A 57671-nucleotide genomic window follows, 5' to 3' on the forward strand; every position below is an offset into this window, starting at 1 on the left:
AGGCATCGACGATGGCGATCGACTCAGCCTCTGTGTGCTGCCTGGCGCCCACCGACACGATCTGGGCGTTGTTGTGCTCGCGCGCGAGTTTGGCGGTGTCGGTGTTCCAGGCCAGGGCGGTCCGGGCTCCCTTGACCTTGTTCGCAGCGATCTGCTCTCCGTTGCCGGACCCGCCGATGACGACGCCGAGGGCCTCAACTCCCGCTGCCTGATCATCGACGACAGCCTGTGCCGCGGCGATGCAGAACGCGGGATAGTCATCGAGTGCGTCGTATTCGAGCGCGCCGTGGTCGATGACCTCGTACCCCGAATCGCCGAGGTGGGCCTTGAGAACCTCTTTGAATTCGAATCCTGCGTGGTCGGTGCCGAGATGAACCTTCATATGATCACTCCTTCGAAGTGTCCGGGGCCAGATGCCCGGGAAAGACTGTGCGTGTGGTGATGTGTGCTTCGGGACGTGTGTGAGTCGAGGTCACAGCCTCAGTCGAAGATCGGACCCTGATTGCGCGTGCGCTTGAGCTCGAAGAAGCCAGGAGTCGAGGCAACAGCGAGAACTCCGTCGAAGAGTCGACCTGCATCCTCGCCCTTCGGCGCCGGGGTGACGACCGGTCCGAAGAAGGCCGTTCCTGCCACACGGCAAATGGGCGTGCCCACATCGTCACCGACGAGCGCCAGTGCCTCATCATGAGATTCCTGGAGAGCAGCGTCATAATCGTCGCGTTCGCCGTACTTCATCAGGTCAGCGGGCAGACCGACCTCATCCAGCGCCTCGGCGACCGCCTTGTCGAAGTCCTTCTCGCCGCCTGGGTGAATGCGGGTTCCGATCGCCGTGTAGAGAGGCTCGGTGATCTCCTCGCCGTGTTCGGCAATTGCAGCGGTGACGGTGCGCATGGGTGCCAGAGCACGATCCATCAGCTCCCGGTAGTCGGCAGGGATGTCCTTGTCGCGGTTGAGGATGTTCAGGCTCATGACATGGAACTTCACGTCGATGTCGCGGACCTTGGCGACCTCCAGGCCCCAGCGCGACGTCATCCATGCCCACGGGCAGGCCGTGTCGAACCACAGGTCAAGTGTCTCTCTGCTCAATTTCACTCCTCATTAGGGTGGGCGCGGGATCCGGCGAAACTCCCGCGATGTCCGAGGCCAATTTATCAAGCCTTGGCACCGATGAGGAATGCGTCCATGAAAGAATGGCGAAGTACACCCGGACCCGAAGCGGAGGTCACCTCAAAGTGCCCCAATACAACCTCACCCGCGAGGAAGCTCGCAGACGTTCATCCCTAGTCGACGTCTCGAGCTACGAGAACACCCTGATTCTCACAGGAGAGGGCGACAGCTTCCGAGTTCGCTCCCGCATCCGCTTCACCGCAACGCCGGAGTCCACGACATTCATCGATGCCATCACCGCCAGCGTCGAACGCATCCGGCTCAACGGACTCGATCTCGAGACCTCCGAGGTCGTCTCGGCCTCCCGGATCACTCTGCCGGGCCTCGCCGATGAGAATGAGCTCGTCATCGATGCCCACTTCTACTACATGAACACCGGTGAGGGCCTGCACCGCTTCGTCGATCCCATCGACGATGAGGTCTACCTCTACTCACAGTTCGAGGTTCCCGACGCCAGACGCGTCTTCCCTGTGTTCGAACAGCCCGATCTCAAGGCTTCGTTCTCCTTCACTGTTGTGGCGCCTGCGCGCTGGACGGTCGTGTCGAACTCCCCCACTCCGACTCCCGGTGATCCCAGCGAAGTCTTCACCGAACTCGACGAAGCGCCGGTTGAGGACACCGCAGTGTGGCAGTTCGCCCCGACGACTCCGATCTCCTCCTACATCACTGCGATCGTGGCCGGCCCATACCGCAGCGTGCATTCCGAGCTCATCTCCTCCGATGGCTCTCCTGTCCCCCTTGGCCTGTACTGCCGCGAGTCTCTCTTCGACCATCTCGATGCCGAGAACCTGTTCAACATCACACGAGCCGGATTCGAGTTCTACGAACGTGAGTTCGGGGTGTCTTACCCGTTCGAGAAGTACGATCAGCTATTCGTCCCCGAGTTCAACGCCGGTGCGATGGAGAACGCCGGCGCCGTGACCATTCTGGAGAACTACGTCTTCCGCTCCCGGCCCACCGAGGCTCTTGTCGAGCGCCGCACCGTGACCGTGCTCCATGAACTGGCGCACATGTGGTTCGGCGATCTGGTCACCATGAAATGGTGGAACGACCTGTGGCTCAACGAGTCCTTCGCGGAGTTCATGTCGACTCTGGCCACCGCCGAGGCCACCGAATATACGGAGGCATGGACCACGTTCGCCACGATTGAGAAGTCGTGGGCCTACCGCCAGGATCAGCTCCCGAGCACACACCCGATCGTCGCCAGCATCGAAGACCTTGCAGATGTCGAGGTCAACTTCGACGGCATCACCTACGCCAAGGGCGCCTCGGTGCTCAAACAGTTGGTCGCGTGGGTCGGTCGGGAAGAGTTCTTCTCCGGCCTCAAGCGCTATTTCGACAAGCACGCGTGGTCGAACACGGAACTGCCCGACCTCCTCGACGAGCTCGAGGCGACCAGCGGACGGGACCTCGCCACCTGGTCGAAGCTGTGGCTCGAGGAATCCGGTGTCAACCTCATCGAAGCCGAGGTCGACACCGAGTCCGACAACGGCGCCGAGGTGGTGACGAAGCTGCGTGTGACCCAGAAGCCTTGGATCATCGAAGGACAGCCGGCTCCGTCGTTGCGTCCGCATCGCCTGGCCATCGGGTTCCACTCCGACGATGGGAATGGCCGACTGGTCCGCACCCACAGCTTCCCGATCGACATCGATGCGGACTCGACCACCGTCGACGAGGCTCGCGGCCTGACCAAGCCCGACGTCATCATCGTCAATGACGAGGACCTGACCTATGCGAAGGTCCGCTTCGATCGCGAGAGTATGGACGTCGCGGCCGAGCGACTCGGGGACTTCGACGACTCGCTGACGCAGCTGCTGATCCTCGGGACCCTCTGGGACACGGTTCGCGACGGACAGCGTCCGGCCCAGGACTACATCACCACGGTCCTGGACAACTGTGCGGCCGTGACACATTCCTCGGGACTGCTCTCACAGTTGCGTCAACTCGAAACCGCTGTCGGGGCCTACCTGTCCCCGGAGGCGCGGGCAGAGGCTCACACGTCCATCGCCGACCGGTTCGCGCAACTCCTCGACATGGTGCCCGCAGGCACAGACCAGTCGTTCCAATTCGTCCGCGGCTTCATCAAACATGCCTCATCTCAGGCCCAGATCTCCCAGCTGCAGTCCTGGTTGGACGCGACCGGGGACACAGTCCGCGGGATCACCATTGACACCGATCTCACTTGGGAGATCATCATCGCACTCGCGGCACACGATGCGATCGATGACTCCGCAATCACGGCCATGACCAATACGGACCCTTCGGCCACCGGGGCGCGTCAGGCTGCGACCGCTCGCAGCGCACGCCCCACCTCGGCGGCGAAGTCGAAGGCATTCATCCGCATCCTCGACGAGGCTGACCTCCCGAACTCGGAACTCGCGGCTCTGGCGCTGGGATTCGCCTCCGGTCTGCAGACGGAGACCGGTGAGATCCTCGTCTCAGAGGAACCACTGCGAGACTTCTCCACCGAGTACTTCCAGCGGGTCTCCGGATGGTGGGAGACGAGGACCCTGGAGATGGCGCAGACCATGACGCTGCGGCTGTTCCCCCCGGTCAGCGAGCACACCGTCAAAGCTACCCGGGAGTGGCTGGATGATCACCCCGCGGCTCCTAAAGGTCTGGTTCGCCTGATGCGTGAGAATCTTGCCGATGCCCAGCGAGCTCTGAGCGCTCAGGAAGTGTCCAGCAGTTCCAAGGGCGCATTGACCTTCGGCCGTTAGGCTCGTGGCATCATGACTTTCGATGCACTGAAGACTGACCTCGTGACCGCACCCAAGATCGATTGGGATTTTCTCCTCGACGCTCCGCTGCGGATCATCATCATCATCATCGGCGCCTTTGTGCTGAACATGGTGATGCGGCTGTTCATCCGGCGTTTCTCCACTGCAGTAGCCAGGGGCACCGTCGGCAGTGAGAAAACGGAAGGCAAGTTCTCGTCGTCGGTCGCCGAATCCCAGCGGACCGGCATCGAGCCGACCGTGATCCGTGAACGCCGCGCGCAGCGGGCGAAGACCGTGGGTCGGATGCTCTCATCCGTGGCGACGATCATCATCAGCGTCATCGCGATCCTCATGGTCCTTGACCAGCTGAACTTCAACATTGCGCCGATTCTGGCCTCGGCCGGCATTGTCGGTGTGGCATTGGCCTTCGGCGCTCAGGAGCTCGTCAAGGACTATCTGTCCGGGTTCTTCATGGTCATCGAGGACCAATACGGCATCGGCGATACCGTGGACCTGGGCGAAGCCGTCGGCGAGGTCGAGGACTTCGGTCTCCGCAAGACAGCTGTACGTGATCTCACGGGAACCCTGTGGCATGTGCGCAACGGTGAGATCATGCGAGTCGGCAACCTGTCGCAGGGGTGGGCGCGTGCAGTGCTCGAGATCCCCGTCAACTACTCCACGTCCATGGACACCTACCGTGAGATCACTGAAACAGTCACCGCTGAAATGGCCAAGGACACGCAGGTTGCCTCCGCAATGCTCGAACTCCCCGAGATCGCCGGCGTACAGTCTCTCTCTGCCGAATACAGAGTGATCAGAACGATGATCAAAACGAAGCCCAATCTGCAGTGGATGGTCGAACGTGCCTTCCGGGCGGAACTCACGAATGAGTTCGACAGGCGCGGAATCACCGTCCCGATCATTCAGGAGACCGTCCTCAGGACGCTTCCGCGGTCGACGGAATCGTCTGAGAGCACCACCGAGGGTCAAGCCGATGCCGATGACCAGGCTCGGGCCAACCATATGACACAGCGAACCAAGAATTACGGGCCCTCGCCGCTGCCCAGTGATGACGAGATTCGGTCGACGACGGATGAAGCCGGAACCGACACCTCAGACGGAGAGAGCTGAACATGACCCGGACATCGAACGAGACCATCTTTGACGCTGTCGGCGGCCATCCCACCTTCACCCGCCTCGTCGATGTCTTCTACGATCATGTGGACCGAGACGAGGTGCTCATCGCGATGTACCCGGAGGGACACGACCTCACCGGCGCCAAACACCGGCTGCAGATGTTCTTGGAGCAGTACTTCGGCGGTCCCACGACCTACCAGGAAGAACGGGGACACCCGCGGCTGCGGATGCGCCATTTCCCCTTCGCCGTCGACTTCGACGCTCGTGACCGCTGGCTGGCGTCCATGCGGGCAGCGCTCGATGATGTGGCGCTGCCGCCGCTCTACGACGAGATCTTCTGGGACTATTTCCAACGGGCGGCTACGGCCATGGTCAACACGAACAGCAATCCGGTCTGAGAGCTCGGCCCTGCCTGCAGGAGCAGCGCCGAGCTGTCACCGCTGAGGCGTCATCTGGCCCGGGTGAGCAGATGCCCGCCCGGAGTCGAGATACGCAGCCACCCGGAGGTCGCAAAGACTTCGTATTCCTCGGTTGTCTCCCCCGCCGAGGCGGTATCGGCCTCCGGTATGAACCGCAGCGCACTCGCGGCGAATGCAAGCCCCCCGGGCAGCTCTGTGCCTCCTACCCCTGTCATCGGCTTCGACCACACACGCGAACGCAGTGCCTTCACCGCGTGTGAGCCGGCACCCTCGGGAGCACCGTCGCTGATCTCCGCGACTCCCGCCTCGGCGGTCGAACGGAGGACATCGCCGGCGATTCTGTCACGGGCCGCCCACTGCCCCTTCGGGGGCGCTATGCCGGTCCAGGACACCAGCACCGAGTTCGGCGGGACTGGCAGACGGGTGGCGTTCTCCTCTCTGGCGAAGCGATCCCTGAGGTTGGCCAAGGGCACGACCTCATCGAGACCGTCCATTTCCGGTCCGTTCAGGCGCAGCATGCGCATAGCCAGCACCAGGGGTGTGGAGTCGCCGATCCCATGCGGGTACAGGGGTGCGATGGTCACGACGAGCACGGTCGACGATACGTGCAGACGCATGGCTCCCTCGGGGTCCAGCCGATGCGCCAGCGAAGTGAATGCGGCCAGGTCCTTCATCGCCAGCGGATCGGCGATCTCCAGTTCCGTCACCGGCGACTCCGCATCGGAACGGCCGGTCGAATGACATCTGACATAGCTGCTGTCTCCTCCTGGCTCAGGCGCCGTGGTCGAGAGTTCGTTCTGTCCACAAAGACGATGACCGTCTCCGCCAGCGTATAGGCGACCGATCCATCGGGTTCGGCGATGACGTAACCGATGGTCACAGACGCCGGCTTGACCTCGCTGATGACCAGATCAATGGCAATGGGTCCCGCGCGATAGGGAATCGGTCGGCGATATTCGATCGCGTGGGAGGCGACGAGCAGCTCGGTGGTGTTCGAAGCCTCGGCGAAGATCGCCGGAATTGTGATCCCCGATACCGTGCCTGAGATTCCCAGCTGACCTGGAGTTGTGGGCGCATCGGTGCTGTGCGTCGGTGACCCCAACGCTCGGACACGTGCCTCTTCGAGCAGGCGCAGCTGAGTGACGTTGTTGACGTGGCCGTAGGCATCCATGTCACCCCATCTCAGCTCCAGCAGTACTCGTGTGAATTCGTTCAGATGGGGGTTTGTGGTGCCAGTGTGCATAAGACCCATCATGCCACTTTCACTGCGGCGGTGAGGGCCGCGATAGGATCGTGAGCACAAGGACGAGAATCATTGCCGCAGGCTGGAGGCCCATATGAGCGATATAGAACCCACGACTGCGAAGGCGAACGTCGACACACTGCGCAAAGTGCTCGAACTCGACAGCCTGAGTTCCGCCTCGGCGACTCGAGAGAGCGACTACTTCGTCGGACAGAACCAGTACAAGCCGGATGGGCGTGTCTTCGGCGGTCAGGTGGTGGCACAATCCGTAGTCGCAGCTGCCTCGACCCTGCCGGATGATCGCCTCATCCATTCACTTCACGGCTATTTCCTTCGTGCCGGGGATGTCAGCGAACCGATCGAGTTCGGTGTCGAACGACTCCGTGACGGGCGATCGTTCTCCGCTCGGCGTGTCCACGCCTATCAGAAGGATGTGCCTATCCTGTCCTTGATCGCCTCTTTCCAAGTCGAGCAGGAGGGCCTTGAACACGCTGAGACCATGCCATCGGGTCTGCCCGGTCCACTGGAGTGCCCGGAGCTGCGAGACATTCTCGCAGGACAGGACACACCACAGGTCACTGAATGGCTGAATAAGCGACCCTTCGAGATCCGTCCGGTCGAAGCGTCCCTGTATCTCACCTCCACCGATGACCGCCAGCGCGAACGGCAGCACGTTTGGTTCCGCGCCAGCTCGCCCTTCGGCGATGATCCGGTGCTCAATGCTGCTGCACTGGCCTATGCCAGCGACTTCAACCTGCTCGAACCGGTTCTGCGCCGTCAGGGACTGAGTTGGACGAGTCCGGGGCTCCGGGTGGCCAGCCTCGACCACGCGATGTGGTGGCATCGTCGGGTCCGGGTCGATGAGTGGATGCTCTATGTTCAGGAGTCTCCTGCCGCCCAGGGAGGCCGCGGTCTCGGCTACGGGCGGATCTTCGCCCAGACGGGCGAGCTGCTGGCAACAGTGGCGCAGGAGGGCATGGTCCGCATCAAGGCACCTCAGTGAACCACGACACCGCGATGATCGAGATCCTCGGGCGGATCCTCTCACGTCTGGTCAATGTCGCGCTCTTCATCGTCATCACGATTCTGGCGCTGGTGTTCCTCCGCGAGGCGATGGACATGAACCTGGCGCTGATTGCGCTCTTATCAGTCGTCATCGGAATCGTCGGCACCATCGCCGTGAGATATCTGTTCAAGCTTCTGCTGCGCCTCGGCAAGCTGTTCTCCCGATAGTAAGCTGCCAGAGCGCTGACTGATCTCAACACGCAGAACTCCTGGCAACAGAAGATGCCCCGGTCGTCGACCGGGGCATCATCTGCAGGCAATCAGCTCTGTGCGCCGCGCTGATAGCGTGCAGCGCTCAGAACTCAATCAGTCAGTCGCGGGTGAGGCGACGGTGCGTCACGCGATGAGGGCGAGCCGCGTCCTCACCGAGTCGTTCGACCTTGTTCTTCTCGTAGGACTCGAAGTTCCCTTCGAACCAGTACCAGTCCGCAGGGTTGTCTTCTGTACCCTCCCAGGCAAGGATGTGCGTGGCCACACGGTCGAGGAACCAACGATCGTGAGAGACCACCACGGCGCAACCGGGGAACTCCAGGAGTGCATTCTCCAAAGAACCCAGCGTTTCCACGTCGAGGTCGTTAGTCGGCTCATCGAGCAGCAGCAGGTTTCCGCCCTGTTTGAGGGTCAGCGCCAAGTTGAGGCGGTTGCGCTCACCACCGGAGAGCACGCCAGCCTTCTTCTGCTGGTCCGGTCCCTTGAACCCGAATGCGGAGACGTATGCCCGCGAAGGCATCTCCACGTTGCCCACCTGAATGAAATCGAGTCCGTCGGAAACGACTTCCCACAGGTTCTTGTCGGGGTCGATTCCACCACGGGACTGGTCAACGTAGGAGGTCTTGACGCTGTCGCCGATCTTGAGGTCTCCCCCGTCGAGCTCTTCGAGTCCGACGATGGTCTTGAACAGAGTCGTCTTGCCGACGCCGTTGGGGCCGATGACACCGACGATTCCGTTACGCGGCAGTGAGAAGCTCAGCCCGTCGATGAGAAGACGATCGTCGTAGCCCTTCTGCAGGCTGTCGGCCTCGATGACGATATCGCCGAGGCGAGGACCGGCAGGGATCTGAATCTCTTCGAAATCCAGCTTCTTGGTCTTCTCAGCCTCTGCTGCCATCTCCTCGTAGCGTGCCAGACGGGCCTTGGACTTCGTCTGCTTGGCCTTCGGGTTGGACCGGACCCAGTCCAGTTCGTCCTTGAGGCGCCTCGACAGCTTCGCGTCCTTCTTGCCCTGGACCTGCAGACGTTCCTGCTTCTTCTCCAGGTAGGTCGAGTAGTTGCCCTCGTAGGGGTAGAGGTGTCCGCGGTCGATCTCAGCGATCCATTCGGCCACGTGGTCGAGGAAGTACCTATCGTGAGTAATTGCGATGACAGCGCCGGGGTAGGTCCGCAGGTGCTGTTCCAACCACAGCACAGATTCCGCGTCCAGGTGGTTTGTGGGCTCATCGAGCAGGAGCAGATCAGGCTTTTCCAGCAGCAGTTTGCACAACGCCACACGGCGGCGTTCACCACCTGAGAGCACACTGACGTCAGCGTCCGGCGGTGGGCAGCGCAGGGCATCCATCGCCTGCTCGAGCTGAGAGTCGAGGTCCCAGGCATCCGCAGCGTCGATTGCTTCCTGCAGCTTGCCCATCTCTTCCATCAGGGCATCGAAGTCAGCATCGGGACTGGCCATCTCCTCAGAGATCGCGTTGAAGCGGTCAAGCTTTGCCTTGATCTCGCCGACGCCTTCCTCGACGTTGCCGAGAACAGTCTTGTCCTCGTTCAGTGGTGGCTCCTGCAGCAGGATACCCACTGTGAAGCCGGGGCTGAGCCGAGCCTCACCATTGGACGGCTGTTCGAGTCCGGCCATGATCTTGAGAATCGTTGACTTACCGGCACCGTTCGGACCGACCATGCCGATCTTCGCACCGGGGTAGAAGGACATCGACACGTCATCCAGAATGACTTTGTCGCCGTGCGCTTTACGCGCCTTATGAAGGGTGTAAATGAATTCGGCCATAATAACCTCAGGTTATCGGTTCAGCACGCACAAGTGCCAATTGAGTCACTCCTCGAAACCCTTGGATCAACCGCCGCCCAGTGACGGTGCTTCACCCGAAGATGAGCCCTCGGAGGAGCCGCCTTCCGACGATGCCCCTTCGGACGAGGAGCCATCGGACGAGGTTCCTTCGGAGGATGTGCCCTCAGAAGAACCTTCGGATGAAGAGCCGTCTGATGATGTGCCCTGCGACGACGTGCCCTCCGACCCTTCGTCTGGCGCTGGACTCTCTGAGGCGCCGTCCTTGCCGTTGATGTCCTCACCAGGCATATGCCCGGCACCATTGGAGTCGCCGTCCTTTTCGCGCTTGTCGCCTTCAGGTGCCTTCACACCCTTCGGACGTTCGACCTCGCCGAACAGACACGACCCAGTCGATTCTGTGGGAGGCATCAGCTCTGCAGTCGCCTTTCCCATCCGAATCTCTCCGATGACGCAGCCTTTGTCGGTTTTGACGCCGAACATCTTCGAGGGAACGTCATTGCCCAACGGCGAATCGTCGATTGTGGCTTCGAGCTGCTCTGCATCGTAGCCTGCATCGATCATGGTCGTGAAGAATTTCTTCGTCGACGGAACCTTATCCTCACTGCCGGTCAGAGGCTTGAGAGCCTTGACGACCTTGTCGACCTCCGCAACCGGTTTCGCCGGAGTGCGGGCGGGCGTCGGATCAGAATTGTCACCACCGATGCCCAGCAGCGAACAGCCCGACAGAGCTAAGGTCAGAGCTCCGAGACTCAGGAGGGGAACGAGACGCATCAACAACCTCAGCAGGAGGGAACGATTAACAGTCTCACTTTAACCGATTGCTCGCACTATCGCGGTCAGATCCGACGTGTTCCAGCACCGACCAGTTCACGTGACCCCTGCGAAGACGGTGATGCGGTTCTGTTCCGCCTCGCTCAGAACGGCGCTGCTGCGCTCACCGTGTCACGAGCGATGGCATCATCAAGGTCTCCGGAATCTCCTCCGGCAGCATCGGCGGTCACATCATCTCCTGCACCTTCCGAGTCGCCTTCTCCCTCGTTCCCAACACCGAGACTCGACGCTTCGGAGGCATCGGGCCCCACGTCGCCTGCACCCGCCCCGCCGAGGCTGCCCCAAACTGAGTCGCTGCCTGACGATTCCTGCGCCTGGCCATCGTGTTGCCGGTTCACACTGCCGACCTTCTGATAATTGGCGGTTCCATAGCGAAGATCGGGGCCGATGTGCTCGGCCACTACAGTCGGAGAGATTCCACGCTTCTCCGCTGTCGACCATTCGCGGATCTTCAGGGTCCCCTGCACCACCACGGACATTCCCTGATGCAGGCTCATCGAAGCGTTGCTGGCCAAGGGCCCATAGCAGTCGACGCTGAACCACGAAGTTGTATCGGAGACATATTCCCCGGTCCCCTTGTCGAGACGCCAATGATTGACCGCCAGACGGAAGGAAGCGCAGGCTCTGCCCGAGGGAAGTGTCCGGCTCTGCGGATCAGCAGCCACTGTACCGCTGAGGTTGATCGGAATGATGGACATCGTGTTGCCTCATTTCTTGGGTAGCTTCGTGATCTGCCCTGCCGAAACGCCCATCGGGGACGAAACAGTCTGAACCGGCCGAACACGTCAACCACCATTGAGCGTGCCAGGCAGCCCCGATGTCCAGACATGAAAAATGCCCTGTGGACGGTTGTTGGCCGTCCACAGGGCATTGGCACATGAGTCGTTGCTCATGTGCACAGAAGTGTCAGTGCAGCGTCTCGTAGGCGCGCCGGTGTTCGCCGATCACAGCATTGACGGGCTCCAGATAAGAACTCTGTGCCACGCTCCCAACAGCCTCGCGAAGTTTGCGATCGACGTCGCTGGCCGCCTCGTTCGCGCCCTTGTTCCGCGCGGACTTGGCGATCACAGAAGTCACAACGGATCCGATGATCCCCACGACCAGCAGGCCGATGCTCACAATCCAGCTCCATCCCGGAAGCGCTCCGGGCACTGCGATGGCGAGGATCCCTGTGGCGATGACACCCAGCAGACCGAGAATCGTGGCGATGAAGAAGATGATCTGCAGAAACCTGGCCAAGGACCACCAACCGGGAGTCTGAGGTTTGATATCCACAGCGGTGACGGCGGAGTCCAAGGTATCCGACAGCTCGGCGGTGCTCGCCTTCTCAGCCTCCGCGACTGCGCTCTGCCATGGTCGCGGCATAGTCGACACTGATTCTGCAATGAGCTCATGGGCCATCAGGCGCACCTGAGAGCTTTGAGCTCTGCTGGTCGCGGGCACCGACGCGCGGATGAGTTCATCTCTGCCTTGACCGTGCTTGGCTCCCAATGGATCGGGGGCATTTCTCTGCATCCATGCCAGCACCGGATACCCCGTCTTGCGGTAGGCCCGGCGAATATAGTCATCGTGGACGGTCTGCGCGACTGCCTCGACGCCGGCGGCATCAGACATCGTCTCCACCAGACGCGAAGCTCCCGGGCGTTCATCGGGTGGAAGCACTGGCTCACCGAGTTCGTTCTGCATCCGCTTCGCCATGGCCTGCATATCAGCCAACAGGCGTTCAGAGGCGGCCTGTTTGGAATCGACGGTGTCAGCCAAAATCGACCGGACCTCAGGAACGCCATCTCGTGTCACGGCAGACGTCAAGTGCACCTTGGTGTCGGTGAGCCCGTCCTCGACGAGCAGCTTCTGCAGATGGTCAGCAGCAGCTTTCTGCTCTTCGTCACTGAGTTTGTCGACCTGGTTGAGAACGACGACCATGTTCGCGCTGTTCTCTGCCAGTTTCGTTAGGTATTCGGAGTGCAGCGAGAAGTCAGCATATTTCTGTGGGTCAACGACCCAGAAGACAACGTCAACGAGGCCCACGAGTCGATCAGATTCGACACGATGCTTGACCGCGGTCGAATCGTGGTCAGGCAGATCAAGCAGAATCAGACCATGGAGTTTACGCTGATCGTCACCGTCGAGCGCCGATTCGCGCCAGGTCCGGCTGCGTTCTGGAACATGCAGCCAGTTGAGGATGTCGTTACCGCCTTCGCCCCACACACATGCGGTGGGACGGGAAGTGGTCGGACGGCGAACACCGACCCGGGCGATGTCCAGCCCGGCGACAGCGTTGAATAGTGACGATTTTCCCGAACCAGTGGAACCAGCGAAGGCCACAACGGTGAATTCCTCTCCCAGACCGAGGCGATCCTCGGCGCGGTCGAGCAGGTTCTGCGCGTCTTCGCGAATTTCAGGACTCAGTTTGTCGGTCCCCAGAGACAGAGTGTCTCGGATGCCTTTGGCCCGACGCCTGATCTCGGACTGTGCAGGATCGTTCACAATGCCACCTCAAGTCGATCACCGGAGGCGCGCAGAACGCCCGCTTGCCGCGCCGGTACCGCGGATAGTTGTAATACGTTGTCAAAAGGCACGCGGCAGTCGCCGATGATTCCTGCCGCTGTGGTCAGGAAGCGATCCCTGATCGATCCGATGAGATTCACGGCTTCCTGTTCACCGAAGATCGTGCCGGCGAGACTGAGCGCGACATTCGCGTCATTGCGCGAAGCATGATTGTCCGCATATGTGTACTTAGGGTCCCAGAATGCCGCGTATTCGACGACGGCACAGACTCCGCCGACGCCGAACGACAGAATCCTGGCCTTAGACTTCTTGCCCTGGCCGATGTCTCGCACGAGCGCGTTCACATCGTTGGACCATCCGCTCACGGCAGATTTGACCGATTCCTCAAGGTCGTTCGCACTCTGCCGGAGTTCGGGGTGTGCGTCCAGCAAGGCCGATCCGGCCGGATTGCGCAGCCACTGAGCACTGATCTCGTCAACGACACCGATTGCCTGTTCCCGCAGTGAGATCGCTGCGCTGCGCAGTATCGCAATGTGCAGCGGCGAGGCAGCATCGTGCTTGCCTGTGACCGCAGCGGAGATTCTGTCGCGCATGCGGGCCATCGTGGGTTCCAGTCCGCGAAAGAGCTGTCCCGTCCCTACGAAGTCCTGCCATCTGGCATTGACCTCTCCATGCAGGACGCGACCGTCGGAGAAGATCTCGGCAAGTCCTTCGCTCGCAGCATTGAAGGTCTGGTCAAGGCTGAGCTGCAGGTCGTCGAAAGTCGACTCCTGCGATTCTGCATAGTCGGCCAGAGACTTCACCTGGGCCGGCATTGCGCCGATCGATCCGGTGAGGGTCCGCTGTCGTATGCGCTCCTGAGACTGGGACTCGGAACTCACCTGATTGATCCAGGATCGGATCGGATAGATCGCTGAGTGTGGCAACAGGCCGTCTGCCAGTTCGAGTTCAGCCACCGCGAAGATCGGAGAATTCGCCAGACCTGATTCGGACAGCAGGCTGGAGAGATGGTGCCTGACCTCACGGTTCGCCTCAGGCGGCACCCGGTCGAGCACGATGGCCACAGAGGTGTTGCGAACCGCGGCGTCCCTCAGCAGTGCCCAGGGTGCAGCATCGGCATAGCGGTTGGCTGTGGTCACGAACATCCACAGGTCGGCGCTCATCAGGATTCGTCGGGCCAACTCACGGTTCGACTCGGCAATTGAGTCGATGTCCGGGCAGTCAAGCACAGCGGTTCCGGGTTCGACGTCGTCATTGGGAATGAGTACGACAGATGGGGTCGAGGTCGTGGGGTCCGTGCTGCGGGGCAGGTCGGAGAGGAAAGACTGCGACTCGAAGAATTTGGTGTCCGCGGGGTTGTGGACCACGATCGGGTTGCCCGTAGTTGGTCGGCGCACTCCGGCAGGGCTCACTGTTCGTCCCACCAGAGAATTCACGAGCGTGGATTTGCCCGCGCCAGTCGATCCGCCCACGGCGATCATGAAGGGCGTCTGCGTCCGATTGATCCGCGGCAGCAGGTAATCAGTCAACTCCGAGGAGAGCTGACGGTGCAGTTCGCGACCGTCAGCGAAATCTTCGGTCTGCAAGGTGAAGCGGGTTTCTGAGACTCGCTTCGCGATATCGCTCAGCGCCCCTCCCACTGGTGGCGTCACGGCACTCTTACTGTCTGTCATCACGCATCCACTCTCTACGTTTTCCCAGCTGTGCACCAATTGCCACGCCGTAACGAGAGGTAATTGGTTATTGGTGGGAACACTTGGAGCGTCACTTGGCTTCTCAGTCTGAGAAAAAGTGCCCCCAGAAGTACCCCCGGCGGGGCTCGAACCCGCGACCTACCGCTTAGAAGGCGGTTGCTCTATCCAACTGAGCTACGGAGGCTCAAATATCCTAACCGATGCCCGAACGAGAACAGAAAGCGGCCCTCGTCAGGGTCTCAGAGACTGAACTCTGAGGCACCGACGAGGGCCGCTGTGTCCGGGCAGTTGCTCTCACCCCGCATCAGGGGTGTTCGACGTGCGGATCAGTACTCGCGAGCGACACGCTCCAGTGACTTTCGCACCGTCACGAATGAGACCGCGACCAGTCCGATCAGGGCGAGGATGACGGCCACTCCTTCGATGGCGAAGGCGAAGTCGACGATGACCGGAAAGAAACCGGCAGCCATGAATCCGAGCAGGGCGACCATCGTCAGTGCGGTGGCTGTGGTGAAATACGTGGAACCGTTCATTGTTCATCTCCTTCTTCCTTAAAGAAAGAGTAGACCCGAATGAGACCTGCGTCACTAGGAATTGCCCGAAAGTTTCACCTGTGCCCAACTTACCTGTCGGTACCAATCGACGGTGATGAGCAGACTGATCAGCCGTCGTCACGTGCGTCGATGGCCCTTTCCAAACGCTCGAGCTTGCCATCGATCTCACCGGTGTAGCCCGGACGAATATCGGCCTTCAGCACCAGCGCCACTCGCGGGCCGAACTCACCGACGACGTCAGTGGCCTCTTTGACGACAGCGAAAACCTCATCCCATTCACCTTCGATCGTGGTGAACATCGAATCAGTTCGGTGTGACAACCCGGACCGTCGAACGACTTCGACGGCCGCCGCGACCGCATCGTGGACCGATGCGTCCGTATTGTCACCGCCGCTGGGGGCGACGGAGAATGCGACGAGCATGATGCTCTCCTTTCGTATGTTTGTCAGTTCTGTGCGGGCACGGACACGATGAGCGAGTCACCCTGGCCGCCACCACCGCAGAGGGCGGCGACACCTGTGCCGCCGCCTCGGCGCTGGAGCTCGAGCGCAAGAGTCAATACGATGCGCGCTCCGGAGGCGCCGATAGGGTGGCCCAGTGCAACAGCACCACCATTGACGTTGACCTTCTCGGGATCGATGCCCAGGTCCTTCGAACTGGCAAGCCCGACTGCAGCGAAGGCTTCGTTGATCTCATAGAGGTCGAACGAATCAGCCGCGACCCCTTCCTTCGCGGCAGCGGCCTGAATCGCCTGTGAGGGCTGATGCTGCAGTGACGAGTCGGGACCTGCCGTCCACCCGTGCGAGCGGATCTCGGCGAGAATCGGGGCACCGAGCGCTTCAGCCTTCTCACGAGACATGACGACGACCGCGCATGCACCGTCGGAGATCTGCGAGGCGTTTCCGGCAGTGATCGTGCCGTCTCTGCGGAAGGCCGGTCGCAGCTTAGCCATCGATTCCGGCGTCGTCTCGGCGCGCACGCCCTCATCGGTGGAGACGGTCACGTCACCCTTGCGACCGGAGATGGTGACTGCCTCGACTTCATCGGCGAATGCGCCCGATTCCCAGGCCTGCGCTGCACGCTGATGTGAGCGGGCAGCGAAAGCGTCCTGGTCCTCACGGGAGAACTCGAAGTCACCGGCGTTAGCATCTTCGGTCAGACCACCCATGGCCTGGTCGGTGAAGGCATCCCACAGACCGTCGTAGTCCATATGGTCCTTCACCACGACATCACCGTATTTGTAGCCCGACCGTGACTTCTCCAGCAGGTGGGGAGCCAGGCTCATCGATTCCTGTCCTCCGGCGACGACGACGTCGTACTCCCCTGCCCGCACCAGCTGGGCTGCCTGTGTGATCGCGTTGATGCCGGACAGACACAGCTTGTTCACGGTGACACCGGGCACGTGCATCGGGATGCCGGCTTCGACCGCGGCCTGCCGCGCAGGCCCCTGACCGAGCCCGGCTTGCAGAACCTGCCCCATGATGACGTACTCGACGTCCTCGCCTGTGATCCCTGCGCGACCAAGTGCGCCCGAGATCGCCTTGCCGCCGAGCTGTACAGCACTCAGCGACGACAGACCTCCCTGCAGACGCCCGAACGGAGTACGCGCACCCGCGACGATCACTGCTTCAGCCATATTTCCTCCTCAGATATTCGTACCCCGCTCAAGGCGAGGGAAGTCGATGAAGTGTTGTCTGCTCCAAGGGTAGTCCAGCTGTCTGTGGCCTCGGTCACGGGGGTTATGTCTCATGGCGGCAGGAGACGTCCAGACTTGGGAATTCGCACCCAACACTCATGGTGAGTCCGTTAGAGTAGTGTTTGGACGATTTGACCACATACCTTGACACGACAGGAGTCCACTTCAGTGACGCCCACCGAAGAATTCCGCACAGCGATGCGCGGCTACGAAAAAAGTGAAGTTGATTCTCGCCTGCAGCAGCTGCGAACCGAGGTCGAGTCCGTTCGTAAGGCCCTTTCCGATGCCCGAAGTCAGGTCATCAACGCTGATCGCGCGAAACTTCAGATCGCCGGAGAACTCTCCGAGGCAAAGGCCCAACTGAAGAAGGCGGCCAATGACAGCGCCGAGGCTTCAGGCCCTCCCGGAAGCCGCATCGACCATCTGCTCAAGATCGCTGAATCCCAGGCCCGCGAGACTCTCTCACAGGCAAACTCCGACGCAGAGACGATTCGCAATAAGGCACGAGCCGAAGCCGCTTCGGCTCGTGCCCGCATGCACACGGAGAGCAACGACACTCTGTCCAATGCCCGTTCCGAGGCCGATGCCATCATCAGTTCGGCCGAGCTGCGCGCCGACGAGACTGTGAAAGCTGCCGAAAAGCGTGCTGCAGAACTCAAGTCGACAGCAGAACGCGAATACAACCAGGCCAAAGAGGCAAATGAGGCTGCCACGAAGGAAGCCCGCGAAAGCCTCGAACACGAGCTCGCCGAGCTCAGGGCCACTTCTGAGAAGGAGGCTGCCGATCTGCGGGCGGAAGCCAAGAGCCAGGCAGATGAGTCGATCAGCACTGCGCAGGCGCAAGCCGACGAACTCCTCGCCGCTGCGAAGGCTCGGGACGCGGCATCGACGAAGGCTTCTGACGAACTAGAGGTCGAGTTGGCTGGTAAGCGCCAGGCGGCCGAGGCTGATCGCAAGAAGCGCTACGACGCAGCTCAGATAGAGAATAAGAAACTCATCGACGAAGCTCAGGCGCGTGCGGCAAAGGCAGATGCGGAAGCCAAGGAAGCCGCAGAGAGAGCGGAGACAACCCGCTCGGATGCGGTGAAGAAGGCTGACGACATCATTGCCGACGGCAAGACTCGCGCGCAGACCCTCATCGGTGAAGCCCGGGCAACGGCCGAAGCCACCATTGAGGAGTCCGCGGCCGAAGCCAAGCGCAACGTGGCATCGGCTCAGTCCCAGGTCGACTTGTTGACCAAGCAGCGCAAGACGATCACAGCGCAGCTCGATCAGCTCCGTTCCCTGTTCGCCATGCCCGGCGTGATGGGCGGCGATTCCGTCGACCCTGACAAGGCTGAGTCCGCGTCCCATGCCACCGAGCAGATCGCCGATGAGCAGGAGCTCGCCGACCTTCTGGTGGAGGATCCCGAGGAGACAGACAAGGCTGATGACATCGCTGCTGACGACGCAGATGCCGGCGCAAAGAGCACGGACGGCCCAACCGACACTGCTGCATCGCCGGAATCCACGGACACTGCGGAGACACCGGGTAAGACCGAGCCTACCGAGGCGTCCGAGCCTGAGGGAGCTCAGTCGGAGGCCGAGAAGCCTGCCGAGACGGACGATTCCGATGAAGCCGAGGACTCCGACCTGCCCAATGGAGCCACCGATGCTGACACGATAGCCATCGATGCTCAGGTTTCGGGGTCGCAGAGCAAGAACACCAAGGCGTCGCGGTCCGGGAATTCGCTGCGCTGAGGTCTTCACCATCCCACAGCCCGCACCAATGAGAAGGGGTCAGTTCACAAAGAACTGGCCCCTTCTTCGGATCTCGATTCCTGGCCCGCCTGAGATCGGCCGCCGACTAAGTACCCTCACCTGAATTTCTGAAAGCACCTCGTGTGCCAGTGGCGACGGGAATCCACTCCCACCTCGGTGCCGTGTCGCGCGGTCTGTCGCCAGGCAACGATATGAGCCGTTGACGACGCCACGTCCTGTCCGCACCCCGGGCAGACATAGACCTTACCCTGAGAATTGCCGGCAACGTTCTGCACCGACCATGTCCCGTCGGGCAGATCTCGACTCGTGCGCAGTCCACTCACGGAGTCGGAGAGCTCACGTGGGGCCTGCTGCCATTTGTTTTTGCGACGCGAGGAGGTAGATCGTGGCATCTGCCCATTCTCTCACGTAGGGTGAAGCGCGTGCGTCTCGTCATTGCTAAGTGCTCCGTTGATTATGCCGGTCGTCTGACCGCCCATCTGCCCATGGCCACCCGTCTCATCATGCTCAAGGCCGACGGCTCGATCCTCATCCATTCGGATGGCGGATCGTACAAGCCCTTGAACTGGATGACTCCCCCGTGCTCGATCAGAATCACAGATCCGAGCCAGGAACAGGAGGAGGCCGGACTGACCGAAATCTGGACGGTCTCCCAGGCCAAGACAGGTGACAAGCTCGTCATCTCCATCGCCGAGGTGATCGTCGATGACCAGCATGAGTTCGGAACCGATCCCGGACTGGTCAAAGACGGGGTAGAAGCCCACCTGCAGGAACTGCTGGCCGAACATATAGAGACTCTCGGGGACGGCTTCAGCCTGGTCAGGCGCGAATACATGACGGCTATCGGGCCAGTCGACATCCTCGCCCGCGACCACGGCCACAAGTCCGTTGCCGTGGAGATCAAACGACGTGGCGATATCGACGGCGTTGAGCAGCTGACCAGGTATCTGGAACTGATGAACCGTGACCCGCTGCTCACGCCGGTCCAGGGAGTCTTCGCCGCTCAGGAGATCAAGCCCCAAGCTCGGACCTTGGCCGAGGATCGTGGCATCCGCTGCGTCGTCTTAGACTACGATGCGCTGCGCGGTATGGACGACCCTGACTCGCGTCTGTTCTGAGTCCTATTCGAAGCTGAGGATATCGGCTTTTTCAACGCGCTCGATGTTGGCACCAAGACTGCGCAGGTTCGACACGAAGTTCTCGTAGCCGCGTTCGATGTGGTCGATGCCGGAGACCTCTGTGATTCCCGCGGCCCGCAGGCCCGCCATCACCAGACCGGCACCGGCGCGGATGTCTGAGGCTTCCACCTCGGCGCCGGACAGGCTGTTGACACCGGAGATCAGGGCGTGGTTGCCGTCGACTCGAACCTTCGCACCGAGTCGGGCAATCTCCTGGACGAACCTCCACCGAGCTTCGAACAGGTTCTCCGACAGGAGTCCGACACCGTCTGAGACTGAATTCAGTGCGATCACGAACGGCTGCAGATCCGTGGGGAAGCCGGGAAACGGCATAGTCGCGACGCGGATCGCATGCGGACGCTCGGCACCGATGACTCGGAATCCATTACCACGCGTGCCATCGCCGAGCTCGATTTCGCCGAGGTCATCGACGGTGGCGCCCGAGTCGCGAAGTTTGATCGCGATATTGGGCATCAGCTCGAGTCCGACCCCCTTGACGGTCACATCACCGTTGGAGAGAGCAGCGCCGAAGGCGTAGGTTCCAGCTACGATCCGGTCCCCCACCGTACGGTGGTCAACCGGGTGGAGTTCGTCGACACCGGTGATCGTGAGGTCGGCCGTGCCGATCCCACTGATCTGGGCGCCCATATCCACGAGCATTGTGCAGATGTCGACGATCTCCGGCTCCTTGGCCGCATTCGAGATTGTCGTCACGCCATGGGCCAACGTTGCCGCCATGACCAGGTTCTCCGTCGCACCGACGGAGGGGAATTCGAGGACGATGTCCGTTCCACGAAGACCGCTGGGAGCCTCCGCGACGAAATAGCCGTGATCAAGATGCACCGTTGCACCGAGAGCTTCGAGACCTGCCTGATGCATGTCCAGGCCCCGGGAGCCGATCGCATCACCGCCGGGAAGTGCAACATGCGCTGCACGCATCCGCGCGGTCAGCGGCCCGAGGACGGAGATCGACGCTCGCATCGCGCGCACGAGCTCATAGTCCGCCTGGATTCCGACTTCGGCGGGAACAACGATGCTGACGATGCCGCGATCGGCATCGTAATCGACGTCGCAGCCGAGCCGAATGAGGAGCTGAACCATAATCCGCACGTCGAGGATCGCCGGCACATTGGTGATCGTCGTTCGGCCGACGGCCAACAGACTGGCCGCCATGAGTTTGAGAACGCTGTTCTTGGCTCCCCTGATATCGACCTCGCCGCGCAGTCGACTCGGACCGGTCAAGCGAAAGACATCCATCAGGTGAACCTTCCCATCGTCGGGTTGAAGCCTGGGGGCGATGATTCCAGCCAGGAGGCCATCGTAGACAGCGATTCGGTGTCCATGGCCAGCGATACGGAACGGGGTCGGCCGTCAGCCTTGCCGTAGGAGCAGTCCACCACCACTGCGTCGGGCAGCACCGAGTACTGTTCACCGGACGTGGGTTTGCGGCGGACGAGAATATCGAGGTCGGCACGCGGGAGACGAACTGCGGCGCGTCGAGTCAACGCGAATACGGGATACCAGTCCAGTGACGCCACTGAGAACACTGCTACACCCAAACGCCAACGTGGGCGAGAAGAGGATTCCTCGCCCACGTTGATGGAACAGTCAAAAGCACCGGAGAGCTTCGAAATCGACCTGCGTCGAATCGTCACGACGACGATCAATGCGAGGGCGAGTCCTACTAACGAGAGCAGAACGATCAGAAGGACGGAAGGGTTCACGGTTGCCAGTTTAATTGACGGATCAGAGAAGTTCGGCCTGATCAGCGGCAATGATGACGCGATTATTCTCGACCGAGAGGAATCCACCATCGGCCTTGACCCGGATGGTCTCCTCAGAGGTCGTGAGAATACGCGCTTCACCATCGGCAACCACACCAAGAACAGGCTCGTGGCCCGGCAGGATGCCGATCTCGCCGTCCAAGGTACGGGCGATGACGCGCTTGGCCTCACCAGCCCATACCTTTTGGTCGGCTGCTACGACGTTCACATCGAGTACAGCCATGGCTTACTTCTGCATCTCTTCGTAGTTGCGCATGACATCGTCAAGCCCACCTACGTTGTAGAACGCCTGTTCGGGGATGTGGTCAACCTCGCCGGCGCAGAGCTTCGAGAACCCCTCGATGGTGTCAGCCAGCGGAACTGTCGAGCCGGGCACCTGCGTGAACTTCTCAGCGGTGTACGTGTTCTGCGACAGGAACTGCTCGATGCGACGAGCGCGGTGGACGACGAGCTTGTCCTCTTCACCGAGTTCATCGACGCCGAGGATGGCGATGATGTCCTGCAGTTCCTTGTTCTTCTGCAGAATGGCCTTAACCTCATTGGCGACACGGTAGTGCTCTTCGCCGACGATCAGCGGATCGAGGATACGCGATGTCGAGGTCAGCGGATCGATGGCCGGGTACAGGCCGCGCGAGGCGATGTCGCGGTTGAGCTCGGTCGTCGCGTCCAGGTGTGCGAACGTCGTTGCCGGAGCCGGGTCGGTGTAGTCATCGGCAGGAACGTAGATCGCCTGCATCGACGTGATCGAGTGACCACGCGTCGAGGTGATGCGCTCCTGGAGAACACCCATCTCATCCGCCAGGTTGGGCTGGTAGCCCACGGCCGAAGGCATGCGACCCAGAAGGGTCGAAACCTCGGAGCCGGCCTGCGTGAAGCGGAAGATGTTGTCGATGAACAGCAGCACGTCCTGGTTCTGGACATCGCGGAAGTACTCCGCCATGGTCAGTGCCGACAGCGCGACGCGCAGACGGGTGCCTGGTGGCTCGTCCATCTGGCCGAAGACCAGGGCCGTGTCCTTGAACACGCCGGCCTCGTCCATCTCCATGATGAGGTCGTTGCCCTCACGGGTGCGCTCACCCACACCGGCGAACACCGAGGTGCCGTTGTGGTTGTGAGCGATGCGGAAGATCATCTCCTGGATGAGGACGGTCTTACCGACGCCCGCACCACCGAAGAGGCCGATCTTTCCACCCTGGACATACGGGGTGAGGAGGTCGATGCTCTTGATGCCGACTTCGAGCATCTCGGTCTTCGACTCGAGTTCGTCGAAGGCAGGCGCTGTCCTGTGGATGGGCCAGCGTTCGCTGATCTCCAGCTTCTCGCCCTCTTCGAGGTTGAGGCAGTCACCGGTGGTGTTCCACACGTGGTTCTTGGTCACGTCGCCGACCGGCACGGTGATTGGAGCGCCGGAGTCGACGACCTCCTGGCCGCGAACCAGTCCGTCGGTGGGCTGCAGGGAAACGGCACGCACAAGGCCGTTGCCCAGGTGCAGTGCAGTCTCGAAGGTCAGCTTGCGCGTGCCTTCGGAGAGTTCCACCGAGGTGGAAAGGGAGTTGTAGATCGCTGGCACGGAGTCGAGCGGAAACTCGATGTCGACAACCGGGCCGATGACTCGGGAAATCCGGCCGAGGGCTGTGCCCTGCGCCGGGGAGGTATCCGTAGCTGTGGCAGTCATGGTCTCTTTCTTCTCTGCTCTCGCCGGTCAGTCGCCGGCTGATGATGCCGCGAGGGCATCGGCCCCACCGACGATCTCGGTGAGTTCCTGGGTGATTTCCGCCTGGCGAGCCGTATTGGCCAACCGGGTGTAGGTCTTGATCAGATCGTCCGCGTTATCGGTCGCAGTCTTCATCGCAGCCTGACGCGAAGCCTGCTCGGATGCAGAAGCGCTCAACAGCGCGGACAGAATCCGCGAGTCGATGTAGCGCGGCAGCAGCGAATCCAAGACGGCCTCGGCACTGGGTTCGAACTCGTAGAGAGGGAACGCAGCTGCGTCCTTCGCCGGTTCGGACGTACCGCCGGTGGCGACCTCGTCCGCGTCGACTACCTCGAGCGGAAGCAGTCGCCGGTATTCCGGGTCGTGCTTGACGCTGGAGACGAACTTCGTGAACACGATGTAGATCTCATCCACACCGGTCTGCGCGGAATCGGAATTGAAGCTCTGCAACAGGGCCTCACCGATCTCCCGAGCATTCTCAGGAGTCGGCATCTCAGAGATCCCGGTCCAGGACTGTTCGATCGCACGGTCGCGGAAGGTGTAGTAGTTCCTGGCCTTCCCTCCGACGGTGAAGAGCGAAACGTCCTTGCCTTCGCTGCGCAGCAGGCGATTGAGCTCTTCGGCTTCGCGCAGCAGGTTCGCCGAGTAGGCGCCAGCGAATCCACGATCCGGACCGATCACCAGCACTGCTGCGCGAGTGACCGACTCAGGCTCGGTCGTCAACACGTGGTCGACGTTCGACTCACTCGCCACCGCTGAGACCGCACGGGTCAGGGCGTTGGCGTATGGGCTGGCAGACTGCGATCGAGCAATGGCCTTCTGAATCCGTGAAGCAGCGATGAGCTCCATGGCCTTGAAGATCTTCCTCAAGGACGAGGTGGAGCGGATCTTCTGCTTGAAGACCCTCTGCTGGGCTCCCATCAGTTCTTCCTTTCGCTGTTACGGATCAGATTCAACGCTTCTGCCGAACGATCTGCTCCTGCTCGACCTCATCGGATGAGGCGGTGGCAGTGTCATCGCTGCCTGCCTTTGATCCGCTGGAGTCGGAGCTGACGAAGTTCCGGGTGAACTCGGTCAAGACGTTGTCCAGCTCTGCCGAAGTGTCATCATCGAGCTTGAGCGTCTCACGAAGAGTCGTCAAGATACCGGTCTTGCGTTCGATGTGATCATGGAGCTCGGTTTCGAACTTGAGCACGTCCGAGACGGGAATCTCATCAAGATAGCCGTGCGTACCGGCGAAGATCGACACGGTCTGCTTCTCGAAGGGCATCGGCGAGAACTGAGTCTGCTTGAGCAGCTCGGTCAGGCGTGCACCGCGAGCCAGGTCGCGCTTGGTCGTCTCGTCGAGGTCGGACGCGAACATCGCGAACGCCTCGAGCGAACGATACTGGGCCAAGGAGATCTTCAATGTGCCAGAGACACTCTTCAGGGCCTTGGTCTGAGCGGCACCACCGACACGGGATACGGAGATGCCCACGTCGACTGCAGGACGCTGGCCCGCATTGAACAGGTCCGACTGCAGGAAGATCTGACCATCGGTGATCGAAATCACGTTGGTCGGAATGAACGCACCGACGTCGTTCGCCTTGGTCTCAATGATCGGAAGGCCGGTCATCGAACCCCCGCCGAACTCATCAGAAAGCTTCGCACAACGCTCAAGCAGACGCGAGTGCAGGTAGAACACGTCTCCGGGGAAAGCCTCGCGGCCCGGCGGGCGGCGCAGCAGAAGTGACACTGCACGGTAGGCCTCGGCCTGCTTCGAAAGGTCATCGAACACGATGAGGACGTGCTTGCCCTCGTACATCCAGTGCTGACCGATGGCCGAACCGGAGTAAGGGGCGAGGTATTTGAAGCCTGCGGGGTCGGAAGCAGGAGAGGACACGATCGTGGTGTATTCCAGGGCGCCCGCTTCCTCGAGCGAACGGCGGACACCTGCGATGGTCGAGCCCTTCTGGCCGACGGCGACGTAGATGCAGCGAACCTGCTTCTTCGGGTCACCGGTCTCCCAGTTGGCCTTCTGGTTGATGATCGTGTCGATCGCAAGGGCGGTCTTACCCGTCTTGCGGTCACCGATGACCAGCTGGCGCTGTCCACGGCCGACAGGGATCATAGCGTCAATGCTCTTGTAGCCGGTCTGCAGAGGTTCGCGAACCTCCTGGCGATCCATCACGCCTGCGGCCTGGAGCTCGAGCTCACGACGTCCGACAGTCTCGACCTCACCGAGTCCGTCGACTGGCTGACCCAGAGGATCGACCACGCGACCGAGGTATCCGTCGCCGACGGGAATCGAGAGAACTTCACCGGTGCGGTAGACGTTCTGTTCAGCCGCGACCCCGGAGAACTCTCCGAGGACGACGACGCCGATCTCGCGCTCGTCGAGGTTCTGTGCCAAGCCCAAGGTGCCGTCTTCGAACCGGAGGAGTTCGTTGGCCATGGTGCCGGGCAGACCCGAGACGTGGGCAATTCCGTCACCTGCGGTGACGACCTTGCCGACCTCGGACTTTACCGAGCTTTCGGGGTTGTACGAGTCAACGAACTTCCCGAGAGCGTCCCGGATCTCTTCCGGGCGAATTGTCAGTTCCGCCATCTGGTTTCCCTGCTTCCTTTACTCAAAACTTGTGTCCGACGACCGGTGGGCCGCCTGTGCTGCCGGACTGGCCGGCCCCTCGATTTAACTTGCGAGCTTGCGCTGAACTTCGGCCAGACGATCAGCCACTGTGGAACTCATCATCTCATCGCCGACCTGAACCCGGACTCCCCCGACGACTTCGGGGTCGACCTGAACGTTGAGCACGAGGTCGCGTCCGTAGCTGGCGGACAGAGCGGCCGCGAGTTTCTGGGTCTGAGCTTCGCTCAACGGTTTGGCGACAGTGACATCGGCGACTGAACGCTGCTGTCGTGCCGCGAGGATATCGCTGTACTGATCCAGGGCCTTCGCCACGCGGAGCCCGCGTGGGTACAGAACTGCCTGTTCGATCAGTGTGATGGTGTCGGCCTGTGCCTTACCTGCCAGCAAGTCTGCGATGAGCGCGCGCTTGGTCGATGCGGATGCATCGGACTCCAGTGCCCGCGCCAGTTCGTGTTCACTTTCGCACAGACGGGCGAAGCGGAAGACTTCCTCTTCCACCTGGCCGAGTTGACCGGATGTCTGAGCGGCAGCTGCGATAGCTGTCACTCCGGCAACCTCAAGGCTGGTCACCAAGTCCTGAGTCCTCGCCCAACGCTGGCTCACGGCCAGTTCGCTCAGACGCAGGGCCGTATCAGTGGTCCGTGTCGAGAACAGAGTCCGCAGCAGCTGCTGCTTCTTCTCAGCCGACTCGGACGAGTCTGCCAAGGCCTTGCGCAGCGTCACGTTCTCAGCGAGAACGGCAACGATGGCCAGTTCACCAGCACCGATTTCGCGCGCGTCACCGCGGGAGATCTCAGCGTTGGCGGTTTCAAGTACGGCCTGCAGGGACAATCTGCTCGACTGGAGCATCACGCCCCCTTGACCGGCTGTGCCGAAGACTGCGACTCGAGATCGGAGATGAAGCGGTCGACCACGTTGGCAGAACGCTGGTCATCGGTGAGAGATTCACCGACGATGCGCGATGCCAGATCGGTGGCCAGAGTGCCGACTTCCGAACGCAGCTGCACCATGGCGGACTGACGCTCGGCTTCGATCTGCGTCTGGGCCTGAGCGACAATGCGCTCGGACTCCGCATGAGCCTGGGTCTTCATATTGGCGATGATCTGAGCGCCTTCTTCCTGAGCCTCGGCGCGCAGTCGTGCAGCTTCTGCACGGCCGTCGGCGAGCTGCTTCTGATACTCGGCCAGAGCCTCATCGGCTTCGGCCTGCACCTTCTCAGCCTTCTCAATTCCACCCTGAATGCGCTCTGCGCGCTCATCGAGGGTCTTGTTGAAGGCCGGGAGGACGTACTTCCAGACAACCAGGAAGACGATCAGCAGACAGATGGCACTCCAGACGATGTCGTACCACGCGGGGAGAAGCGGGTTCTCTGCGGAGGCAAGAATAGTTACCGGAGTCATCGTTTAGTCCTCTTCGTGATCAGGGCAGGAAGAACGGGGTGGCGATGCCGATCAGGGCCAGGGCCTCAATCAGCGCGATGCCGAGGAACATGTTTCCACGCAGCGCACCGGCCATCTCGGGCTGACGCGCGGTTCCCTCGATGGTCTTACCGATGACGATACCGACACCGATACCGGGGCCGATTGCGGCCAGGCCGTATCCGATGGTGTTGAGGCTGCCGGAGATATCCGTTGCGGCGAGCATATCCATTGAATGCTTTTCCTTTCATAAGTCAGCCGGGTGGTTGGCCCGACCGTGCAACTCGTGAGTTACGGTTCTGGGTGTTGAATCAGTGGTCGTCTGAGATCGCTGCGTTGATGTAGACGCAGGATAGAAGAGCGAAGATGTAGGCCTGCAGGACGACGATGAGCATCTCGAGGATGAAGACGAAGAATCCGCCGGCGAAGGTGATGATCGAGAAGAACTGGAAGCCGTTGGCCGCATCGAGGAGGAAGAAGCTCGTCGCGGAGAAGCAGAGCACGAGAAGCAGGTGGCCGACCATCATGTTTGCGAAGAGTCGGATCGCCAGAGTGAACGGCTGGGTGACGAACTTCGTGAGGAACTCAATCGGAATGAGCAGAATGTGCATCGGCCACGGGACACCGGGCAGGATGAGCGAATCCTTAAGGTAGCGCCCGAGGCCCTTCTCGGAGATGCCTGCCCAGTGGTAAGTCACATAGACGACGAGGGTCAGGACGATCGGAAGACCGATGACGCCGGTGCCCGGCATATTCAGGAACGGAATGAGCTTCGTGACGTTCCAGAACAGGATGCCGAAGAAGATCGCCACGATCAGCGGCATGAACTTCTTTGACTTCTCCTTGCCCATGGTGTCTTCGGCGATGCCGACGGTGACGAACTCCATCGCCAGCTCCATGGCAGACTGGAAGCGGCTGGGAACGAGCTTCATTCTCTTCGCCCACACGGCCAGCAAAACGACGACTGCCACGGTCGCGAGAACGCGGATGAGCATCACACGGTTCATCTCAAAGGGAGTGCCTTCGAAGAGGAACGAGGCGGGGAAGAACTCCGCCATCGAGGGGGCGTGAAAACCACTTTCAGCGGCTTGGATCATTGTGTTCGCAGCGTTGAGTGTTCCCACGTTTCCTTTACTCTCCCATGGTCAAAAGCCTTGATGGCCTGGCCTTAGCGACGCATGACATGCGTGGCTCTAGGTTCAGGAGCGACATGGAGCAACAAATGGCTCCAGCACCGCAACAACTCTACCAATTGTAGAGAGCTGACGACAAATTCATCACCTTTGACTGTATATCTTCTGACAGTGGCTGGCGCAATCGCCGAATTGGCCTATTTCGCATCGGGATCAACGTAGGGCACGCGGCCTTTGACCACAGTCAGGGCCTCAACGAGCGAGGAACCGATCACCGCGACAACAATGGTGAGGAATGCCACAGTTCCGTCCAGCCAGGTTGCGTCCTTCAACCGCCAGATGACGATCATGAAGATGAACGCTTTGAAGAGGAAGCCCACGCCTAGGAATCCAGCGATGGCCGTCAGCCCCATATTGCGGCCCGCATACATGATGACCAGGGTGATGATGATGAAGACCGCGGCCAGTCCCCCACCGACGGCTCCTCCATTGAAGCCCTCTGTCCCGGAGACCAGGTAGCCGATACCCATTCCGAGCACAGCGACAGCGACGATGAGGATGACGCCGCGGACCAGCATGGTTCTCCAGACTCTGGTCCACGCCGCCTGTACGTACGTTTCCTGATTGGGAGACTCGGTCATGAGATTTCCTCTCTGGCTTTCTGACGGACCCGCAGGGGGTAGAAGGTGAAGAGCAGGGTGATGGCGAACAGCCCGCCGACGATGCAGACGACGTAGATCCACGGCATCAGCAGGAGCATGACAGAACCGAATGCGATGAGCGCGGTCCAGGTATAGAGGATGAGGACGGCCCGAGCATGAGAGTGCCCAAGTCTGAGCATCCTGTGATGGAGGTGCTTCGCATCGGCGGAGAACGGTGATTGACCGGCCATGAGACGACGAATGACTGCCAACCCCAGGTCGAGCAGCGGCAGGAACATCACGGCGACCGGCAAAACGATGGGCAGGAAGGTCGCGAAGACTCGCTCCTCCCCGAGCAGTGCCGGGTCGACCTGGCCGGTGACGCGGATGGTGGATGCTGCCAGCAGGAGGCCGATGAGCATCGACCCGGAATCACCCATGAAGATCCGCGCCGGATTGAAGTTGTGCGGGAGGAAGCCGACACAGGCACCGACGAGGATTGCGGTGATCAGCGAGGCCAGGTTCGCATAGGACTCAGGCGATGCATCCCGGGCCAGACCGTAGGAGTAGATGAAGAATGCGCTGCCGCCGATCGCGACGACTCCCGCTGCCAGACCGTCGAGACCATCGACGAAGTTCACAGCGTTGATGGTGACCAGGACGACGAGGATGGTGATGATGATCGACATCCGCGGCGAACCGATGATCACTCCCCCGAAGGGGATCGACAGCAGTGCCACGCCGTTGATGGCCATGAATCCAGCTGCCAGCGCCTGCCCTGCAAGCTTAGTGATCCAGTGGAGATCCCAGATGTCATCGATGATGCCCAGCACGCACAGCACGGTGGCCGCGCCGGCGATGCCGATGATGGGCCCCATGTCCGAGAAGATCCTCTGCAGGAACGGTGTCTGGGAGGCGAAGATGAGGCCCACGATCACCGCCCCGAACATCGCGACCCCGCCCAACCTCGGCGTGGGAACCGAATGCACGTCCCGTTCACGCAGGGGTGAGAAGATCTGCCCTCGCTCGGCTACCCGCCTGACCATCGGGGTCAGCAGGTAGGCCACAAGGGCCGAAATGATGAGGATGAAGAGGTAGGCGCGCACTCAGCCGTCCAGGCCGATGACATCGGGGACGATCTCACGCAGTTCTTCGATGGTCACGGGACCTTCGCGCACAATGCGCGGCACTTCGCTGGTGAGGTCGATGATCGTCGAGGAGATTCCCGAGGCCCTCACTCCGCCGTCGACGTAGATGTCGACATCGTCGCCCAACATCTCCATCGCCTCATCCGCCGAGGTGGCGGCGGGCTCACCGGAGGTGTTGGCACTGGACACGGCCAGTGGACCCGTCCGCCCCAACAGGGCGAGGGCGTACTCGTCGTCGGGCATTCGCACCGCAACGGTGCCATGGGTGTCGCCGAGATCCCAGTCCAACGACGGCTGTGCATTCGCGATGATCGTCAGCGGTCCGGGCCAGAAACGGGCGGTCAGTGAAAGCATCCTCTCGTCGACACCGTCGACAAGGCCGAAGACGGTCTCCGCACGCGGGACGAGGACAGGCGGCGGCATGTCACGGCCGCGGCCCTTCGCTGCCAGCAGAGCGGAAACCGCCGAAGCGCTGAATGCGTCTGCGGCGATCCCATACACGGTGTCCGTGGGAATGACGAGCAGATTGCCCGTCTCACTCACCCTGGCGCATTCGTCCAGGACAAGGTCACGGATGTCGCTTTGGGTCACGTCGAATCGTCTCGACACGAATCCTCCGTTTCGGATCGCGGTGGTCAGTGGCCCGAACCGGGTGGTCCATGGTCACAGGTCGACCCCTGACACACGATGAGCCACGGTGTAGCGGTCGCGTCCAGTGTAGTCCGGGTAGGTGGCGGCCCGCCTGAGACTGGCCGTCGACATGATGAGTTCGCAGGCGCCGGGCCCCTGTTCCTCGGAATGCTCCATGATGAAGAATCCACCGGGACGCAGCAGTTTCTCCGCCTGCTTCAGGATGAGCCCTGGGATCTCCAGGCCCGTCGAGCCTCCGTAGAGAGCGGCTGCCGGATCGTGTTCGCGTACCTCGGCATCGCGCGGCACAGCCGCATCGGGCACATAGGGAGGATTGGTCACAACGACATCCGCGCTGCCCCACAGGTCAGGTCGATCGTCGGCGAACCTCGTCGCGTCACCACTGATCAGCTCGACGCTGGAGTCGCCGAGGCTGACCGAGGCGAGATTCTTCAGCGACCAGTTCAGGGCCTCGGTTTCGCGCTCGACGCCGATGATGCGCAGCTGCGGATGTTCGGTAGCCAGGGACAGCGTGATCGCACCGGAGCCCGAGCACAGATCGATGACGAAGGACTCATGTGCGTTCTGCTGCCTGTCCAGCTCTTCGAGGACCTCGGTGACGAGAAGCTCGGTCTCGGGGCGGGGAACGAACACTCCAGGGCCCACCTGCAGTTCGAGGTGCCGAAAGGCCGCGACTCCGATGATGTGCTGAAGCGGGACGCGCTGACGTCGTCGGTCGATGAGCTGTGCGAAGACTTCCGTGACTTCGGCGGGGACACCATCGCCGAGGAGACGTCTGCGGGCCAGGCCGGAGGCGTCGATTCCCCAGGCGTGGGCAAGCAGCGCGGCGGAGTCCGGGTCGGGGTTGGCGACGCCGGCATCGGCCAGCAGCTGCACCGCTCCGCGCAGCACCGTCGACACGTCTTCTTCGGGACTGGGAGGGCGCGGAATCAGGTCAGTCCCCCAGTGCGTCGAGTCGTGCTGCTTTGTCAGCCTCACGGCAGGAGCCGATGACGGGATCGAGGTCGCCGGAGAGAACCTGGTCAAGGTTGTAGGCCTTGTAGCCCGTCCGATGGTCGGTGATCCGGTTTTCGGGGAAGTTGTAGGTGCGGATGCGTTCAGAGCGGTCGACGGTGCGCACCTGGGACCGTCGGATGTCCGCGGCCTCGGCTGCGGCCTCCTCGGCCTGCTTGGCCAGGATGCGGGCCCGGAGCATGCGCAGTGCTGCTTCCTTGTTCTGCAGCTGTGACTTCTCGTTCTGACAGCTGGCGGTGATGCCTGTGGGCACGTGGGTGATGCGCACGGCGGAGTCCGTGGTGTTCACGGACTGACCCCCCGGGCCCGAGGACCGGTAGACGTCGATGCGCAGATCGTTGTCATCGAGTGCGACTTCCTCAGGCTCGTCCACCTCGGGAAATACGAGCACCCCGACTGCCGAGGTGTGGATGCGTCCTTGGGATTCGGTCACGGGCACGCGTTGGACCCGGTGGACTCCACCTTCGAACTTCACCCAACCGTAGGCACCGTCGTCCTTGGCCTTCAGAGCCAGGCTGACGTCTTTGTAGCCGCCGAGATCAGAATGCGTGGCATCCAGGATCTGCGAGGACCATCCGCGTGAGTCGATCCAGCGCTGGTACATGCGCAGGAGATCCCCTGCGAACAGCGCCGATTCGTCACCACCCTCACCAGCCTTGATCTCGATGATCGCATCACGTGCATCGTCGGGATCGCTGGGAACCAAGAGGTCTCTGAGCTCAGCCTCGACATCCGAGGCCTCCTCGTGCAGGCGTTTGGCCTCAGCACCGAATTCGGCGTCGTCGTCCGCGAGTTCCTCCGCGGCGACGGCGTCGTCTTCGAGCTGGGCGAACCGACGTGCGGTCACTGCGACCTTGTCGAGTTCTGCGTAGCGCCTGGTCAGCTTCTTGGCACGGCCAGCGTCAGCGTGCACCGCAGGATCGGAGAGTTCCGACTGCAGGCGTGCATGCTCGTCGAGCAGTGCGCTGACGCTGGCTTTGAGGGTGTCATCGTCGGCCATCTCAGTTGTTGTCGGTGGACGACTTCTGCAGAGGCGTCGTCTTCTGCACCTGCATGAGGAATTCGACGTTCGAGCCGGTTTCCTTCAGCTTCGACATCAGGAGCTCGACAGCCTGCTGCTGTTCGAGTCCGGACAGTACGCGCCGAAGCTGCCACATGACCTTCATCTCTTCATTGGTCATCAGCATCTCTTCACGACGTGTGCTCGACGCGTTGACGTCCACGGCAGGGAAGATGCGCTTGTCAGCGAGTTGGCGCGACAGACGCAGCTCCATGTTGCCGGTGCCCTTGAACTCTTCGAAGATGACCTCGTCCATCTTGGAACCGGTCTCGACGAGGGCTGTGGCCAGAATCGTCAGCGAGCCGCCGTTCTCGATGTTGCGGGCAGCGCCGAAGAATCGCTTCGGCGGGTAGAGCGCGTTCGCGTCGACACCACCGGAGAGGATACGACCCGAGGCTGGCTGCGCAATGTTGTAGGCGCGACCGAGACGGGTGATGTTGTCGAGGAGCACGACGACGTCGGAGCCCATTTCGACGAGACGCTTGGCGCGCTCGATGGCAAGCTCAGCGATCGTCGTGTGATCATCGGCGGGACGGTCGAAGGTCGAAGCGATGACTTCGCCCTTCACCGCACGCTGCATGTCCGTGACTTCCTCGGGACGTTCGTCGACGAGGACGACCATCAGGTGGACTTCCGGATTGTTCTCGGTGATCGCATTGGCGACCTGCTGCATGATCATCGTTTTGCCCGCCTTCGGGGGTGCCACGATGAGACCACGCTGGCCCTTGCCGATGGGAGTCACAAGGTCGATGAGCCGGGTCGAATGCTGCTTGGAGGTGGTCTCAAGGCGCATCCTCTCCTGCGGGTAGAGCGGTGTCAGCTTGGAGAACTCGACACGGCTCCGGGCGTCATCGACGGTCAGGCCGTTGACCGAGTCCAGTCGCACCAGAGCGTCGAACTTCTCGCGCTTGCTGTTGCGGTCGTTCTCGCGAGGCTGGCGAATGGCACCGGCGACGGCGTCGCCCTTGCGCAGCTGGTTCTTGCGCACCATCGAAGCCGAGACGTAGACATCGTTGGGTCCGGGAAGGTAGCCGGAAGTACGCAGGAATGCATAGTTGTCATGCACATCGAGGATGCCGCCGACGGGGATGAGCACGTCATCGTTGCGGATCTCGGGCTCGTCGCCGCCGCGTCCTCCGCGACGTTTGCGGTCACGGTCACGACCGCGTCCGCGACGGTTGCCGCGATCGTCGTCATCGTTGTTGTTGCGTCCGCGACGGTCGTTGTTGCGATCGTTGCCGCGGTCGTTGTCGTCGCTCTGGCGGTTGCGGTTGTTTCCGCGATCGTTGCGGTCATTGCCACGATCGTTCCCGCGGTCGTTGTCGTCGTTCTGACGATTGCGACCGTTTCCGCGATCGTTGCGGTCATTGCCACGATCGTTGCCGCGGTCGTTGTCGTCGTTCTGACGGTTACGACCGTTTCCGCGATCATTGCGGTCACCGTTGCGGTCGTTACGCTCACCATTGCGGTCGTTGTCGTCGTTCTGACGATTGCGACCGTTTCCGCGATCATTGCGGTCCGAACGCTCACCCGAGTCATCGGAGCTGTGTCCGTTGTCCTCGTTCTGTGAGTCAGCGCCACGCGAACGCGAACGGCTGCGACGCGAACGCTGCTTGTCCGGCTCACCGGCTGATTCGGACGACGTGTCGTCTGCGACCGGCGTATCGGCGACAGCCGAGGTCTCAGCAGACGTCGCTGCGGCAGCTGCTCCCTGTGAGGCGACGGCATCATCGTCAGATGTCGCAGCTGCGCTGCGACGAGCGGGACGACGCTCGGCTTCATCGGGTGCTGCGTTGGAACCGCTCTTGTCTTCCTTGGCTTCCTTCTCAGAGCCTGCGGAAGAGGCCGGTGCGGTCTTCGGGGCTGCTTGAGCCTGTCCCGAACCGCCCTGTGCGCCATTGTGGTTGTTGATGGCGTCGATCAGTTCGCCTTTGCGAAGTCGACGGTACCCTTTGATCCCGAGACCCGCTGCCATCTCCTGGAGCTGGGGCAGACGCAAAGCGGTCAGACTGCCGGTGCGTGGCGTGGAATCTTGAGTAGTGGTTTCAGACACGAAGGTCCTTCTCCCTCTTTCGGCCGTGCGGCAAGAGCCGTTTACTCACGGCGACGGAAACACCGTTGACGGTGCATTGTGAAAGATAACCTGCCTAAGAATGAGCAGGAGATGTTCCAGAATTTGTGAAATAGACAGTGGATTCGCGATGCGTACCATCGAATCCGATCACTGACGGAACACCATCAGTTTACGTGCTCAACGCCGATCACGCGAATCCGGTGCCTAATTCTTTTCCTTGACGCGATATCCGCCGAGGTCAATCGAGGTGTGAATGAGGGTCACCGATGGCGGGAGCATCGCCGGAGGGACCGTGCCCGCGAGGACGAGGACGGTGGGTCCTGCGCCCGAGATCACGGCGGGCAGGCCCTCGTCGCGCAAGCCGTCGACAATGGCCATCGACTCGGGGTAGGCCTCGCGTCGGAATTCCTGATGGAGCCGATCATCGGTGGCCTCCAGCAGAACAGAGGCATCGGTGACGAAGCCATGGATGAGCAGCGCAGCACGTGCGGAGTTCTCTGCGGCGACTTCATGTTCGATGGATACGGGGATCACGCTTCGTGCGATCTCCGTATCCAAACGCACCTCGGGCACCAGCACGGTCACCTCGGCGAGGGTGTTGGACGGCACCTGCCACGAGCGGGCAGGGTCCGGCAGGGCGATGGTCAGTCCCCCGAACACGGCAGGAGCCGCATTGTCAGGGTGGCCCTCGAGTTCGGACGCGAGTTCAAGCACGCGTTGCCGGCTCAGTTTGTCACCGCCGGCGTAGGCCCCGATCTCGCCGGCCAGCGCAATGGCGCCCACGATCGCGGCCGCGGAGGATCCGAGTCCGCGCGAATGCGGTATCCGGTTGACACAGTCCAGGCTGAGCCTCTCCCCCAAGTCTGCGGGGGCGTTGGGAAACTCTGCATGGAGCACATCGACGAGCACGCGCATGATGAGGTGGGACCGATCCGTCGGCAGAGTCTCGGCGCTCTCCCCCGTCGCACTCACACAGGTGCTGGGATCGACAGGTTCGTCGTGGATCGTCAGTGTCAGAGTGTCGAATATCCCGAGTGCTAGGCCGAACGCATCGTAGCCAGGGCCCAGGTTCGCCGAGGTGGCCGGAACCTCGATCTGGATCCTCACGCTCACCTGTCTTCGAGCCCGAGGGCCCGTGCCGCGCTGACGGCGTCGACGGAGACCCGCTTGGGCTCGATCTCTGAACCGTCGGCTGTGTGAAGTGCCCAGCTGGGATCCTTGAGGCCGTGACCGGTCACGGTGACCGCGATTCTTGCACCGGCAGGGACCTTGCCCGCTTCGGACATCTTCAGCAGACCAGCGACCGAGGCGGCCGAACCGGGCTCGACGAAGATTCCCTCTTCCCGGGACAGAATCTTGTGTGCACGCAGGATCTCTTCGTCTGTGACCGAGTCGATGACTCCACCGGAGGAGTCACGCGCCTCGATGGCCTGCTGCCAGCTGGCCGGATTGCCGATTCGGATGGCGGTCGCGATCGTATCGGGTTCGTCGACGGGGTGGCCGAGCACGATCGGTGCCGATCCTGCTGCTTGGAAACCCCACATCTGCGGCAGGCGGGTCGAGGCGCCGATCACCTGGTACTGGCGGTAGCCCTTCCAGTAGGCGGTGATGTTGCCCGCGTTGCCCACAGGCAGCACGTGAATGTCGGGGGCATCGCCCAGGACGTCGACAACCTCGAAGGAGGCGGTTTTCTGTCCCTCGATGCGGTCAGGGTTGACGGAGTTGACGAGGTGAACCGGGTAGGACTCGGAGAGCTTCCGACACAGAGTCAGGCAGTCGTCGAAGTTTCCGTCAACTTCGAGCAGCGTGGCCCCATGGGCGATGGCCTGGCTCATCTTGCCCGGGGCGATCTTGCCGGTGGGCACGAGCACGGCACAGGTCAGTCCGGCCTTGGTGGCGTAGGCCGCCGCCGAGGCTGAGGTGTTGCCGGTCGAGGCGCAGATGACGGCCTTCGCGCCCTGAGCCGCAGCCTTGGTGATGGCCATGGTCATACCGCGGTCCTTGAAGGACGCCGTCGGGTTGAGGCCTTCGTACTTCACCCATACGTCAGCGCCGGTGAGCTCGCTGAGCTTCTCCGCGTGGATGAGCGGAGTTCCGCCCTCACCCAGAGTCACGGCCGGTGTGGTCTCGGAGATGTCGAGGAGGCTGCGGTATTCCTCGACGACGCCCTGCCACTGCTTCTTGGGGAATTCGGTCATTCTCACTGTCCTTCTACACGGATCACGGATTTGACGGCGCGCACCACGGGAAGGCCGCCGAGGCGGTCGACCGTTCCCCGCAGGATCGCGTCGGTGTTCGAGTGGGTGGCGAGCACGAGTTTCGCGTGCTGAGTGCCCTGTTCGTCGACTTCTCCCACGGTCTGGCGCATGAGCTCGATCGATGCGCCTTCATCGGAGAAGACCTCGGAGACTGCTGCGAGGACGCCCGGACGATCGACGACGTCGAGAGTGATGTGGTACCGCGTAGTGATCGCCGATATCGGCAGGATCGTCGAGTCCTTGTGGAAGGGACGTTCGTACTGTCCCCGACCGCCGAGAACCTTGCGACGGGCTACGGAGACCACATCGCCGAGGACCGCAGACGCGGTCGGTTCGCCGCCGGCGCCCTGACCGTAGAACATGAGCGAACCAGCGGCCTCGGCCTCGATGAAGACCGCGTTGAAGGCGCCGCGCACCGTCGCAAGAGGGTGATTGCGTCCCAGCAGCGCCGGGTAGACGCGAGCGGACAGCCCCGGCCCGGCAGGCGATTCGCTGACTCGTTCGCAGACGGCGAGGAGTTTGATGACGAATCCCTGGTCCCGAGCCGTGGCAACCATCTCGGGGGTGATGTCCTCGATTCCTTCGACGTGGACATCGTCGATCGTGACTGGAGCGTGGAAGGCCAGTGACGAGAGAATCGCGGCCTTGGCCGCAGCATCATGTCCGCCGACGTCGGCGGTCGGGTCCGCCTCGGCGAATCCCAGCTCCTGTGCGGTCTTGAGCGCTTCATCGAAGCCCCACCCCTCGGAGTCCATCTGATCGAGGATGTAGTTGGTGGTGCCGTTGACGATGCCCATGATCCGGTCGATCCGATCCCCGGCCAGCGAGTCACCGACTGGACGGATGATGGGAATGGCACCGGCGACGGCGGCTTCGTGTTCGAGACGGACACCCGCCGTGTCCGCTGCGGACATGAGCTCACCGTAGTTGGCGGCCAGCAGGGCCTTGTTGGCTGTGACGACGGAGGAGCCGTGGTCGAGTGCCGAGCGGATGAGCGTCTTGGCGGGCTCGATGCCGCCCATGAGCTCGATGACGATGTCGGCGTCAGCGATGGCAGTCTCTGCGTCCGTCGTCAGCAGGCTCGGATCGATCCCCGGACGCTGCTTCGCGGTGTCGCGGACGACGATTGCGCTCAGCTCAAGAGGCGCACCGATCCGTTCGGCCAGAGCCTCGCTCCGGTCCTGGATGCGGGCGGCGACCTCGGTGCCGACGACCCCACATCCGAGCATGGCAACTTTCAAAGCCTGCATCTGTTCACCTTTTCGCTGTCTTCAATGGCACTCACACGCGCTCACCGACGTTCATTCCCGGATCGCTGCGCAACATCTGAGAGTAGTCCTCGGGCGTCACAATCCACTCAACCTTATCCGCTGTCACGGCCAGGACCCCTGGTTTGGGCAGGTGGTTGTAGTTGTTGGCCAGTGACCGGCAGTAGGCACCGGTGCTCGGGACCGCGACGAGATCCCCGGAGGACACATCGGATCCCATGTATTCGTCGCGGACGATGATGTCACCGGATTCGCAGTGCTTGCCCACGACGCGCACGATGGCGGGATCGGAACTGGAGTTCCGATTGGCCAAGGTACACGAATAGTCGGCATCGTAGAGAGCTGTCCGAATGTTGTCACTCATCCCCCGTCGACGGCGACGTAGGTGCGCACACCGTTGTCGGTGTCGACCTCTTTGACCGTGCCGACCCGGTAGAGGGTGAACATAGACGGGGACACGATCGCGCGTCCGGGCTCGATGGAGATCCGCGGCACGTTCGTGCCCAGACCGCGGCATTCCTTGGCGACCACCGCAGCGAGCTCCTGGGCCATCTCGGCCACCGGAATGGGCGTGTCCTGTGAGGTGTAGCGGATGCCGAAGCCACCGCCGAGGTCGACATCGGGCAGATCGACACCGTGTTCGTCCATGATCTCCGCTCGCAGGGCCAGGACACGGGCGGCAGCGACCTGGAAGCCGGAGATGTCGAAGATCTGCGAGCCGATGTGCGAGTGCAGACCATCGAAACGCAGATGTGGTGAGTTCGCCACTGCCTCGGCGGCCCTTGCTGCTGCACCGGCGGAGACCGAGAGCCCGAACTTCTGGTCCTCATGAGCCGTGGCGATGAAATCGTGCGTGTGTGCCTCGACTCCCACCGTCACCCGCAGCATCACTGGGGCAACGGTGCCCTTCGCGGCCGCGATCGATTCCAGCAGGGATATCTCGTCGAGGCTGTCGACGAAGATGCGTCCCACACCGTAGTCGAGGGCGTATTCGAGTTCGGCCACAGATTTGTTGTTGCCGTGCAGACCGACTCGATCGCCTGGAACTCCTGCTGCGCGGGCCACCATCATCTCTCCCAGGGAACAGGTGTCGAGGCCAAGACCCGCCTCGTGGACCCACCGGGCGACAGCGGTGCACAGGAATGCCTTGCCCGCATAGAAGACGTCGACACCGGACAGTCCCTTTTCCGTGGAGAATGCGGCCGAATACGCGCTGACATAGTTCTCGGCGCGAGCGGTGAAATCGGCGACATCCATGACCAGGGTCGGGGTGCCGTAGCGTTCAGCGAGGTCAGTGACTGTGTGCCCGGCGACGGTGAGGACACCGGAGTCGGACTTCGTCACGTTGTCGGACCACAAGCTGGGCAGGAGGGCGTTGACGTCCTCGGGGTAGGGCAGCCACACGGGTGCAGGGGTGGCGTGCATGGTGCCGGCGATATGGGCAGGCATTACATCCTCTCCGGGGCGCGAACGCCCAGTAGTCGAAGTCCTGTGGCCAGGACGATGATGGCGGCTCGGTCGAGGACCAGCCGGGAAGCGTGGAGTCGTGTGATGTCCTCATCGATGCTCGGTGTCACTGGGCATGCTTTCGCCCAGTCCAGGAACAGCTGTGCGGTGGCTTCGAGGAGGCAGGTGATGCGCCGAGGCTCGTCTGCGAAGGCGGCGGCGTCGGTCGTGGTGATGAAGTCTGCCAGGGCTGCAGCCAGCGCGGTCTCTGTGGCATCGGTCAGGGCATTCGGGTCGAAGCCCGCTGCACTGATGCCGGCCGCCGCCGCGCGGCGTTCGACGCGACAGGCCGAGGAGTGCGCGACCTGGACGAGGTACACAGGGTTGTCCGGGCGGGCCGTGCGCAGCAGTCCCACGTCTGCCGCATGCGATGAGGCTGTGCTGCTGCGTGCGGCCACGAAGCGAAGCGAGTCGCTGCCCACTACAGGGAGCAGAGTCCGCAGTTCGGGGTTGGAAGCGATACGTTCATCGACTGTGGCTTCGATGCGCGCTGCCGTGTCCTGATCAGGACCGAATGCCGTGCCTGAGCCGACGATGTCGGCGGCGACCTGGGCGAGGCTGCTGGAACTCACTGTGATGTTGAGGAACCCGGGCCCGGCGACGTCGACACGGGTGATTCCGGTGTCATCGCGCAGTCGTGAAGCGAACTCCTCTGCCAAGGTTCTGGGGTCGGTGTGCAGAGATGCGGCACTGCGCAGTGCGATGGTCGAGACCCAGTCGCAGTGAGGCTGTGCCTGCGCCCTGCGAAGGGTCGAGTCCGGTACAGGGTCGCTGTCGATTCCTCGTGCGGCGGCGCTGCTCGCCAGTGCACGCGCCAGAGCGGTCTGCAGAAGTTCCGGGGTCACCAGTTCAGATTACTCGTGTCCGGTTGTCGACGGCGAATCAGGTGTCATCGTCGTTGTCTGGATCAGATCGAGCCGGGACGACAGGCGGAGAAGCTGACTGCGAACTTGACCACGGTAGAGGCCAGCACCACGGCGTAAGCCGGCCACATCACATCGAAGCTCTGGATCAGGAAGGCGAAGATCAGGGGGCCGGTCGCAGCCATCAGGTACCCACCGCCCTGAACGAAGCCGGACAGTGCCGCCGAGGCCTCGGCGCTGCGTGAGCGCAGGGTGATCAGGGTCAGAGCCAGCGGGAAGGTCGAGATTCCGATGCCCAACAGGACCGTCCACAGCACTGGTGCTGCCTGCGGCATGAGCCATAGGCCGAGGTAACCGACAGCTAGACAGCCGGAGAAGGCCGCGACTATCGGCGAAGCTGTGCGCATCTTCTGTGCGAGAAGCGGCAGGACGAACCCGAGGACGAGGGGGATGGCGGTCACGAGAGCGAGCATGGCTCCTGCGAATGCCGGGTCGAAGCCCGCTCGTGTCAGCAGGGTAGGCAGCCAGGTGAATAGGATGAAATTGTTGAATGAGGTCAGTCCGGTCATCGTCATCAGTGCCCAGGCGCGGCGGGTCTTGACCAGTCGCAGCAGTTCGCTTCCGCCGACGACCGTGGCCGAGACCTGCGACCGGGGTGCTGGTCTGAGCACAACGATGACTGCCCAGACGGCGATCCCCAGTGCCGCGGAGACAGCCCACACGAGCAGAGAACCGCGCCATTCGAACTTCGATGCCAGCGGCACTGCCACGAGTGGTGGGATGAAAGTCCCCAGCTGCAGCAGCCCCACGTGCACTGTCGACATCAGTGCGACACGGTCGGGGAAGTAGGACTTCACGATCGGTGGCACGACTACGTTGCCGATGCCCATGCCCAGCAGTGCGAGAACGCTGAGTGCCAGGAAGAGTGCGGGAGAATCGACGATCGCGCGCAGGCCCAGGCCAGCCGTGATCATGATCATCACACCCAGTGAGATCGTCAGTCCGGAGAACCGGTTGTACAGCCGTGGCGTGATGAAGCCGCTGATTCCGTAGAGCAGCGGCGGCAGCATCCCGATGATTGCCAGGAACACCGCGCTGAGATGGATCTCGGAGCCCATCGCGTCCAACAGCGGTGACAGGCCGGTCACGCCCGGGCGAAGGTTGAATGCTGCGACAACGATTCCGATGACGATCAGTCCGGATGCCCACGCAGATTTCATGCTTGCATTTCTATCATCCTGTCCACCGCACCAGCGTCGGCGGGGTCAGTTCTCCTGCTTGAGTCCCTCGACCGGTGACAGCCGCGCGGCCCGTCTGGCCGGTGCCAAGGCGGAGAGCAGCCCCGCAAGGATCGCCACCAGCAGGATGCCCACGGTGGAGGGAAGAGACCAGTCAACGATGAGCCGATTGGAATAGTCGTGCGTGATCAGATGGGTGCCGACGATGCCGAGCGCCCCACCGAGGAGGAGCCCGATGAGCGCCGCCACCGAGGAGATGAGGGTGGCTTCGAGAGCGAGAAGTGATCTCAGCTGGGAAATGCTCAGGCCCAGAGCCCGGAGCAGTGAATTCTCCCGCCGACGTTCGATCACCGACAGGCTCACCGTGTTCGAGACACCGAGCAGGGCGATGAGGACCGCAACGAATAGGAGGGCCACAGCAGCAATGAGAAGCACGTCGATGAACTCGGAGTATTGGCCACGAGCCACTGCTGAACCGGCTACCTCGTCGCTGGTGACGTCGAGTGCTTCGGCCACGTCCTGTTGGATCCGAAAGATGTCGGAGACTGAGGCATTCGGGTCGACTCTGACCAGAACGGACGTGGAGGTTGCGGACACGCCCAGGTCGTTGCCGACATCTGGGGTGGTGAAGTACACCAGACTCGAGTCACCGGCCTTCTCAACCGGAACCGTCGCCTCGGTGAGGCCCTTGATGCGGATGCTGTCGCGAGCGAAGTCCTTGGGGACGAGCACTTTCCCGGCAACCGGGGCCTCGGCGCCCGCGCTGATCACGGTCTGCGCGGATTCGGGATCGATGACATAGAGCTCGGGGGGCGAGTCACCGTGATCGCCGATCACCTGTGCCCGATGAGCGACGACGACGGCCTCCACTCCCTTGATGTCACGCACGTCGTCGGCTTCGTCGCGGTCGACGGTGGTTTCGAGCGGGACAGCGATGTCGATGGGAAAACGCTGGTCGAGGCCGAAACCCATCGTTGCCTTCGTTGACATTCCGCCGACCAGAATCGTCGCCACAAGGGTGACGCCGATGATGAGTGCGGTTGCGGTCGCTGCTGTTCGCCGCCGGTTGCGCAAGGTGTTCAGGGTGGCCAGTCGACCCGGGATGCCGAAGGGGCTGAAGGCCAGGTCACCGATGGCGGCGACAATCGGGGGAATGATCATCACGGAGCACAGCACAAGGCCGAAGACGAGCAGCGCTCCCCCAAGAGCACCGCCAAGGATCCATGCCTGCGACTGTTCGATCAGATAGATCGAGGCGAGGAGGAGCACGATTCCGAGGCCGATGCTCGACCACCCGACGATGTGGCGCAGCCTGCTCTGGCGGGAGGGAGACAGCGCCTCGTCGAAGGGCTGCATCGCCTCCAGCGGCGTCACCGCGATTGCGCTGCGGGCCGGTCGGATGGTGGCGAGCACCGTGAGGAGCACCCCGACGGCAATGCCGATCAACAATGCCGACGGGGGCACACTGAGACTCAGGTAGTCGAACTCGTTGGGCCAGATCTGCTTCGCTCCTGCAGCGAGGCAGAAGCTGAAGCCTGCTCCGACGGCCACACCGATGATCGACCCGAGCAACCCCACGAACGTCCCCTCCGTGACGACAGACCCGTAGAGCTGAAGACGTGAGGCTCCCAGGCAGCGCAGCAGTGCCAGTTCGCGTCGGCGCCCGGCCACGATGACGGAGAAGGTGTTGGACACCACCAGTATCGCCACGATGACGGAGATGCCGGCGAAGGCCAGAAGCAGCCAGGTGATGACCTCGTTGCCGCCGGAGAGCCGTTCGGCTTTGACGTCGACGGCATCGGAGACGGTCATCGCCTCCAGGCTCCCCTGCAGCGCAGAGTCGTCGATCGTCGCCTGCAGACGCGGGAGAACCGCGGCCGGATCCGCACCCGCGTCAAGCGCGATCTGGATCGCAATGACGTCGCCCTGTTGAGCGAAGTACTCCTGATAGCTCGCCGAGGTTGTCATTCCTCGGTGCATGCCTGCAGTAGCGGGACCGCTGCCCATGGAGGCCAAACCGACCACGGTGAATGTCGTGTTGCTCTGGCTCGGTCCCCGGTAGACGGGCATCGAATCTTCATCAGGTCCGACGGACACCGCGTCAACGGAGAAGCGGATCTCGTCGCCGATGCCCACACCCAGATCTGTCGCAGTGGCCTCGTCCAGGACCAGGTCGGTGATCGAGTCGGGTCGTGTGCCTTCGGTGATGGAGAACGTGTCCAGGCTCGTATCCGCGGGTGCAGGAGTTAGAGCGAACGTGCTCTCAGAGAAGGAATGACCTCGACCTGTCGTCGTGGTGCGAGCATTGACGGCCGCACCGCTGACCCCGTCGACTCGTTCCAGAGGCTTCGCCAAAGGAGAGACTTCCTGCCCATTGACGAAGACGTCCTGGCCCGGAACTATGACGAGGTCCGATTCGGAGAATGTGTGCCCGACCGATTCCTTCAGGCTTGTCTGCAGTGATGAGCTGATGATCAGGGTCGAGGCGACGAATCCTGCTGCCAGCGCGATGCCGAGACCCACTGCGAGGAATCGCGCCCAGTGGATACGGATCTCCGCCAGAGCGACTGCGATCACAGATCGCTCAGCTCACCCAGCGCGGAGACCACGGATTCCCTGCTCGGCTGCTGCACTTCTCCCCCGGCTCGTCCGTCCTTGAGGAGCACGACGCGATCGGCGTGTGAGGCGGCTACAGGGTCGTGGGTGACCAAGATGATCGTCTGCCCGTAGCGGGTGGTTGCACCGTGGAGCAGGGCCAGCACCTCTGCTCCTGCCTGGGAGTCGAGGTTGCCTGTGGGCTCATCGGCGAAGATCACGTCCGGGCGAGTGAGAAGGGCGCGAGCCACGGCAACGCGCTGCTGCTGGCCACCGGAGAGTTCGTGCGGTCGGTGTTTGAGCCGGTCCCCCAGCTCAAGACGCTCAACGACTTCTGCTTTCCACTCCGGATCGATCTTCTTCCGAGCCAGGGACACCGGCAGCTCGATGTTCTGTTCAGCGGAAAGCGTGGGAACAAGATTGAATGCTTGGAAGATGAATCCGACCCGGTCTCGCCGCAGTTGGGTCAGTTCTTTGTCATTGAGACCCGTGATGTCCTGGCCGCCCATCGTGATGGTTCCGGAATCCACTCTGTCGAGTCCGGCGAGGACGTGCATGAACGTGGATTTCCCTGAGCCCGAGGGTCCCATGATCGCGCTGAACCTGCCGGCTTCGAAGTTCACCGTGATGTCATCGAGGGCTGTCACAGCGGTGTCGCCGCGGCCGAAGCTCTTTCGCACCGATTGTGCGCTGAGCACGACATCGGCGTTCGTCACATCCGCAGGAGTCGACATCAGGGCCTTCATCAGCTGGTTGAGGTTGCTTAGGAACCACCATAATCGGTGGTAGCAGAAACCGCCCACCTCAGCTGATGAGGAGGACGGTGTGTGGTGCCCGCGACAGGATTCGAACCTACGACCTTCTGCTCCGGAGGCAGACGCTCTATCCACTGAGCTACGCGGGCAACGGATGTAATGCTATCACCGACTTGTGGTGCTCCCCAAAACGAAACCGCGTGCAATCGAGTCTCGATTGCACGCGGATGTCGGCATCAGGCGCCCTTGAGGTCCTTGCGCCCTGGAACGTATTCCCAGTGCCAGAGTTCATAGGCATTGCGCTTGGCCCAATCGGGGTTCTCCCAACCGTACTTCTCACCGTTGGCGACGAGCCAGTCGTACTGCACGCCGGTTCCGTTCTGAGTTCCTGCACCGAGATCCAGCGCGATTCCCCAGCCGTGGTTGGACGTGCCGGGGCGAGCAGCGAATCCGGGCTTGCGTTCTGCAACGGAGATCTGAGATTCCAGCGACCGATACGAGTCGGTGACAGCCAGCTCCTTGCCCGTGTCCTTCTTGAACGCAGCGTTCATCTTGGCAAAGGATACCGCAGCGTCCGAACGCAGCTGGTGGTTGCCGACGCCGATATCGCACAGCCAGTCTTCGGGGACCTCACCGTTCGATACCTCGCCTTTCGGAACCTCGCCTTCGCATCCGGGAAGCACGGTTTTGGTGATGGCACGCGAAGCGGCCTCGACCTTGGTCTGCTTGGCGCTCGGGGCGCCGATGGCCATACTCGTCTTCTCGTCGTCTGCCTTGATATCGGCGGAGACGGATTCGGAATTGATGGCGCGAGTCTGGCTGTCGGCAGCAGTCTCGTCGACCTTGACTTCCTGATTGCCGCTCATGTTGCCTGCGACCATGACGGCGGCGATCGCGGTTCCTGTGACTGAGACAGTAGCCAGGGCCGAGAAGGTCGTCACACGACGTCGACGCACCGAACGCAGCAGTGAACCGTCAGATCCGCGGCTGCCCATGCGAGCGCCCACGAAGGCCGAACCGCCATGGTCGGGACGCGCCGAGGCCTCCTTGGCCATCGCGGCCCGCCGGGGAGATCCTGCGGCGGCCCTGGCTTCTGCAGCCATCGCGGCGCGACGCGGCGAAAGGGGTGCGGATGGAGTCGGGTCCGAATGCTGCGACGCCGATGTCGCGGTCTGTTTCGAAAAGACAGATGGCACAGGTGAAGATGTGTGCTGCTTGCGCAGATCGCGCCGGCGAACCAGTGGCATCTCTGCGGTCGAGGACTCACTCGACATATTACTCCGTACTGTTGTCCGTATTTCGGCCGCCATGTATCCGGGCGAACGAAAACCTTATGTCACAACACTATAACGAGGTCGTTACAGATTGTCACTTTCCGTTCATACGTGGCGTGTGACCTGGTGTTTAACGTCTTTCAACCCCCACCAGAACGTCGCAGATCGCGTATTTGCGGGCTCCGGCGGGGGCCATAAGTAACATATTGTTATAAAGGAACGGGCATTTGGATGACGCGTGTCACACATTCATCGCCGTGCCTGCGTGATGTCATGCTCAGTATTCATGCCGACCTCGCTGCATGGCGTCCTGGACTTCCCCAACGAGCTCTTCCAAGACGTCTTCGAGGAAGAGCAGTCCCAGCACGTTCCCCTCTGCAGACACGACCCTGGCGACGTGAATGCCGACCTTCTGCATCTGGGAGAGGGCCTCTTCGACTTCGTCACCCGCAGTCACCGTGAACAGGGGGCGGAATCTCTTCGTCGGAACCGGTGCACCGTATTCGAGCGTGCTGTCGGCATAGAGGACGTCTTTGATATGGAGATAGTCCTGCGGATACCCGTCCTCGTCGGTGACGAAATAGCGCGAGAACCCGGTCTTTCCGACCATGGTGACGAGCTCATCAGGAGTCACACTGGAAGAGATGGTGATCAGTTCGGACATCGGGACCATGATGTCGGCGGCTGTTTTGTCGCTGAACTCCAGTGCGCCCTTGAGGAGCCCGGTATCGTCGGTGAGCAGACCCTCGCGTTTGGACTCGGCGACGATCGACTCAACCTGCTCGATCGTGAACGCCTCGTTGACCTCGTCTCGTGCTTCGATCTTGAACAGATGCAGGATCGAGTTGGCCAGACCGTTGAGCGGTTTGATGACGAAGCCGAAGACGCGGGAGAGGAATACGAGCGGGGGCGCCAGCAGCATCACGGCGCGAGCCGAGGCTGCCAGAGCCATGTTCTTCGGCACCATCTCACCAATCACGACATGCAGATATGTGACGACGCCCAGAGACAGAATGAAGGAGATCGTCGAGGACAGCCCGGCCGGAATGCCCAATCCTTCCAGCGGCCCTGACAGGAGATGGTGGATAGCCGGCTCTGCGACGTTGCCCAACAGCAGAGAGCAGACGGTGATTCCGAGCTGGCAGATCGCCAACATCGCCGAGACATGCTCCATCGCGTAGAGAGCGGTCTTCGCCGCAGACGACCCCTCCTGAGCCCGGGGCTCGAGCTGTGATCGTTTGGCCGCGACCACCGCGAATTCGGCGGCGACGAAGAAGGCGTTGCCCAAAAGCAGGACGACGAGCCAGATAAGGCCGAACCAATCAGCGCTCATCAGAATTCACCACCCTGTTCATAGCCGGCTGCGTCGGTCGCACGAAGCAGAATGCGTAATCTCTCGACCCGGCGACCATGCATCCGCTCGACGCGGATCAGCGCGTCATCAGTTCGGATCTGGTCCCCTGGTTCTGGGATCCTCCCCAATTCTTTGAGGACGAAGCCCGCCAGAGTCTCATAATCGGAATCTTCCGGTATCTCGAGTCCGATCGTCGACGAAACTTCGTCGGGACGAAGCTGTCCCGGAACGATCCATGTGCCATCGCGGGCCGGCCGTGCCGCCACACGCATCCGGTCGTGCTCATCGGCGACCTCACCGACGAGCTCTTCGACGACATCCTCGAGCGTGACGACACCGGCGGTGCCGCCGAATTCGTCGACGACGACGGCCATCTGCAGGCCCTTGGCCCGAAGCTCCATGAGAAGCGGATCGAGCCGGAGCGTTTCAGGAATCTCTGTCACCTCGGTCATCAGTCCTCCGGCGTATGCATCGTCACGATTGGCCAGCGGAACCGCAAAGGCCTGTTTGACGTGGACGACGCCGACGATATGATCCTTATCTTCGCCGGCCACCGGGAAGCGGGAGAACCCTGTCTCTCGGGCCTGTTCGATGATCGCGCGCGCGGTCGTATCCTTGACCACCGATGACATGCGTGTGCGCGGAGTCATCACGTCCTCTGCGGTGCGCTCGGAGAAACTCAGAGTCCGTTCGAGGAGATCGGCGGTCTGCTCATCGAGCATTCCCTCTTCAGCGGAGTGACGCACCAGAGAGGTGAGCTCTTCGGGCGACCGACCGACCGAACCCTCTTCCTGAGGCTCGATGCCGAAGGACAGAAGAATCTTGTTCGCGGTGCCGTTGAGCACGCTGATCACGGGCTTGAAGACGAGGGAGAAGGCATACTGCATCGGCGCGGCAATGCGGCCAGTTGCCAACGGCACTGCGATCGCCAGATTCTTAGGCACCAGCTCGCCGAAGATCATCGACAGGAACGTGGACGCGATGAGAGCGATCGCCAGGGCGATCGGGGCTGCGAGGCCCGGACTCGCGCCCAACGATTCGAAGACTGGAGCCAAGAGTCTGCCCAAGGACGGTTCCATCAGATAACCGGTCAGCAGGGTTGTGATGGTGATGCCCACCTGGGCAGCAGACAGCTGCGTGGACAGGTGGGTCATCGAACGACGGAGCGTCTTGGCCCCGAACATGCCGTCCTCCACCGCTTTGTCTGCGGTGTGACGATCGAGCGTGAGAAGGGAGAACTCGGCAGCGACGAAGATGCCGGTGCCGCAGATGAGGATGAGGGCTAACGCAAGGTAGAACCATTCCATCAGTGACGATCCCCGCCGTTCGCGGTCAGGAGATCAGAGTAGATGATGCGATCGACCCTCAACGGGTGAGGGTCGTCGTCTGAGGCGCCGGCTTCCCGCCGGCTGGGACTGTCACTGTGCATGGCTAGATCTTACCAACTCCTGGACAGAGGGCGGCCTTCCTCATATCCTGCAGCGCTCTGAACTCCGACCGTTGCGAGTTCCGCAAATTCCCCGAGACTGCGGGCTCCTGCATAGGTGAAGGAGCTGCGTACGCCCGAAGTGATGCCGTCGAGCAGATCCTCGACACCGGGAGATTCTGGGTCAACGTACATCGTCGACGAAGAAATGCCCTCTTCGAACAGGCCCTTGCGTGCGCGGGAGAACGCAGACTCCGTCCGAGTCCTGTTCGCCACCGCCCGCGCCGAAGCCATGCCGAAGCTCTCCTTGTATTTGCGGCCTTCACCGTCAACAAGGAGATCTCCCGGGGACTCGTGGGTGCCCGCGAACCACGAGCCGACCATGACCTGTGATGCACCTGCGGCGAGAGCCAGAGCCACATCCCGGGGATAGCGCACTCCCCCGTCCGCCCACACATGTGCACCCAGCTCTCTGGCAGCCTCGGCGCATTCGCGAACAGCCGAGAACTGCGGGCGGCCGACGGCCGTCATCATGCGCGTCGTGCACATAGCACCGGGGCCGACACCGACCTTGATGATCTGAGCACCGGCCGAAACGAGGTCGCGAACTCCATCAGCGGTGACGACGTTGCCGGCGACGATGGGCACTCCCAGATCGGCGGCCGCGATCGAGCTCAAGGTGTCGAGCATCTTCACCTGATGGCCGTGGGCAGTGTCGACGACCAGCACATCGGCACCGGCTGAGACCAGCGCAGAGGCTCGCTCGACGGCGTTGCCGTTGACACCGACCGCCACGGCGATCTTCAGTCTGTTCTGATCATCGAGGTTGGGAGCGTAAATCGATGACCGCAGCAGCGACTTGGGAGTCAGGGATCCCAGCACCATGTCGCTGTCATCGACCACGGCCGCGAACGGGGTCCGGGCCTCGTTCATGGACTCGAACAGAGACTCCAACTGTGCGCCATCGGACCAGTCGATGTCCGAGGCCCGGATGACATGCGGCGAGGGTTCGAGCAGCGAAGACACCTCAGTGAACCGGTCGACGCCCTTGAGGCTCGTCGAATCGATCACCCCAGCGAGCTTGCCCGAGTCATCGACGACCACTCCGTAGCCGTGGGACCGTTTGGCCAGGACGTGCAGTGCGCTCAGCACCGTGTCCTCCGGGGAGAACCGCAGCGCCGATTCGAAGACGCGATCGCGACTCTTCACCCACTCGATCGTGTCCTGGGCAGCAGATAGGGGGATGTCCTGCGGCAGAACCGCGAGGCCACCTCGGCGAGCCATGGTCTCCGCCATCCGACGACCGGATACGGCGGTCATATTTGCGGCGACGATCGGCGTCGTGGAGCCGGTCGGATCGGTCGTCGACAGGTCGACGTCGAACCGGGAAGTCAGTGAGGACGAATTGGGAACCAGGAACACATCTGAGTAGGTCAGATCATTATTCGGGTCATTTGAGATGAAACGCATAACACTATTGTCCCCTATGCGGACATACTCGGGTACATCGCGTTAGGCTGGTCATGTCGTTAAGCAGCAATTCTTGAATCAGGAAGTAGGCGATCAACGCCGTGTCCGTCAATACTCCGAACCGCACCGTCGACGACTTCGGGTCGAATGAGTGGTTGGTCGAGGAATTGTATGAACAGTACAAGTCCGATAAGAACTCCGTCGACCAGTCATGGTGGCCGTTCTTCGACAAGTACGAAAAGAACGGGGATGGTGCAGCAGCGAAGACTGCAGACGCCAAGCCCGCAGCGAAGACCGGCACCAAGCCGGCCGCGAAGTCCAACGCGAAATCAACATCGAAGGCTCCTGCGAAGCCTGCCGACAAGTCCGCCAAGGACACCTCGGGCGCCGACTCTGTTGCGGACGACAGTCCCCGCGGAATCTCCCCGTCTTCGGCACAGTCCGAGACTCTGAAGGCCGAGACCAAGTCCGTGCCCAAGGTCGTCGTGAAGGACACTGAGCCGAAGCCGGCTCCCGAAGAGACCGTGACCCCGTTGCGCGGACCGGCGAAGCTGATCGCCAAGAACATGGACGATTCGATCGAAGTTCCCACGGCCACGTCCGTGCGGGCGCTGCCGGCAAAGGCACTCATCGACAACCGAATCGTCATCAACTCGCACCTCAAGCGGACCCGTGGTGGAAAGGTCTCCTTCACCCACCTCATCGGCTTCGCAGTCATCCGAGCTCTGCAGAACTTCCCCTCGCAGAACGTGTCCTACGATGTCCGTGACGGCAAGCCCGTCATGGTCTCCCCCGCACACGTGAACTTCGGTCTCGCGATCGATGTGCCGAAGAAGGACGGTTCGCGAACTCTTCTGGTGCCGAACGTCAAGAAGGCTGAGACTCTGACCTTCCGCCAGTTCGTCGATGCCTACGACGGTCTCGTCGACAAGGCTCGGCAGGGAAAGCTCACAGCTGACGACTTCGCGGGCACCTCGGTCTCACTGACCAACCCCGGCGGAATCGGAACTGTGCACTCCGTGCCTCGTCTGACCAAGGGGCAGGGATGCATCATCGGTGTCGGTGCACTCGACTACCCGGCAGAGTTCCAGGGTGCCAGCCAGCACACGATCAACAAACTGGCCGTGTCCAAGGTCCTGACTCTGACCTCCACCTACGATCACCGCGTGATCCAGGGTGCAGGATCCGGTGAGTTCCTCAAGCTCGTCCACAGCTACCTACTCGGTGAGGACGGCTTCTACGACGATGTCTTCGAGTCGCTGCGCCTGCCCTACGAGCCCGTGCGCTGGGTGCCTGACGTCTCGGCCGAAGACCAGGACGATGTCAACAAGACCGCCCGCGTCATCGAACTCATCGACGCCTACCGCACCCGCGGACACCTCATGGCGAACATCGATCCGCTCGTGTACCGTCAGCGCTCGCACCCGGACCTCGACATCAATCAGCACGGTCTGACCCTGTGGGATCTCGAACGCGAGTTCCCCACCGGCGGCTTCGGGGCCAAGCCGATGATGCCCTTCCGCAACATCCTCGGCCTCCTGCGCGAGAGCTACTGCCGGACCATCGGCTTCGAGTACATGCACATCGCCGATCCGCTGCAGCGCCGTTGGTTCCAGGCCAAGATCGAGGTTCCGCATCAGGAGCTGACTCGTTCTGAGCAGGGACACATCCTCGGTCGCCTCAACGCAGCCGAAGCCTTCGAGACCTTCCTGCAGACGAAGTACATCGGTCAGAAGCGCTTCAGCCTCGAGGGCGGCGAATCAGCCATCGTCCTCCTCGACGAAGTCCTCAACCAGTCGGCAGACACCGGCATGGAACAGGTCGCCATCGGCATGGCCCACCGTGGACGTCTCAACGTGCTCACGAACATCGCAGGCAAGTCCTATGCGCAGATGTTCCGTGAGTTCGACGGAACGATGTCTCCGGACAGCGTTCAGGGCTCCGGCGACGTCAAGTACCACTTGGGCACCGAGGGATCCTTCACGTCGCCAGCGGGCAATTCGACCGATGTCTACGTAGCGGCCAATCCCAGCCACCTCGAGACCGTCGATCCGATCCTCGAAGGCATCGTGCGCGCCAAGCAGGACTTCATCGACCAGGGAGAGGCCGGTTTCACCGTGCTTCCCGTCCTCGTCCACGGCGACGCGGCGTTCGCAGGTCAGGGTGTCGTGACCGAGACCCTCAACCTCTCGGAGCTGCGCGGCTACCGAACTGGTGGCACGATCCACATCATCATCAACAACCAGGTCGGCTTCACCACCCCTCCGGCCTCGGCCCGCTCGTCCTTCTACTGCACCGACGTTGCGAAGTCGATCAACGCACCAATCTTCCACGTCAACGGGGATGACCCCGAAGCCGTCGTCAGAGCAGCACGACTCGCGTTCGAATACCGTCAGGAATTCAACCGCGACGTCATAATCGACCTCGTCTGCTACCGCCGCCGCGGACACAACGAGGGCGATGATCCATCGATGACGCAACCGCTGATGTACTCCCTCATCGAGAAGAAGGGTTCGGTGCGCAAGCTCTACACCGAATCGCTTGTCGGCAGGAAGTGCATCACCGATGAGGAGGCCAGCGAAGCGCTCAAGGACTACCAGTCGAAGCTGGAATCGGCGTTCGCCGAGACCAAGGAAGCCGAGACCGGCCCCGATGTCGGCGATGCCTTCAACGCACCGCACGTGCCCAGCGACATCGAAGCATTCAACAATGCCGAGACCGCGATCAGTACGGAGACTCTGCACCACATCGGTGAGACCTTCGCCGCTGTTCCGGAGAATTTCACCATCCACAAGAAGCTGCGTGCTCTCCTTGAGAAGCGCAAGGAGATGTCGCTGTCCGGCGGAATCGACTGGGGCTTCGCTGAGCTGCTGGCCTTCGGCTCGCTGCTCATGGACGGAATTCCTGTTCGCCTCGCCGGCCAGGACTCGCGTCGCGGCACATTCGTGCAGCGCCATTCGGTGCTCATCGACGCCGTCAACGGCAACGAGTGGACGCCGCTGCAGAACCTCAGCGACGAACAGGCCCGGTTCTGGGTTTACGATTCGCTGTTGAGCGAGTATGCGGCGGTCGGCTTCGAATACGGGTATTCGGTCGAGCGCAAGGATGCCCTGGTCGCCTGGGAAGCTCAGTTCGGTGACTTCGCGCAGGGTGCCCAATCAGTCATCGACGAATTCATCTCGTCCTCTGAGCAGAAGTGGCAGCAGAACTCCGGCGTCGTCATGCTCCTGCCCCACGGATACGAGGGACAGGGCCCCGACCACTCTTCTGCTCGCATCGAGCGCTACCTGCAGCTGTGTGCTGAGTCGAACATGACGGTGGCTCTGCCATCGAACGGAGCGTCGTACTTCCACTTGCTGCGTCGCCACGCGATGACGACGAATAAGCGTCCGCTCATCGTCTTCACCCCGAAGTCGATGCTGCGGCTCAAGGCTGCGGCCAACTCTCCCGAGGACTTCACCTCGGGAACGTTCGAGGCCGTCATCGACGATGCCGTCGTCGATCCCGAGAAGGTCGACCGTGTCGTGATGGTCTCCGGAAAGCTCTACTGGGAGCTGCTGGCTCAGCGGGAGAAGCGTGAAGACACGAAGACTGCACTCGTGCGCGTCGAACAACTCTACCCGCTCGACGAGGACTCCATCACGGCTCTGCTCGACCGGTACCCTGGCAGTGCAGAGCTGATCTGGGCACAGGAAGAGCCTGAGAACCAGGGAGCCTGGCCGTTCATGGCGCTGAACATGCCACAGCTGCTGGGCGAGCGTGAGATCACCGTGATCTCTCGTCCTGCCTCCGCTGCGACTGCAACCGGACTCAAGCATGTCCACGAGGTCCAGCAGCAGGAAGTCATCGACCGGATCTTCCGCCGGTGAGCACCGTGGCTCCGACGACCGTTGCTGTGATCGGTGGCCCCCTGGTCGCCGGTCACGGCGATGGTCGTGGTCTCGGGTGGGTCGGACGCGTCACTGCCAGGACGTTGCCCAGCCTTCCCGATCTCAGGGTCTTTCCTTTGGCGGTGCCGCACGAGGACTCCTCCGGTCTGCATGCCCGCACCATCGCCGAGGCGTCCCTGAGGTACACCTCGGACGGTGACAATCGGCTGGTCCTGGCTTTGGGTTCGGGCGATCTCGATTCGGGTCGTTCCGTCGCCCGAGCGCGTCTCGATGTGGCCAATGTTCTCGACGAGGCACTGGCGCGGAAGGTTTCGGCGTTCGTCATCGGGCCTCCCCCTGAGTACAACTCCGAACGCAATCGTGGGATCGCTGAGCTCAATACGAGCTTCTCAGATGTCGCAAAACGACGCGGCATCGCCTATGTCGATACTTTCACGCCCCTGCTGGGCCATCCTGTGTGGCAGCGCGAAATCGCATCCTCGCGTGACCATCTTCCCGGACAGGAAGGCTACGGTCTCCTGGCCTGGCTGGTTCTGCACCGCGGGTGGTTCCCGTGGCTCGGTGTCCAAGATGCCATGGGCGATTCCTGATCTCCACACAGCGGTCACAGCCGCACAAGTCTGGTCTCTGGGACCTGAGTGACACTTTGCCCAGGCATAGTGGTCATGAAAGAATGAAGCATCTAGCGAAGGAGTGAAATCATGAGCAAGCGTAGCCGTAAGCGTCACGACCGCCGCCGTAACAAGGCGAACCATGGCAAGCGTCCCCTCGGCTGATTCTTTCGAATCAGCGAGGACACGCGAAGAGGGCGGGGAGAATGGATATTCTCCCCGCCCTCTTCATATTCCTGAATCAGGAGACTACGCTCCGGCTCCGGGCCAGACAGCCTGCTCGGTCGCGATCCGCAGACGAATCTTCTCTCGCAGCCCCATCGGAGCCTCTTCCCGGCTGCAGGACCTGCGCACAAGCTCCTTGAGCAGTGCCTCGATCTCATACTCGTCGTGGCATGACGGACATTGTTCGAGGTGGACAGAGATCTCTCGGATCTCCGTCGTCGTCAGCTCTCCGTCAAGATAGTGGTAGATGCGCATCAGAGATTCCGCGCGCACACTCTCGCAGCATTCGTCGCTCATTTCGCACCTCCCGCAGGTTTGGAGAAGCCGCGATCCGCAGCGTAGTCGGCCAGCCTGTCACGCAGCTGACGGCGGCCACGGTGCAAGCGTGACATCACGGTGCCGATCGGCGTATCCATGATCTCAGCGATCTCCTTGTACGGCAGACCTTCGACATCGGCGTAATAGACCACCATGCGGAAATCCTCCGGAAGCTCCGACAACGCGTCTTTGACGTCGGAGTCAGGCAGATGGTCGAGCGCTTCGAGCTCCGCCGAGCGGCCCCCGGAGGAGGAATGGCTCGCGGCCTGGGCAATCTGCCAGTCCTCGATGTCCTCACTGCCGTGTTCCAGCGGCTGGCGCTGCTTCTTCCGGTAGTTGTTGATGAATGTGTTCGTCAGAATCCGGTACAGCCATGCCTTGAGGTTGGTTCCCGGCTTGTACTGGTGGAACGCCGCGTAGGCCTTCGCGTAGGCCTCTTGGACGAGATCCTCCGCATCGGCAGGGTTTCGGGTCATCCGCAGAGCAGCTGCGTAGAGCTGATTGAGATATTCCAGAGCGTCACGCTCGAAACGGGCCGAACGCTCGGCCTTGGTCTCGGGGACTTCTTTGACTGATTCGGTCATCGTAGTCAATGGTACGCCCGTTCTCTCTAGGACGGCAGTGGCGTTCACAGACTTCTCCTTCTGCCTTTCGACTCGGCACCGGCAGGATCGCCCTCACCGGTGCGTGTTATCTCATTCAACACCGGGGCGAGCCTCCACTATTCCCGGACAACCGTTATGCTTGCCAGTGAGATGCCCGACACGTAGGAAGGACCATAGTGTCTCCAATCAGATTCCTCGCACGGCCCATGCTGGCCGCCGGCTACATCAGCAACGGGGTCGACCGTCTGCGCCGACCAGAAGCGGCAGCCGCATCGATCGGTCCGCTGCTGAACATGGCACGCAAACAGATCGACGTGCCCATCGACGCTCCTACCTTGGCACGCGCCACAGGGGCGGCTCAGGTCGCTGCGGGATCGTTGCTGGCTATCGGAAGATTCCCCCGTGTCAGCGCCACGATCCTCGTCGGCACCTACCTCCTCGACACCGTCGGTGAACGTATCGCAGCGGATAAGACGACTTCGAAGGAAGACAGACGGGCGCGCACAGAGCGCACCCTGATCCGCACCTCGATGCTCGGCGGCGCGCTGCTGGCCAGTGTCGACACAGCGGGCAAGCCAGGACTCTGGTGGCGCACGCAGCATGCCGCCGAAGATCTCTGGTCCTCTGTCGAAGACACCTCGAAACAGGCAATGAGTGCGCTTGGCGTTGACTGACACACCCGATCTCACCGCACCCGCCACCGGCGACTGGCTTGCTCCGGTCGCCGGTGGCGGCGTCACCGCGAATGTCAGCGTTCCCGGT

54 protein-coding genes, 2 tRNA genes and 1 pseudogene (2 of these 57 running past the window's edge) are annotated in these 57671 nt (G+C 61.8%); 12 read left to right on the plus strand and 45 right to left on the minus strand.

Translation table 11 applies throughout. The features are described from left to right. Together HX613_RS21265 and HX613_RS21270 are read right to left on the minus strand one after the other, a co-directional pair. A protein-coding gene (locus HX613_RS21265; RefSeq protein WP_009884076.1) for a ribose-5-phosphate isomerase crosses the window boundary here: on the minus strand, positions 1-382 show its 5' portion. Its footprint begins 92 nt before the window's first position; only the first 382 of its 474 coding nucleotides appear in the window; the start codon lies at positions 380-382; its stop codon lies off the left edge, out of view. 98 nt (positions 383-480) lie between these two features. Next, a complete protein-coding gene (locus HX613_RS21270; protein WP_009884075.1) occupies positions 481-1086 on the minus strand; it encodes a mycothiol-dependent nitroreductase Rv2466c family protein in 606 nt (201 codons plus the stop codon). 104 nt (positions 1087-1190) lie between these two features. Between HX613_RS21270 and pepN the strand changes: the two genes are divergently transcribed. The 3 genes from pepN to HX613_RS21285 are packed head-to-tail and all read left to right on the plus strand — an operon-like array spanning position 1191 to position 5422. Further along, complete coding sequence (gene pepN, locus HX613_RS21275; protein ID WP_235347191.1) at positions 1191-3887, plus strand: aminopeptidase N; 2697 nt, start codon at positions 1191-1193, stop codon at positions 3885-3887. Positions 3888-3899: 12 nt separating this feature from the next. Beyond that, complete coding sequence (locus HX613_RS21280; RefSeq protein WP_235347134.1) at positions 3900-5018, plus strand: mechanosensitive ion channel family protein; 1119 nt, start codon at positions 3900-3902, stop codon at positions 5016-5018. Positions 5019-5020: 2 nt separating this feature from the next. After that, entirely contained in the window at positions 5021-5422 is a 402-nt protein-coding gene (locus tag HX613_RS21285) for a globin (protein WP_235347135.1), read from the plus strand. A 50-nt stretch (positions 5423-5472) separates the two neighbouring features. Here HX613_RS21285 and HX613_RS21290 read toward each other — a convergent pair whose 3' ends face one another. After that, positions 5473-6150, minus strand: coding sequence for a hypothetical protein (locus HX613_RS21290; RefSeq protein ID WP_235347136.1), 678 nt, complete (start codon positions 6148-6150; stop codon positions 5473-5475). Continuing rightward, entirely contained in the window at positions 6147-6614 is a 468-nt protein-coding gene (locus HX613_RS21295) for an acyl-CoA thioesterase (protein WP_235347137.1), read from the minus strand. The genes HX613_RS21290 and HX613_RS21295 overlap by 4 nt, the downstream gene beginning before the upstream one ends. Positions 6615-6780: 166 nt before the next feature. On the opposite strand from HX613_RS21295, the gene HX613_RS21300 reads away from it, so the two are divergent. Next, positions 6781-7689 (plus strand): acyl-CoA thioesterase, encoded by a 909-nt coding sequence (locus HX613_RS21300; protein ID WP_235347138.1) that lies wholly within the window; start codon positions 6781-6783, stop codon positions 7687-7689. Continuing rightward, entirely contained in the window at positions 7686-7919 is a 234-nt protein-coding gene (locus HX613_RS21305; protein WP_235347139.1) for a hypothetical protein, read from the plus strand. Before HX613_RS21300 ends, HX613_RS21305 begins: the two co-directional genes overlap by 4 nt. Before the next feature lie 142 nt (positions 7920-8061). Here HX613_RS21305 and ettA read toward each other — a convergent pair whose 3' ends face one another. From ettA to HX613_RS21350, 9 genes are all read right to left on the minus strand, one after another. Next, a complete protein-coding gene (ettA, locus tag HX613_RS21310) occupies positions 8062-9744 on the minus strand; it encodes an energy-dependent translational throttle protein EttA (protein ID WP_235347140.1) in 1683 nt (560 codons plus the stop codon). Positions 9745-9810: 66 nt separating this feature from the next. After that, positions 9811-10536, minus strand: a complete 726-nt coding sequence (locus tag HX613_RS21315) for a DUF6993 domain-containing protein (protein WP_235347141.1) — start codon at positions 10534-10536, stop codon at positions 9811-9813. Between the two features lie 143 nt (positions 10537-10679). After that, the gene (locus HX613_RS21320) at positions 10680-11294 is read right to left on the minus strand and encodes a single-stranded DNA-binding protein (RefSeq protein WP_235347142.1); all 615 of its coding nucleotides are present in this window, start codon (positions 11292-11294) and stop codon (positions 10680-10682) included. Between the two features lie 208 nt (positions 11295-11502). Beyond that, positions 11503-13083 carry a GTPase gene (locus HX613_RS21325; protein ID WP_235347143.1) on the minus strand — a complete coding sequence of 527 codons (1581 nt, stop codon included), beginning with the start codon at positions 13081-13083 and terminating at the stop codon, positions 11503-11505. Next, positions 13080-14777: a dynamin family protein gene (locus HX613_RS21330; protein ID WP_235347144.1), complete on the minus strand. Its 1698-nt coding sequence runs from the start codon at positions 14775-14777 to the stop codon at positions 13080-13082. Before HX613_RS21330 ends, HX613_RS21325 begins: the two co-directional genes overlap by 4 nt. Before the next feature lie 131 nt (positions 14778-14908). Beyond that, positions 14909-14982, minus strand: a tRNA-Arg gene (locus tag HX613_RS21335). 142 nt (positions 14983-15124) lie between these two features. Continuing rightward, a complete protein-coding gene (locus HX613_RS21340; protein WP_198395528.1) occupies positions 15125-15331 on the minus strand; it encodes a hypothetical protein in 207 nt (68 codons plus the stop codon). Between the two features lie 128 nt (positions 15332-15459). After that, positions 15460-15774 carry a thiamine-binding protein gene (locus HX613_RS21345; protein ID WP_235347145.1) on the minus strand — a complete coding sequence of 105 codons (315 nt, stop codon included), beginning with the start codon at positions 15772-15774 and terminating at the stop codon, positions 15460-15462. A 23-nt stretch (positions 15775-15797) separates the two neighbouring features. Beyond that, the gene (locus HX613_RS21350) at positions 15798-16988 is read right to left on the minus strand and encodes an acetyl-CoA C-acetyltransferase (protein ID WP_235347146.1); all 1191 of its coding nucleotides are present in this window, start codon (positions 16986-16988) and stop codon (positions 15798-15800) included. Between the two features lie 228 nt (positions 16989-17216). Here HX613_RS21350 and HX613_RS21355 point away from each other — a divergent pair, with 228 nt between their 5' ends. Together HX613_RS21355 and nucS are read left to right on the plus strand one after the other, a co-directional pair. Then, on the plus strand, positions 17217-18788 hold the full coding sequence (locus tag HX613_RS21355; protein WP_235347147.1) for a cell division protein: 1572 nt from the start codon (positions 17217-17219) through the stop codon (positions 18786-18788). Between the two features lie 443 nt (positions 18789-19231). Beyond that, positions 19232-19927 (plus strand): endonuclease NucS, encoded by a 696-nt coding sequence (gene nucS, locus HX613_RS21360; protein ID WP_235347148.1) that lies wholly within the window; start codon positions 19232-19234, stop codon positions 19925-19927. Positions 19928-19930: 3 nt separating this feature from the next. Here the strand turns inward: nucS and murA are convergent, their stop codons facing one another. The 30 genes and pseudogenes from murA to HX613_RS21505 form a co-directional block, all read right to left on the minus strand. Then, complete coding sequence (gene murA / locus HX613_RS21365) at positions 19931-21244, minus strand: UDP-N-acetylglucosamine 1-carboxyvinyltransferase (protein WP_235347149.1); 1314 nt, start codon at positions 21242-21244, stop codon at positions 19931-19933. Further along, entirely contained in the window at positions 21244-21711 is a 468-nt protein-coding gene (locus tag HX613_RS21370) for a DUF2550 domain-containing protein (RefSeq protein WP_009884056.1), read from the minus strand. Before HX613_RS21370 ends, murA begins: the two co-directional genes overlap by 1 nt. Before the next feature lie 22 nt (positions 21712-21733). Continuing rightward, positions 21734-21994 (minus strand): F0F1 ATP synthase subunit epsilon, encoded by a 261-nt coding sequence (locus HX613_RS21375; protein WP_235347150.1) that lies wholly within the window; start codon positions 21992-21994, stop codon positions 21734-21736. A 3-nt stretch (positions 21995-21997) separates the two neighbouring features. Then, on the minus strand, positions 21998-23446 hold the full coding sequence (gene atpD, locus HX613_RS21380) for a F0F1 ATP synthase subunit beta (protein WP_143923300.1): 1449 nt from the start codon (positions 23444-23446) through the stop codon (positions 21998-22000). A gap of 27 nt (positions 23447-23473) precedes the next feature. Then, positions 23474-24406 carry a F0F1 ATP synthase subunit gamma gene (locus HX613_RS21385; protein WP_235347151.1) on the minus strand — a complete coding sequence of 311 codons (933 nt, stop codon included), beginning with the start codon at positions 24404-24406 and terminating at the stop codon, positions 23474-23476. Between the two features lie 31 nt (positions 24407-24437). Further along, entirely contained in the window at positions 24438-26072 is a 1635-nt protein-coding gene (atpA, locus tag HX613_RS21390; protein WP_235347152.1) for a F0F1 ATP synthase subunit alpha, read from the minus strand. Between the two features lie 84 nt (positions 26073-26156). Next, positions 26157-26963, minus strand: coding sequence for a F0F1 ATP synthase subunit delta (locus HX613_RS21395; RefSeq protein ID WP_235347153.1), 807 nt, complete (start codon positions 26961-26963; stop codon positions 26157-26159). Further along, positions 26963-27514: a F0F1 ATP synthase subunit B gene (locus HX613_RS21400; protein ID WP_235347154.1), complete on the minus strand. Its 552-nt coding sequence runs from the start codon at positions 27512-27514 to the stop codon at positions 26963-26965. The genes HX613_RS21395 and HX613_RS21400 overlap by 1 nt, the downstream gene beginning before the upstream one ends. A gap of 19 nt (positions 27515-27533) precedes the next feature. Further along, positions 27534-27764: a F0F1 ATP synthase subunit C gene (gene atpE / locus HX613_RS21405; RefSeq protein WP_235347155.1), complete on the minus strand. Its 231-nt coding sequence runs from the start codon at positions 27762-27764 to the stop codon at positions 27534-27536. 79 nt (positions 27765-27843) lie between these two features. Then, complete coding sequence (atpB, locus tag HX613_RS21410; protein ID WP_235347156.1) at positions 27844-28656, minus strand: F0F1 ATP synthase subunit A; 813 nt, start codon at positions 28654-28656, stop codon at positions 27844-27846. A 206-nt stretch (positions 28657-28862) separates the two neighbouring features. Then, on the minus strand, positions 28863-29306 hold the full coding sequence (locus HX613_RS21415) for a hypothetical protein (RefSeq protein ID WP_235347157.1): 444 nt from the start codon (positions 29304-29306) through the stop codon (positions 28863-28865). Further along, a complete protein-coding gene (locus HX613_RS21420) occupies positions 29303-30412 on the minus strand; it encodes an MraY family glycosyltransferase (protein ID WP_143923306.1) in 1110 nt (369 codons plus the stop codon). Before HX613_RS21420 ends, HX613_RS21415 begins: the two co-directional genes overlap by 4 nt. Then, positions 30413-31063, minus strand: coding sequence for an L-threonylcarbamoyladenylate synthase (locus tag HX613_RS21425; RefSeq protein ID WP_235347158.1), 651 nt, complete (start codon positions 31061-31063; stop codon positions 30413-30415). Between the two features lie 54 nt (positions 31064-31117). Continuing rightward, on the minus strand, positions 31118-32083 hold the full coding sequence (prmC, locus tag HX613_RS21430; protein ID WP_235347159.1) for a peptide chain release factor N(5)-glutamine methyltransferase: 966 nt from the start codon (positions 32081-32083) through the stop codon (positions 31118-31120). After that, positions 32040-33119 (minus strand): peptide chain release factor 1, encoded by a 1080-nt coding sequence (prfA, locus tag HX613_RS21435; protein WP_235347160.1) that lies wholly within the window; start codon positions 33117-33119, stop codon positions 32040-32042. Before prfA ends, prmC begins: the two co-directional genes overlap by 44 nt. A gap of 1 nt (position 33120) precedes the next feature. After that, positions 33121-35232 (minus strand): transcription termination factor Rho, encoded by a 2112-nt coding sequence (rho, locus tag HX613_RS21440; protein ID WP_235347161.1) that lies wholly within the window; start codon positions 35230-35232, stop codon positions 33121-33123. A gap of 225 nt (positions 35233-35457) precedes the next feature. Continuing rightward, on the minus strand, positions 35458-36360 hold the full coding sequence (gene thrB / locus HX613_RS21445; protein WP_235347162.1) for a homoserine kinase: 903 nt from the start codon (positions 36358-36360) through the stop codon (positions 35458-35460). Between the two features lie 2 nt (positions 36361-36362). Continuing rightward, positions 36363-37451, minus strand: coding sequence for a threonine synthase (gene thrC, locus HX613_RS21450; protein WP_235347163.1), 1089 nt, complete (start codon positions 37449-37451; stop codon positions 36363-36365). A gap of 2 nt (positions 37452-37453) precedes the next feature. After that, the gene (locus HX613_RS21455; RefSeq protein ID WP_235347164.1) at positions 37454-38761 is read right to left on the minus strand and encodes a homoserine dehydrogenase; all 1308 of its coding nucleotides are present in this window, start codon (positions 38759-38761) and stop codon (positions 37454-37456) included. A 31-nt stretch (positions 38762-38792) separates the two neighbouring features. Next, positions 38793-40228, minus strand: a pseudogene (lysA, locus tag HX613_RS21460) (diaminopimelate decarboxylase). Beyond that, positions 40228-41130, minus strand: coding sequence for a DALR anticodon-binding domain-containing protein (locus HX613_RS21465; RefSeq protein WP_235347165.1), 903 nt, complete (start codon positions 41128-41130; stop codon positions 40228-40230). Before HX613_RS21465 ends, lysA begins: the two are co-directional and overlap by 1 nt. A 62-nt stretch (positions 41131-41192) precedes the next feature. After that, positions 41193-42368: an MFS transporter gene (locus HX613_RS21470; RefSeq protein ID WP_235347166.1), complete on the minus strand. Its 1176-nt coding sequence runs from the start codon at positions 42366-42368 to the stop codon at positions 41193-41195. A gap of 45 nt (positions 42369-42413) precedes the next feature. Further along, complete coding sequence (locus HX613_RS21475) at positions 42414-44963, minus strand: FtsX-like permease family protein (protein ID WP_235347167.1); 2550 nt, start codon at positions 44961-44963, stop codon at positions 42414-42416. Beyond that, entirely contained in the window at positions 44960-45715 is a 756-nt protein-coding gene (locus HX613_RS21480; RefSeq protein ID WP_235347168.1) for an ABC transporter ATP-binding protein, read from the minus strand. Before HX613_RS21480 ends, HX613_RS21475 begins: the two co-directional genes overlap by 4 nt. A gap of 94 nt (positions 45716-45809) precedes the next feature. Beyond that, positions 45810-45885 (minus strand) — tRNA-Arg (locus tag HX613_RS21485). 87 nt (positions 45886-45972) lie between these two features. Then, on the minus strand, positions 45973-46839 hold the full coding sequence (locus HX613_RS21490) for a M15 family metallopeptidase (protein WP_235347169.1): 867 nt from the start codon (positions 46837-46839) through the stop codon (positions 45973-45975). A gap of 448 nt (positions 46840-47287) precedes the next feature. After that, positions 47288-48343 (minus strand): hemolysin family protein, encoded by a 1056-nt coding sequence (locus HX613_RS21495; protein ID WP_235347170.1) that lies wholly within the window; start codon positions 48341-48343, stop codon positions 47288-47290. After that, a complete protein-coding gene (locus HX613_RS21500) occupies positions 48343-49671 on the minus strand; it encodes a hemolysin family protein (protein WP_235347171.1) in 1329 nt (442 codons plus the stop codon). Before HX613_RS21500 ends, HX613_RS21495 begins: the two co-directional genes overlap by 1 nt. Beyond that, a complete protein-coding gene (locus HX613_RS22415; RefSeq protein ID WP_268827096.1) occupies positions 49671-49793 on the minus strand; it encodes a hypothetical protein in 123 nt (40 codons plus the stop codon). Before HX613_RS22415 ends, HX613_RS21500 begins: the two co-directional genes overlap by 1 nt. A 9-nt stretch (positions 49794-49802) precedes the next feature. Then, the gene (locus tag HX613_RS21505) at positions 49803-51260 is read right to left on the minus strand and encodes a GuaB1 family IMP dehydrogenase-related protein (RefSeq protein ID WP_235347172.1); all 1458 of its coding nucleotides are present in this window, start codon (positions 51258-51260) and stop codon (positions 49803-49805) included. A 101-nt stretch (positions 51261-51361) separates the two neighbouring features. Between HX613_RS21505 and HX613_RS21510 the strand changes: the two genes are divergently transcribed. From HX613_RS21510 to HX613_RS23145, 3 genes are all read left to right on the plus strand, one after another. Continuing rightward, on the plus strand, positions 51362-55129 hold the full coding sequence (locus HX613_RS21510) for a multifunctional oxoglutarate decarboxylase/oxoglutarate dehydrogenase thiamine pyrophosphate-binding subunit/dihydrolipoyllysine-residue succinyltransferase subunit (protein WP_235347173.1): 3768 nt from the start codon (positions 51362-51364) through the stop codon (positions 55127-55129). Then, the gene (locus HX613_RS21515; RefSeq protein WP_235347174.1) at positions 55126-55740 is read left to right on the plus strand and encodes a GDSL-type esterase/lipase family protein; all 615 of its coding nucleotides are present in this window, start codon (positions 55126-55128) and stop codon (positions 55738-55740) included. Before HX613_RS21510 ends, HX613_RS21515 begins: the two co-directional genes overlap by 4 nt. Before the next feature lie 111 nt (positions 55741-55851). Beyond that, the gene (locus HX613_RS23145; protein WP_371860662.1) at positions 55852-55926 is read left to right on the plus strand and encodes a 50S ribosomal protein bL37; all 75 of its coding nucleotides are present in this window, start codon (positions 55852-55854) and stop codon (positions 55924-55926) included. Between the two features lie 84 nt (positions 55927-56010). Here the strand turns inward: HX613_RS23145 and rsrA are convergent, their stop codons facing one another. Both rsrA and HX613_RS21525 read right to left on the minus strand, forming a co-directional pair. Then, positions 56011-56283, minus strand: coding sequence for a mycothiol system anti-sigma-R factor (rsrA, locus tag HX613_RS21520; protein ID WP_235347175.1), 273 nt, complete (start codon positions 56281-56283; stop codon positions 56011-56013). Further along, positions 56280-56888: a sigma-70 family RNA polymerase sigma factor gene (locus HX613_RS21525; protein WP_198395497.1), complete on the minus strand. Its 609-nt coding sequence runs from the start codon at positions 56886-56888 to the stop codon at positions 56280-56282. The genes rsrA and HX613_RS21525 overlap by 4 nt, the downstream gene beginning before the upstream one ends. Before the next feature lie 197 nt (positions 56889-57085). Here HX613_RS21525 and HX613_RS21530 point away from each other — a divergent pair, with 197 nt between their 5' ends. Together HX613_RS21530 and aroA are read left to right on the plus strand one after the other, a co-directional pair. Continuing rightward, on the plus strand, positions 57086-57583 hold the full coding sequence (locus tag HX613_RS21530) for a DoxX family protein (protein ID WP_235347176.1): 498 nt from the start codon (positions 57086-57088) through the stop codon (positions 57581-57583). Next, a protein-coding gene (aroA, locus tag HX613_RS21535) for a 3-phosphoshikimate 1-carboxyvinyltransferase (RefSeq protein ID WP_235347177.1) crosses the window boundary here: on the plus strand, positions 57576-57671 show its 5' portion. Its footprint extends 1221 nt past the window's final position; the window shows 96 of its 1317 coding nt (coding positions 1-96); the start codon lies at positions 57576-57578; the stop codon falls past the right edge of the window. Before HX613_RS21530 ends, aroA begins: the two co-directional genes overlap by 8 nt.

The organism is Brevibacterium sp. UCMA 11754 (assembly GCF_021532275.1).
Taxonomy (GTDB): Bacteria; Actinomycetota; Actinomycetes; order Actinomycetales; family Brevibacteriaceae; genus Brevibacterium.

Coding starts and splice junctions, on each gene's coding strand:
- pepN (WP_235347191.1), top strand. CDS start 1,191: ATGGCGAAGTACACCCGGACCCGAAGCGGAGGTCACCTCAAAGTGCCC.
- HX613_RS21280 (WP_235347134.1), top strand. CDS start 3,900: ATGACTTTCGATGCACTGAAGACTGACCTCGTGACCGCACCCAAGATC.
- HX613_RS21285 (WP_235347135.1), top strand. CDS start 5,021: ATGACCCGGACATCGAACGAGACCATCTTTGACGCTGTCGGCGGCCAT.
- HX613_RS21295 (WP_235347137.1), bottom strand. CDS start 6,614: ATGGATGCCTACGGCCACGTCAACAACGTCACTCAGCTGCGCCTGCTC.
- HX613_RS21300 (WP_235347138.1), top strand. CDS start 6,781: ATGAGCGATATAGAACCCACGACTGCGAAGGCGAACGTCGACACACTG.
- ettA (WP_235347140.1), bottom strand. CDS start 9,744: ATGGCCGAATTCATTTACACCCTTCATAAGGCGCGTAAAGCGCACGGC.
- HX613_RS21315 (WP_235347141.1), bottom strand. CDS start 10,536: ATGCGTCTCGTTCCCCTCCTGAGTCTCGGAGCTCTGACCTTAGCTCTG.
- HX613_RS21320 (WP_235347142.1), bottom strand. CDS start 11,294: ATGTCCATCATTCCGATCAACCTCAGCGGTACAGTGGCTGCTGATCCG.
- HX613_RS21330 (WP_235347144.1), bottom strand. CDS start 14,777: ATGACAGACAGTAAGAGTGCCGTGACGCCACCAGTGGGAGGGGCGCTG.
- HX613_RS21340 (WP_198395528.1), bottom strand. CDS start 15,331: ATGAACGGTTCCACGTATTTCACCACAGCCACCGCACTGACGATGGTC.
- HX613_RS21345 (WP_235347145.1), bottom strand. CDS start 15,774: ATGCTCGTCGCATTCTCCGTCGCCCCCAGCGGCGGTGACAATACGGAC.
- HX613_RS21350 (WP_235347146.1), bottom strand. CDS start 16,988: ATGGCTGAAGCAGTGATCGTCGCGGGTGCGCGTACTCCGTTCGGGCGT.
- murA (WP_235347149.1), bottom strand. CDS start 21,244: ATGGATGTCTTTCGCTTGACCGGTCCGAGTCGACTGCGCGGCGAGGTC.
- HX613_RS21375 (WP_235347150.1), bottom strand. CDS start 21,994: ATGGCTGTACTCGATGTGAACGTCGTAGCAGCCGACCAAAAGGTATGG.
- atpD (WP_143923300.1), bottom strand. CDS start 23,446: ATGACTGCCACAGCTACGGATACCTCCCCGGCGCAGGGCACAGCCCTC.
- HX613_RS21385 (WP_235347151.1), bottom strand. CDS start 24,406: ATGGGAGCCCAGCAGAGGGTCTTCAAGCAGAAGATCCGCTCCACCTCG.
- atpA (WP_235347152.1), bottom strand. CDS start 26,072: ATGGCGGAACTGACAATTCGCCCGGAAGAGATCCGGGACGCTCTCGGG.
- HX613_RS21395 (WP_235347153.1), bottom strand. CDS start 26,963: ATGCTCCAGTCGAGCAGATTGTCCCTGCAGGCCGTACTTGAAACCGCC.
- HX613_RS21400 (WP_235347154.1), bottom strand. CDS start 27,514: ATGACTCCGGTAACTATTCTTGCCTCCGCAGAGAACCCGCTTCTCCCC.
- atpE (WP_235347155.1), bottom strand. CDS start 27,764: ATGGATATGCTCGCCGCAACGGATATCTCCGGCAGCCTCAACACCATC.
- HX613_RS21415 (WP_235347157.1), bottom strand. CDS start 29,306: ATGACCGAGTCTCCCAATCAGGAAACGTACGTACAGGCGGCGTGGACC.
- prfA (WP_235347160.1), bottom strand. CDS start 33,119: ATGGCCGACGATGACACCCTCAAAGCCAGCGTCAGCGCACTGCTCGAC.
- thrC (WP_235347163.1), bottom strand. CDS start 37,451: ATGACCGAATTCCCCAAGAAGCAGTGGCAGGGCGTCGTCGAGGAATAC.
- HX613_RS21455 (WP_235347164.1), bottom strand. CDS start 38,761: ATGCAGGCTTTGAAAGTTGCCATGCTCGGATGTGGGGTCGTCGGCACC.
- HX613_RS21470 (WP_235347166.1), bottom strand. CDS start 42,368: ATGAAATCTGCGTGGGCATCCGGACTGATCGTCATCGGAATCGTTGTC.
- HX613_RS21480 (WP_235347168.1), bottom strand. CDS start 45,715: ATGTCGACTCCTGCGGATGTGACGAACGCCGATGTCGTGCTCAGCGCA.
- HX613_RS21490 (WP_235347169.1), bottom strand. CDS start 46,839: ATGGCTGCAGAAGCCAGGGCCGCCGCAGGATCTCCCCGGCGGGCCGCG.
- HX613_RS21495 (WP_235347170.1), bottom strand. CDS start 48,343: ATGAGCGCTGATTGGTTCGGCCTTATCTGGCTCGTCGTCCTGCTTTTG.
- HX613_RS21500 (WP_235347171.1), bottom strand. CDS start 49,671: ATGGAATGGTTCTACCTTGCGTTAGCCCTCATCCTCATCTGCGGCACC.
- HX613_RS22415 (WP_268827096.1), bottom strand. CDS start 49,793: ATGCACAGTGACAGTCCCAGCCGGCGGGAAGCCGGCGCCTCAGACGAC.
- HX613_RS21505 (WP_235347172.1), bottom strand. CDS start 51,260: ATGCGTTTCATCTCAAATGACCCGAATAATGATCTGACCTACTCAGAT.
- rsrA (WP_235347175.1), bottom strand. CDS start 56,283: ATGAGCGACGAATGCTGCGAGAGTGTGCGCGCGGAATCTCTGATGCGC.
- HX613_RS21525 (WP_198395497.1), bottom strand. CDS start 56,888: ATGACCGAATCAGTCAAAGAAGTCCCCGAGACCAAGGCCGAGCGTTCG.